Raw genomic sequence first — 57,671 nt, 5'->3', positions numbered from 1 at the left:
ACTTGATCAATCTGTGCGATAGATTTGATGTTGACTGCAAGTTCGGTATTTTTACGACTGACTTCACTTAAATAACGCTCAAATGTTGTGGCATTGGGGGGCAATAGTTGGCTCATTCAACACCTGCTAACGTCAGGTTGATGTTCGTACAAAAGCTGGCTTGTTCTGTTGTTAAAATGGTGTCGTTTTTTGGGGTATTAAGGACAACATGGCTGACACCAGTGACATGCAGTTGTGCATAAATTTCACTGAGATAAATAGAGCGTCCGAGGCGTTTTTGTTTAGTGGTATAAGCTAAGATATTACTTTTTGCTTGCTCTAAGAGGGTTGCCCCTTCAGGGTCTTTTCCAATATATATAGATGCATCGATACTATACTCAATAATTTCTGCCGTTTTTACAGTAATACGATCACCAATAGGACGAACACTCTCAGGTGCGAGGGCATTGGCCACTTTTTGAATCAGCTCTGTAGATGCAATGTTTTTGTCGGCATCTTTTTGCAAGATGGTGATGTTGACATATGCAGGGTTTGGGGATGTTACTGAAACATCTGCCACACGGCCATCGGCTGAAAAGGCATGGTATTTATATGCGTTTTCTGGTCCTGCGGTACTGAGTGAATCAAATTTCATTTGTGTCCGGGTACGTAAATCTTCATCGGATTCATACACTGCAGCACTGGTGCTGGTTGCTGCGGCGACCGTTAAGCGTTTGACATCAAAATTTGCTGCAACAGCATCTAAGTCTGTACCTGTGGCATAGGCCAGCAGTACAGCTTGTGATGCAGTGTTAATGCGGTTTCTAAGTAGCAACTCTCTATATACATTTTCTTGTAAATACTTTGTGAGTGGTTCGCTATCACGATTTAGCATATCTCTAACGTAGTCCTGGTCGCTTATGCTTGACCATTTCGCAATGAGTTGCTCTTTTCTCTCTTGTAGTAGTGTTTCAAAGTCGATGACTTCGATCATTTGCGGTGGTGTTAGCTGACTAAAGATGACGTTCATGCTGCACCCATTTTTAACGGTATATTTAAGTTTAGGTTCTGATTGCTCGACATATGTACTGCTTCGAGTGAAATGTCGATCGTTCCTTTTGTTAATTGAGTGACGGCAATGCTTTCTATGCTGATGCGGTCTTCCCACAGCAATAGTGGTGTGTAAATTGCTGAATAAATACGCAAGATTAAAATGTCATTCAATGGTTGGTCGATTAGGTTTGGAATATCTGAACCAAACTGTCTACGCATGATGCGTGAGCCTTTAGGCGTGGAAAGTATTTCTTGTATAGATTGTTTAATACGATCAATTTCGTTGCTGAGTAGCTGACCTGTGTCTTTTGAAATCACACCGCACCTCCTGATGTGTCTGATCCACCTTTCACGCCATTGTGTTTGTGATTTTTCAGACTAATGCCACCTGCACTGACATCGCCACTGGTGCTAATACTTCCTGTCGATTGACTGGTACCAGAGACGGATTGACTACCACCTACACTGTTGTTTCCTGTCATGGTGGTGTTGCCATTGGTTTGTACATTGCCATTGGTGGTAAGATTTCCGTTGATGGTAGTATCACCATTGATGGTAATCCCACCTTTTGCTGTCAGTAGTGCAGTGCCTGCAGATGGCAAAATGGCTTGTAATGCATGATTTTTAGTGTCGTAGCTGATGATTGCCCCATCTTCAAAGACTCTAAGTTTGATGTCTGGGTTTTGTGAGGGTGTTGGAAAATTTTCATTATTTAGGCCACAAATAACAATGCCGAGTGCCAATTCACCACTTGGACTTATCACCACACACTCTTCACCAATGCTGGGTAAATCATGGGTTTTATCTGTGCCTGCTCGCATGTTAAGTAGGCGTAAGGGTGCGGTTACGATGTCACCTAAGTTGACTGTAACGGTATGAAAAGGTTGTTCGGGTGTAACGCTAGCGATTGTTCCAATACGGATCAAGTTTTCTAAGCGTCTATTGGTGTCGGCATTCATGATGCCATCGTGTTTTATTTTTATGGTTTTTGCATGTGCTTTGAGTTGTATAACGCAGTTATACAACTCAAAGGGGGCTTTGGAATATGGTGAGAGTTCCTGAAAGGATAGATACTTATTGACTACATTCTATCGTTTCAGGGTTATGATGACATTCAGCCAGTGTTTTCGCATATTGCTTATTTTAAGTATGTATTTATTATTCATCCGCATTGTTCATGCACAGACATTACAAGAAAAAAAGCCATTGGCTGAGCCAAGCAATACTATCTGGTTTAAAAAAACTGCTGATCAACATAACAAGTTCGGGCTTTTTTTAGAGCTAAATAAAGGCTTACCAATCAATGTTAAGTTTGTGAAAATTAGCTATGCGATGAACTATTAAAGCTACTGAAAAATCAATTTAAATAATTCAGCACTTCACTCTCAATCAACGCAATTTCTGCATCGGTAAAGCCCAATAACTCACGTTTGGCATATTTCACAGTGGGTGAACGAGATGTACGATCGACCCGATCCACTAAACCTTCTTGGTGCACCAGTGCAATCCTTGAAAGCCGTTCATTAAAACCAATCGCTACACCTTGTTCTATTTTCTCAATGCGTAAGTATTTGGCATTTTTAATTTGATTAAACATGCGTTGTTTAATTTTACCTTTGCGACCACGCAAGTTTTTACGAGGGATATACTTTGACCCATCGGGATTGCTTTGTTGTGTGATTCTTGTTTTTTGACTTTGCCTAATCTTACGAGCCACTTGCATTAAGAGTTTTTTACGCTCTTGTTCGCTGAGCTTAAACACCAGGGCATTTAAATGTTCGGGTAAGGCTTCAAGTTCTGCCATGGTTATCGACTCGGATAAGGCATATCAAGGGTATATATTTCTTGTTGTTCAGAGGACATCCAAGATGTAATCACTTGCCCTGTTTTTTGGTCAATCAGTGAGACCTGTTGTTTAGGTTCGGCTTTGGTATATTGTGGCTCGTCTGGGTAGTTGACACTCAGTTGGTTTTGGTCTTTTTTGACGATCACTCGTTCTGTGAGTGGCATATCAATGACTAAGTCGACTTTATCATTGGCTAAGATTTCAGCCTCAAATTTAATGCCATCATGTACTTTGTCTAAATTGACTAAAAGCTCGGATTGATTGATACGCACCCAATCCAAGACAGGAATACTGACTGCAGCAAGGTCGCCTGCATAATCGGTTAAAATCATTTTTAAACGGTAACTGTATTCAAAAGACAAACCATTGGCCATGGTGCTTTTGATACTGCCCTCATCTACAAATATCAGTAACCGGTCAGGATCATTTTGTAGCTCTGGTATAGCGTCTAGTAAAAAACTGCGTAGGCTATTGGGCTTTTTCATTTTCTATGGCCTGTATTTGTATGATGCTATCGACCTTTAATGCACATTGTGCCAGTTCAGTGTCTCTTTGAATGAGTGCCGTGGCAAGGTCGGCATTGGTTTCAATGCTGATCGGTTCGGGTTGGCATGGGCTGAGTACTGGATAGTTGCTCTTGTTGACTGTGATTGCTGTCGGTTGGCTTGAGCATGCGGATAATAGACTCAGGGACAGGCTGACTGCCCCAACTTTTACTGATTTGATCATGTGCAAACACCTCTTTGATGCTGTTTTGTCGCTGTCGTGCCATGACATTGAGTTGCTCTTGTTTGGCTTGGAGTTGGTTCATCACGACACGTTGCTGTGTCATTTGCTGTTTAAGCTGCTCAACAATCTGTTTTTGCTCGGTGATGGTGTCGTTTTGGGTTTTGATGGTGTGTTCAAGTGTGCCAATGCTTTGCTGTAAATGGTTGTAGTACTTGAAGCCAATACAAACACTGAAAATGGCAAGCAGTATCAGGATTGGCTTGATGAATGATCGGATCAGGGCAAGTGTGATCATGCTGCAGGTTTCACTCCGTACAATGGTTCGAGGTGATCCCATTCCTTTTGGAATTTGGCTTGGTAACCGAGTTTTTTATAATTTGCCCCGTTGTATAGGGTAAATACGATGTCCCAATTGCCTTCACGCAATGCATCAATTAGCTTCACTTTTTGGTTATTCACCGTGCCTGTTTTCCATTCCACAAAGCGAATAAACGATTCAAGCTGTGCAGATTCACTATTGAATTGTTCATTGACAAAGTCTTGAACGGTTTTATAGCCCAGTGCTTGCCAATTTTCGCCCATGATTTGGAATTGCCCCCAACTGGTCGACTGATAGGCACACTCTAGATCAATCTGTTGTGCCAACGCTAAGCGGTAGTACTCTGCTATTCCGCCTTGATAACCACCTGCAACTGTATTGACAATATTTGGCTGTGCTGCCATGCATTGATTGGCTTTACCCTCCCCCATTTTTTGTTTTAAGTAGGCATACATACGATGGCGTTCAAACAGTATTTTGGGTTTGGCATTGTCTAAAAAGCCTTGGCCATTACTTTCAACTGCACCAAATACTCGAATGTATAACTCTGGTACATTCAGACGTTTGGCTGCGGCTTGGTAGTCACTGTCTTTTAGGCATTTACTGGTGTCTTTTCCTGCAAGGGCTTGGAGGGTTTTATCACCCACTTTGCCATCAGCCACCAATCCTGCTTTTTTTTGGTACTGCATCACGGCATATTCAGTGGTTAATCCAAAATCTGCATCGGCAATCAGTGGTTTGCCTTGGGCATCGGTAAAGCCCAGTCGGATTAGTGCTTTTTGTAATCCATAAACTTCAGCACCTTTACTTCCATATTTTAAAAGACTCATAAGGTATTACTCCGAAACATGCTGGCAATATTGCCTTTAGAACGTAAAACCACGGCCAAAAGCACCACGCCAAAAAAGGCATCCCAGATAGTGACAGGATCTTTTAAAAAAATGATATTGATGCTTTGCCCTGCAAATGCAGCAATCAGTAGTGTTGCAATCGCCTGGTGCATACGGTTGTGATGGGTCTTTGTTTGTAAGCTGTCAAAACATAAAATTCGTGTTGCTGCAATGAGGTAGCAGATCACGGCAATGGCTGAATAGAGAGATTCCCACATGGTTTACTCCTTTTTGTCGTCTGTTGGGTCGGTGGGTTTACCACGTATGGTGTTCCAAATGTCTTGCAGTGATGCACTTTCTAGCCATGCAATAATTTTTTGTAAAATAATGATGGCAACCAGAGCAATGGCAAATGCTGCGGTTGAATGGCTATCAATCGGGGTGCGATTGACCAGCTCTGGTTCAAGTAAGTAGCCGATTGCGGTGGAAAGTAAAAAAGTGCCAATGCGTTTTTTGTAGCTGACGTTTTGGGTATAAAACGCAATAAATGCAGCACCAATGACTGCACCAAACAAGGCATCACCATTTACAAAAGGTAAAAGTGATGCTGCTCCTGCAGTAGCTACGATGGCGATGGGTGCGGTTGGTTCTGGCATGATTAATCCCATAGGTTTATTGTTGTTTCTGTTTTTTGGGGTGTGGCAATATCTGGGAGTAATACATCGGTGGCCATCGGTAAAATGGCATCAAAAAATGCAAGCTGTGGATTGGCTTGTAGTACCAGTTCCACAACACCTGAACTTCGTCCGTAGTAACGCCAGCAAATGCTATCGATGGTGTCGTTTTGAATCGATTTCACTGTTCTGCTCATATCAGCTCCACAATGGAGTGGTTTTCACCTTTGAGTTGCTGTATGGCAAAGACTTTATTTCGTTTGTATTCGTTAATGGTTGCACTGATTTCTTCAGCACGTTTATTGCCTGAGTTGGTGCTGTCGTAGTTTCGGTACTTTTCGGCAATTTTGGCAGCAACCCCATTGGCCACTGCTGAAAAATACAGAATCTCGGTATCGGCTTGGCCATCGATCAGGTCTGTAGCAAGGTCACTTAAGGTTTTGTCGGGTTGGACGAGACTGGCAAGCAATCGATTTACATCGATCATTTCTTCAAGCAAGGCTTGTTTGATCCGTGCATCTGTGACTGCACCATCAATTCGAACCTCTTGCTTAATATCGTCGAGTGCAATCGTTGGAAAAAACTGACGTTTTGAAGCAATGGTGATATTGCTTTTGGTCGTATTTCCGTTGGCAACAAAGCCCATATAAAACCTCGTGTTTAGTGCAAGGGTGGGAACAATGGTTCTATGAAGATTTACTGTGTCGTATGATCACGACCATTGTTCGCCCTTGCGGTGCTGGGCACTCGTTAAGCTACGGGTGAGGTAGCCATGTTTTGTGTGATCTGCTCAATGAGTTTGGTGGCATTATTGAGATCTGTTTTGCCACGGCATTTATCATCTAAGCCAATAGCGATGTCTAAATAACGCTTTGCATCATTTGCAAACCCAAGGTCTTGTTCAGTGTCAGCCGTTACCAGGGCCAGTGATGCTTTACCCAAAGCCAAGTACAGCTTGGCTTTGACCACTTCTGGCATGTCTCGCTCGTTAATGTCGATGTTTTCATCATTAATGAGTTGCTCAAGTTGATGTAGCACTGTGATGTCAACTTCACTGCCATTTTTCAACTCTTTAAGAAAATCATCTGCGATTTGCTCAGTCATGAATGTGGCTGTTTTTCGGCTAAATGAATCAGGTAAAGATAATTTAGCGGTCAGCATGTAGTGACCGATCTCTAAGGCTTTTTGGTAGTCGGCAATGTCAATGCTCCAGATCAGCATGCGACTGACAATTTCATCGTCTACCGCAGGCTTGGCTTCTAAAATGCCGTTGACATACGGCATATAGTTTTCGATCAAATCTTGTTTGAGCATGACTTTACGTGAAGTCGATTGCACTTGGCTCAAGCGAGCTTGGTCGCTTTTGAGTTGCATCTGCAGTTGTTGGTATGCCGTGGCATTTTTCATACTGCCAAATTCGGAAGCCTGTGCGGCTTCCTCCTTTGCACTATGTTTTTGGTAGTGTTGACGGGCTAAGTTCATGCTTAATCCTCTGTTAAGACAATGTTTTCAGCCATCACCGCCAAGCCTAAATCTTCAATGAAGTAATCTTCATTAGATGATTCAAAGTTTTCGATTTGGTCACGTTTTGGGTTGTCAATCACGGCACGACGACGAGCACCTGATTGCACATAAATCGACAAGTTATCGAATGTAGTCACTAAGATCGTGCCTTCAGGGAAAAATGGCACAGCATAGACAGGCAAGTTACCCATACGTTTTTGGCTGATAATCATATCGGCCGCTAAGGATTCGGTATTGGGTTGGTCTTTATTAACCAGTGGGAAGTATTTGTCTGATTGCAATTTACGACCACACAGCACCACAAGGTCTGGGTTGTCTTGGTGGACTTCATCAATCATTTCATCGACAAGGTTCATCACCAGTGCATCAAGGTTTTTATAGTCCCCTGTTTTTCCGATGGTAATTTTCCCTGCATTAACTTTGCCTGAGCTAAGTACTCGCTGAGGATTTTCTTCACGTTGTTTTTGCAACCAACCCTTGTTGACATCTTGCAGTTTTGGATTGGCCACAATGTCGGTATTGGTGGCATATGATGTGCCGTTAAGACCAATCATGATACGGTCAAGACCTTGACGTTTTTGGATCATGGCACTCAAGCGTGGGTAAAAGTCTTTGAATTTTGCCCATTGGTCTAACTTGCGATATTTAATCGCAGTATCAAAGTTAGTTTGACGGCAAAAGTAAGCACGTTCATCCATACCACTTGGGTCTGATGCTTGACGATCTTGTGCATCTGTATTGGTGCGTGATGCAATCGGGCGAGTAATGCCTAAACCAAGGGCAGAACCTGATTGCTCATCGACCAAAAAAACGTTAATTTGCTTCAAAAAATCAGATGATAATTGGATTTTATCTTCTAATTTTTGCTGAATGGATGGCGTAACGGTGAACTTCTTTTCAACTGAATCGACACCATTGAGTTTGGCCAGGTGTGCCATGCTCATATTAAATTTTCTTTGGGTTGCTAAAAGCATGTGTTTACTCTCTTCTAATGTTAAATATTGGGATTAGCAGTCAACTTCGCCTATTTCTTCGCTATAGACACTATTGGTTGATTTTGGGCGTGGCTCTTTGGCTGGTGTGGTGTTGAGCTGTTCTTTAAAGGCATCAAACTCTGTTTTTAGTGCATTGAAGTCGGTTTGTAGCGTGTCTACACTTTGACCTTGGTTCGCTGTTTGTTGTGCAATTTCTAAAATGGCTGCTTCGTTTTGTGAAAAGCTTTGTTCTGTTTCGCTTTTGGTTTTGCTAAACATGCTTTTCACCGTGTCAATAATTGAGGTTTTTTGCTTTTCTTCAGTAAACTCAAATGTGACTTCATGCGACTCAGCAAATAGGTTGTCGGGGTCAAGTTTACGAGAGGCCAGTGGATTAACACTTGCACCTGCAGCGAACTTGAGCTGCTCTGTACCGAGTGATGCTGGTGAGTCTGTCACCGCAAGACCGACTAAATAAGCCTTACCTGTTTTGGCAAAGTTGGGATTGACTTCAATCGATGTATAGATTTTTTGATTTTTTTTGTTGAGGTCTAATAGGTTTTGGTTCGGCTGAATTTGAGCAAAAAGAGCGTCTTTTTCTACACCATCCACAGTGACTTTTTCAGTTTTTAGGGCAGTCACATCACCATATGCACCGAATGTGCTATCTGGTAAAACACTACGAATATGCTCTACATTGATTCGTGCACCATAGGTTTGTGGGCTATAGCTTTGTGCCATTTGTTGAATCCACTCGGCTGATATTTCTCGGCCATCTGTGGTGTCACCTGCGGTGGCTACTCGAAACCATGCCGATTTATATTTTTTCTGTTCGTTGTCTTTGCTCATTGTGCTGACCTATTTGAGATGAAAGCGGTTCAATCGCTGAATAGGTGCAGAATGATGAATAAAGCGTATTCATCGCAACGGCTTTGAGTTGTATAACTGCGTTATACAACTCAAAGTGACTGCGACAAGTATTTTTTGCTGTCAATGTGACAATAATTTTTTATTGCACGTTTTTTTTATGAATGACTTGTCTCCGATTGCAAACCTTGCATTAGTTGCTGATAACAAGCTCAAAGCCAAGTTTTTATACTGGCTAGGCTGGAAAATTGTCGATATTGCTCAAGCCCTTGATGAAAAAGAGCGTACTGTTCAAGCATGGAAAACCCGTGATGAATGGGAAAAAGAAAAGCCTGAAAACCGTATTGAAGATGCTTTAGTCATTCGCTTAATGACCTTAATTTTAAAAAATAAAAAAACCAGTGGTGACAGCAAGGAAATTGATTTACTGATGCGTCAGTATGAGCGGTTTGCTCGTGTTGAGAAATTCAGAAATGGCGGTGGTGAATCGGATTTAAACCCGAACCTGCGTAAACGAAATGAAGCACCACGTAAAAAAGAGGCCAATCACTTTGATCATGAACAAATTGAGCAGTTGATTGCATTTTTTGAAGATAGTTTATTTGACTATCAACACCAGTGGTATCGAGAAATGAACCAACGGACACGGGTCATTCTCAAAAGCCGTCAGATTGGGGCAACGTGGTATTTTGCTCGTGAAGCACTGGTCGATGCATTACAAACAGGACGTAATCAAATCTTTTTATCTGCATCTAAGTTTCAAGCTCATATTTTTAAAGGTTACATCAAATCATTTGCATTTGAAGCATGCGGTGTTGAGCTGACAGGCGATCCGATTATTTTATCCAATGGTGCAAGCCTGACATTTTTAGGCACAAATTCACGAACCGCTCAGGGGCATCATGGCAATTTATATTTTGATGAGTTCTTTTGGACGTATGGATTTAATGAGCTGAATAAAGTCGCTTCAGCAATGTCTGTACATGAAAAATGGCGTAAAACTTATTTTTCCACACCGTCTACCATTACCCATCAAGCCTATGACTTCTGGACAGGTGAACGCTTTAACAAACGCAGAGCCAAAGACCAACAACTCAATGTTGATACTTCACATGACAATTTAAAAAATGGTCATTTGTGTGAGGATAGAATGTGGCGACATATTGTGACTGTTTTAGATGCGAAAGCCTCAGGCTGTAACTTGTTTAATATTGATGAGTTGCGTTTTGAGTATTCAGTTGATGAGTTTGCCAATCTATTTATGTGTGAGTTTGTTGATGACAGCTTATCTATTTTCCCATTAGAAATGCTTCAAAAATGCATGGTCGATAGTTGGGAAAAATGGGAAGCGATTTACAAGCCATTTCATACTCGGCCTTTTGGTAATCGCCCTGTATGGATTGGTTATGACCCTGCTTTAAATGGCGATAGTGCAGGCTTAGTCGTAGTCGCACCGCCTGAAAATCCAACTGATAAATTTAGAGTATTAGAACGTCACCAACTTAAAGGTGATGACTTCGCAGCACAAGCGGAGTTTATTCGACAAATCACCCTTCGCTACAACGTGACGTACATCGGCATTGATAGCACAGGTATGGGAACGGGCGTGGCTCAGTTAGTAAAACAGTTCTTCCCAAATCTCACCGAGTTTAGTTATTCACCTGAAGTGAAAGCCATGCTGGTGTTTAAGTTGCAAGATGTGATTCGCAAAGAACGCCTCGAGTACGACAATGGTTTTACTGATTTAAGCCAATCGCTCATGAGTATTCAAAAAACCATGACCGCCAGCCAACAAAAAATGACCTTTACCGCAGGACGTTCAGAAGCCACAGGACATGCCGATCTCGCTTGGGCACTCATGCATGCCGTACACAATGAACCGCTTGAAGGTCAAAGCACATCAAATAAATCTTACTTGGAATTTTCATCATGACCGACATTATCACAGAACCAACAGCACATATGACTCAGCAGGTGTCACCTGAAGCGTTTACCTTTGGCGACCCTGTACCTGTACTTGATGGCCATGATTTATCAGATTATTTTGAGTGCTGGTTCAATGGTCGTTATTATGAGCCACAAGTGAGTATGACTGGATTGTCAAAATCGTTTCGATCTAACCCATATTTAAGCAGCGGCATTGTATTTAAGCGGAATTTTTTGGCCAACCTATTTAAGCCCCACCCTTTGCTTAAACGAAAAGCCTTTGAGCAAATTGCCCTTGATTTTATTTGGTCGGGCAATGCCTATTTAGAAAATGTAAAATCTCGATTGGGCAGTACTATTGAATATAAACCATCATTGGCCAAATACACCCGTGTGGGTAAAGACGACCAGTTTTATTTAATCAATAATAATTATGATGGTGTGGACGATTGGATTTTTGAGTTAGACAGTATTTGCCATATTCGTGAAACGGATATCGACCAAGAGCTATATGGCTCACCTGAATATATCAGCACATTACAAAGTGCCCTACTCAACGAGTCTGCCACATTATTTCGTAGAAAATACTATAACAATGGTTCACATGCAGGCTTTGTGATGTATGTGACAGGTGCATCTCAAGATCCAAACGATATTAATGCTCTCAGAACGGCCATGAAAGATAGCAAGGGGCCAGGGAACTTTAGGAATCTATTTTTTTACTCACCCAATGGGCAAAAAGATGGTATTCAAATTATGCCGATTTCTGAAATTGCAGCCAAAGATGACTTTGCAAGTATTAAAGGCATTACTCGTGACGATATTTTGGCATCGCTTCGTGTACCACCGCAGCTGATGGGTATTGTGCCAAATAATACAGGTGGCTTTGGTTCAATTACAGACGCAGCACAAGTCTTTTATCAAAATGAAATTGTACCGCTTCAATCAAGACTCATGCAGATTAATGAGTGGGCTGGTGATGAGGTGATTAGTTTTAGATATTATGATTTGAAAGGGACTTCTTAATCTTTTATATGATGTAAATATAACTTTAAAATCCCCATCAAAAAGATGGGGATTTTTTTGCTTTCAATTTTACAGCTATTTGGAAGACATGATCGAAATGACAATACCTACCCCAGCCGAGCGCAGTTGCCCACCCACCTGCGGTTCCTCTAACTGATGCAATTCTACTACAGCACAAACCACTATGAGCTATATGTCGAAACACCATGATCTGTAAGGATTACAGTAATTATTTTTGAAAATTGAATACTGCATTTCACTATGGAAATACATTTTTACAAAAACAGTAAATATATATGTTCTTGATAAATACCATCGAACATAAAAATGTATTTTTCTATGACCTAAATCAATTTTGAGGTAATAAAGTAATATCAATATATAAGTTGCTGAAAAATATATATAAATCATATTACCAACAGATGTAATTTTTTGTAATATCAGAAGTAATATTTTATAACTCATTGTTTTTATTAATAGTAAATTATTAACATCATCACCTTTTTATACAGTAACTTATTACTTAAATATTACCTAATTCTTACTTGAGTATATATCTATATCTTATTGATATTAAATGTTAATTATAAAAATATTACTTTATTACCTCTAAAAATGACTACCCTAGAAATTCTATAAAAAAATATAAAATCTATGTTTTGCTTATTTTTTCATCTAACTTGGTACTTTTCGTGGGAATGAAATGGGAATGGAAACTCTCATATTGGTATGAAAGACTTTCTCATTAATACAGTCTATAAGCATAATTATTTGTTCTTTTTTTCAGGCACAAAAAAAGAGCTTAGCACGCTAAACTCTTGATTTTTATATACTTGGTCGGAGCAGTAGGATTCGAACCTACGACCCCCTGGTCCCAAACCAGGTGCACTACCAGGCTGTGCTATGCTCCGTAAATTGGGGTGAATGATGGGGCTCGAACCCACGACAACCGGAATCACAATCCGGGGCTCTACCAACTGAGCTACATCCACCATAACGGTTGTTCTTACCTACCAGACAACTATGGTGCGCCTGACAGGATTCGAACCTGTGACCATCCGCTTAGAAGGCGGATGCTCTATCCAACTGAGCTACAGGCGCATAACTGATACTATTTAAAGTATCTATACTCTGCCGATTTTTGGTCGGAGCAGTAGGATTCGAACCTACGACCCCCTGGTCCCAAACCAGGTGCACTACCAGGCTGTGCTATGCTCCGATTATTCTCAGCTTTTCGTACTACACATCGTGCGGTACGGTGTGCATTCTATGCTTGGAGTTGCATTAGGTCAAGCTATATATTTAAAAAAAAGCACTTTATTTAGTTAATAGAACATTTATTCATCATACTTTGCATTTTTTGTTCTATTTTTATTCATTTCAACAACTTAAAATCTAACAACCAAGAAACTTTAGATAAATATATAAAATTTCTTGGTTGTTTATGTTCAATTATGATCTATAGTCTGCGTTAATTTTAACGTAGTCATATGATAAATCACAGGTATAAACGATGTCCTGAGCATCTCCTCGCCCCAGATCAACATGAATCGTTAACTCTGGTTTTGACATGACACGAACACCTTCTTCTTCAGTATATCTATGTGCCCGACCACCATTTTCACAAATTTGTACTTCATCAAGCCAAACTTGCACTTTTTCGACATCAAGTTCGGTAATATTCGCGTACCCTATCGCACATAAAATACGCCCCCAATTTGGGTCTGATGCAAAAAGGGCTGTTTTCACTAAGGGTGAATGTGCAATGCTGTACGCCACATCACAACATTCTTGTGTTGTTTTACCACCTTTTACATCTACGGTAATAAATTTAGTCGCACCTTCTCCATCTCTCACAATCAGGTGTGCTAGACGCTTCATAATTTCAAAGAGTTTTTCTTTTACTAACACATATCTTGGATCTTGCTCTGTTTGAATTTCTTGCCCACCACCTTGACCTGTTGCCGCAAAAATGCATGAATCATTGGTTGATGTATCGCCATCTACAGTAATACGGTTAAAAGATTGGTCTGCTGATTCTTTAAGTAGCTGTTGTACTAATGTTTTGCTTATTGGAATATCTGTGACAACAAAACTAAGCATGGTTGCCATATTTGGTCGAATCATGCCCGCACCTTTGCTGATGCCAGTCATGTTATAAATAATACCATCAAGCTCAATTTGTGTAGATGCACCTTTAGGGATGGTGTCTGTGGTCATAATGCCGTGAGCTGCATCTAACCATGCATTTTGATTTAGAGTGTCTAATGCAGGCTTAACCGCTTGAGTAATTCGATCAATTGGGAGTTGCTCACCAATCACACCCGTTGAAAATGGCAGGACTTGCTCGGTTTTAACACCAGTTTCTTTTGCAACAGCTTCACACATGGCATAGGCATTTTTCATACCCTCTGCACCTGTACCTGCATTTGCATTTCCTGTATTGATAATCAAGTAACGACTATTTTCAATATTCAGATGTTTTTTACATACATGAACAGGGGCTGCACAAAAAGCATTTTGAGTAAAAATACCTGCAACATGTGTGCCTTCTGAAAACTCAAAGATAACTAGATCGCGTCGATTTGGATAGCGAACATACGCTTGTGTAGAGCCTATTTTTAAGCCTTTAACTGCTTGCATTTGTGGTATGTGTATATCGCCAACCGCCATGATGTTTCCTAATATATGACAAATAAAGAGAGTTTAATATTGGGTAAATACTTACCCAACCTATTAATTTTATGGATTTAACTGTGCAGACATATCAATAAGTGCTTTTTCTGCACTGAGTTGACTTGTCTGTGATACCGCAGGATTTTGGGCAATGATTTTTTTGGCCGTGACATTATTTGCTGCTGCAATAGCATCTGTTTGTAGAATCACGCTACGTCCTTCGGTGTTATCTAGTGTGTAACTAATCCCTGTACGTGGACTAATAATTGTGAGTGTATTGCCTTTTGAGCTGACTTCGGCCAATTGAGGCCCCATAGCCGCTTTTACATTACCTACTGTTGTTGTGAATGGTTCTGTAGGTGCAGCAATCGCCACTGTAGATGCCATGATTAAAGAAGCCATAAGGCCATGTTTTATTTTCATCGTCATATTATCTCTGTTGTATTACTGATTACTATAGCAAAATTTCTATTCAATTTTAGTACCTGTAATGACCTAATAAATACAAAAAAGCAGAACTCTTGTTCTGCTTTTGTAAAAGGCTATTTTAGATTTTGCCGTGGCATTGTTTGTACTTCAAACCCGAACCACATGGGCATGGTGCATTACGACTGGTAGGCACAACAGTTTCTTCAGGCTCTACCTCTGATACTGCATTATCTTGAGTAACTGTACCTGTGAGTCCATCAACACTGTCATGCTCAAAAACCAATTCACTGTTTTGCTGTTGTGCTTCAAGTGCTGCCATTTCTTCTGGTGAAGGAACTCGGACTGTAGACAAGTCATTAATAATGTCACTTTTGATCACACCAAGCATATTTACAAATAGATTAAATGCTTCTTTTTTATACTCTTGTTCTGGGTTCTTTTGAGCATAACCTCTTAAATGAATACCTTGACGCAAGTAATCCATTGCAGCGAGGTGCTCTTTCCAGTGGCGATCTAAAGCGTTTAATGTGTAGTTACGCTCAAGTACAGTAGCCATCTCTGTACCCATGTTCTGGCGACGATCTCGGTAGCGTGTCAAGACTTCATCACTAATACGTCTTACTAGACCTTCTTCATCCAATCTACGGTCATCATCTAACCATTGTTGAATTGGTAAGTCGATGTGTAAGTCTGTACGTAATGCTGTTTCCAAGCCTTCAATATCCCACTGATCATGAATAGATTCTGGTGGTATAAAGGTAGCAATAAAACCTGTCATCACTTCTTGATGCATTTCTTCTAGATAGTTCTGTAGTGACTCTTCAACCAAAATTTCATCACGTTGCGAGTAGATGATTTTACGCTGTTCGTTATTCACATCATCATACTTCAGTAGGTTTTTACGTATATCAAAGTTACGTGCTTCTACTTTACGTTGTGCATTTTCAATCGAGCGACTCACCATTTTATGTTCAATAGCTTCATCTTCTTTGAGGCCCATTGCTCGCATCATGGCAATAACACGGTCACCTGCAAAGATACGCATAAGGTCATCTTCTAGTGACAAGTAAAAGCGTGATAAGCCCGGGTCACCTTGACGACCTGCACGGCCACGTAATTGGTTATCGATACGACGAGATTCATGACGCTCTGAACCAATAATATGTAGACCACCCGCATCTAAAACTGCTTCATGGTCAAGTTGCCATTGCTCTTTGAGTCGCGCTTCGTCTTCAGCTGTTGGATTTTCAATTTTAGCGAGTTTTACTTTCCAGTTACCACCCAGCAAAATATCTGTACCACGACCAGCCATGTTTGTAGCAATGGTTACTGCACCTAAGCTACCTGCTTGGGCAATAATATCAGCTTCTCTTTCATGTTGTTTGGCATTCAACACCTCATGTTTAATGCCGGCTTGTGTCATTTTATGCGATAAAATTTCACTAGATTCAATCGTTGCTGTACCCACCAAAATTGGCGCTTTGGTTTCTTGAATACGTTTAATTTCTGCAACAATCGCATCGTATTTACCATTGCGGTTTAGGTAAATTAAATCGTTTAAGTCTTTACGAATCATTGGGCGATGCGTTGGAATAAGTACAACATCTAAGCCATAAATTTCTTTCATTTCAGAGGCTTCAGTGTCTGCTGTACCTGTCATGCCTGAAAGTTTTTTATAAAGACGGAAGTAGTTTTGGAATGTTGTGGTTGCCAATGTTTGGTTTTCTGGCTGAATTTCTAATTTTTCTTTAGCCTCAACCGCCTGATGCAAACCTTCTGACCAACGACGGCCCGGCATGGTTCGGCCTGTATGCTCATCTACGATGACAATTTCACCATCATGAATAATGTATTGTACGTCTTTTTGGAATAAGAAATGGGCACGAATAGCAGCAGATACATGGTGTACAAGGTTTAAATTGGTTGCTGAATATAAAGTATCACCTTCATCGAGCAAGCCCATGGCAATCAGTTCTTTTTCAACTGTTTCATAACCTATTTCAGTCATTTCTACTGAGCGTTGTTTCTCATCAATCCAGAAGTGACCACCATCTGCCACTTTTTCTTCTTTTTGTGGGTGGAGTTTTGGTGGAATCGCATTGATTGCTGCATACAATTGTGATGAGTCTTCACTCTGCCCAGAAATAATGAGTGGGGTACGTGCTTCATCAATTAAGATGGAATCGACTTCATCAATAATGGCATAGCTTAGGCCACGTTGTTTTTTCTCTGCAAATGAGAACACCATGTTGTCACGTAGGTAATCAAAACCAAACTCATTGTTCGTACCATAAGTGATGTCAGCAGCGTAGGCATGTGCTTTTTCATCTGGGGCTTGCATAGAGTAAATTGTGCCAACGGTTAGGCCTAGAAACTCAAACAATGGGCGGTTCAGCTCTGCATCACGCTGTGCAAGGTAATCATTGACAGTGATGACATGTACACCTTCGCCACTTAACGCATTTAAGTAACACGCCAAGGTACCCATCAGTGTTTTACCCTCACCTGTACGCATTTCAGCAATTTTGCCTTCATGCAGGGTAATACCACCGATCAGTTGCACGTCATAGTGACGCATCCCCATAATACGTTTGGCAGCCTCTCGGCAAACGGCAAACGCTTCTGGTAAAAAACTGTCTAACGTTTTACCATTTTGGTAACGCTGTTTAAAGTCTTGTGTTTTTGCCGATAGTTCTGCATCACTGAGCGCAGAGATCGTCGGTTCGAGCGCATTAATTTTATCTACAATTTTACGCATACGTTTGAGCTCTCGCTCATTTTTAGTACCGAAGATACCTCCGATCAGACTTTCCAACATGAATCACTCTCTAATTTTGGCTAGTTCAAAATAAATGTTTGTCGTTAATGTTTATTATGGTGTTAGTTTTTGGAAGTACAAGTTTTTTGCACAAAAACTCTGACTTTATTGTCAAAATTACGCGAATTTTTGCCTATTTTGATAGATTCATCAGCACCACCATAAGGCCATGTCGTTTATTTGGTGTGTAACATGCTCACTTTTCTATTAGCGATCTTCCAATGGTACCCACTCATTCACCCAAGCAGATGGCATATTTAAGCTTTCATCTGCTTGAATTTTTTTACGTAATGTATCGGCACGCTCTTTATTTTTACTCGGCCCAACCATGATACGGATACCTTTTGACGTTGGACTGGTTGTAATTTTATATCCTTTCGCTTTAAGCTTGGCAATAATGGCATCTGCATTAGCCTGATTGGCAGCCAATGCAACCTGCACCATCCATTTCTTATGATCACCTTCATCTTTCATCATTTCACGTGCTTTATCAGCATCGGCTTTTTTCTTTTGATCTAATTCATGCTCTGTTTGGCTATGACTTTGCTCAACTTTATGTTTAACCGTATCTGCATCTACCTGTGACTTTTCTTTGTCTTTTTGCTTAGCTTCTTGTGCTTGTTGCAATTTGACCTTTTCATCATGATCACGTTTAGCCTGCTCTCGCTCAGCTTTCTTCTTCAGTTCTTGCTCTGCTTTTTTTACATCTTCAAGTTCTTTACGTTTGCGTTCCTTTTCCGCAGCATCTGCTTGTTTTTTATCTGCTATTTTTTTCTCTAAATCTGCTTTTTTCTTAGCTTCAAGGGCTTGTTTTTTTTCATCTAATGTTTGTTGATTTGGCTTATCTGTCACTTCTGGCGGCATGTCTACAGCCGCTTGCTCTTTGGCACGACGGGCATTAATTTGTGCGTACTCTTGGGCAGCTTTTTTCGCAGCGGCCGCTTCTGCCTGTTGTTGTTGCGCTAGATATTTTTGTGTTTTTGCTTCTTGCTCTGCAATGGCTTTTTCTCTTGCCCGTTTTTGCTCTTCAAGTAAGCGTTTTTCTGTTTCAATATCTACTGTAACAGGTTGCAGTGACTGCATTTCTTCAGGCTGAGCAGGCGTATTTACCTTTGGTACAATCACTGTTTGTTGTACTGGTTTTACATTTTCTGGCGTATGATTTTCTTTAATTTCATGTGCACCCTTAAAAAGTAATGCTGCAAGTAATGTTCCGCCGCCAAGCAGAACAACGCCACCCATCCAACGTTGTTTATTATTCATGGACATGTGCTATAGACTCCCAAACCGTTTCTAAAGTGTGAAACGAACCACACACAAGTATAATCTGATGTGATTGTAAAGTCTGTAATGCTTTTTGAAAGGCGTGTTGAATATTTTCAGAAACATAGACCGTTTGGTCCTCTAAAGCAACTTGAATTTTCTGAATCGGTGCCGCCCGTGGTGTGTTAAGTGCGGCAATATGCCATGATGAAATACGAGGCTTTAATTGAGTTATCACTGCATCAATGTCTTTATCTGTAAGCATGGAAAAGACACTGACCACTTCTGTGTATTGAGTGTTTTGCTTTAAGAATGTATTGAGTTGCTGTAACAAAAAAGCTACACCGTGCGGGTTATGCCCTGCATCGAGAATCACAGTCTTGCCCTCAACCGCTACAATTTCAAAACGCCCTGCAATATTTGCTTCCAGTACACCTGCAGCAATCGCTTCATCACTGACATTTAAGCCACTCACAGCAACGGTAGCCACAGCAGTTGCCGCATTGTGTACAGCCAGCTTCCCTTTGGGTAATGCTAAAGTGGTCGCAGGCGTTGAAAATGTCCATGTGGTGCTATTTTCTTGGTAAAAAAAGTCACGGTTATAACAATATAACGGTGCTTGGCATACACTGGCTTTCTCTTGTATTGCCTGTGGCAAGGCTTGTTGCCCTGCAAATATGGTTGGAATATTTGGACGAATAATGCCTGCTTTTTCTTTGGCAATTTTCTCAATCGTGTCACCTAACCAGTCTATATGGTCAAGTCCGATATTAGTAATGACAGCAACATCTGGATCTATAATATTAACGACATCTAAACGACCCCCTAGACCGATTTCCAGGACTAAAACATCACATTGGCGTTGGCTAAATACTAAAAATGCCGCCAATGTTGTCGCTTCAAAAAATGATAAGCTTAATCCACAATCTCTACGTGCTTGGTCTACAGCAACAAAAGCCTCTACTAACTCTGCATCTGTTGCCTCAACACCAGATATTTTCACACGCTCATTAAAACGGTAAATATGTGGTGATTGGTAAAGCCCCACACGATACCCTGCATGCTTTAGAATTTGTGCAATGATAGTAGTGGTTGAACCTTTACCATTGGTTCCTGCCACAGTAATAACTTTGGCTTGAGGCTTGGTAATGGCAAGTTTTTCTGCTACAGGTAAAACCCGCTCTAAACCAAGGTCTATACCTGTAACATGAACACGGCCCCAATAGTTGAGCCATGTCATCAGATCATCTGTACTTAAAGGTGAGGCTATGTTCAATTTACGTTCATCAATTTACCAACAATACGATATACAGTATCACGTAATGAGTGACGATGAACAATTTGATCGACCACACCATGATCAAGCAAATACTCTGCACGTTGGAACGGTTCTTCTAACTTTTCACGTACTGTTTGTTCAATCACACGTTTGCCCGCAAAACCAATCATGGCTTTAGGTTCAGCAAGATGTACATCACCCAGCATTGCAAGTGATGCCGTCACACCACCATACACAGGGTGAGTGAGTACAACAATGTAAGGTAAGCCAGCTTCTTTTACTTTTTCAATGGCAGCAGATGTTCTTGCCATTTGCATGAGTGACAGCATGCCTTCTTGCATACGTGCACCACCAGAAGCTGCAAAACAGATCAAAGGTTGTTTCTTTTCAATCGCACTTTCAGCAGCTTGCACAAAGCGGTCACCAACAACTGTACCCATTGAGCCACCCATAAAGTCAAACTCAAAAGCACATGCGGTCATGGCAATATTTTTAATGTGGCCTTGTAACACCACTAAAGCTTCTGACTCACCTGTTTTCTTTTGTGCATCTAGCATACGCTCTGTATATGGCTTGCTGTCTACAAATTTTAGCGGGTCTTTTGCAACATAGTTTTGGCCAAGCTCTGCATCGACTTGATCAAAGAACCAGTTTAATCGCTCACGTGCTTTCATGCGTAAATGCTCGTCACATTGTGGGCAAACATAAGCATTAAAGGCCATCGCTGTACGTGTGGTTAATGCATGGCACTCAGGACATTCAACCGTTGGTTCTGTAAACGATGACTTAAAGGTTTCTTGCTCAGTCAGTACATAAACCCCTGGTACAGATCGTTCTGTCCACGGCGTATTTGGGGTTAGTACCTTTGCAGGTTTTACTTCTTGACTCATACTTACTGTTCATCGAGCGCAGCTCGAAGCTCCTTAACTTTATTAATCGTTTGCAAAGTGGCTTGTTCAATAGATAGTGTTGCAAAAGGCTTCACCAATACACTGCCCACAATCACGGCATCTGCCACAGCACCCATGGCTTTTGCAGATGCTGCATCATGAATACCAAAACCCACACCTACAGGAATATCTGTTTGCTGTTGTATATAGGCAATACGCTGTGCTGCCGCATCTACATCAAGCGTTGCCGCACCTGTTACACCTTTAAGTGATACGTAGTAAATAAAACCACTGGCTTGTTTAACAACATGAGCAACTCGCTCATCTTTCGATGTTGGTGCAAGTAAAAAGATTTGGTCTAGACCGTGCTGTTTTAAAATTTGATTAAATTCGTAGGCTTCTTCAGGTGGTAGATCCACCAATAAAATACCATCTACACCGCTTTGCTGTGCTTGGCTTACAAACTTTTCGTAGCCAATCACTTCAATCGGGTTTAAATAGCCCATGAGTACTACAGGCGTCTCTGAATCGTTTTCACGAAATTGTTTCACCATGTCCAAGACATGAAGTGTACTTGTACCACCTGCAAGTGCGCGCTCTGCAGCCAAAGCAATGACTGGACCATCTGCCATAGGGTCTGAAAATGGCAACCCTAGCTCAAGTACATCTACACCAGCATCAACCATTTGATGTAGCAAGCCAACAGTCACTTCAGGCTGTGGATCACCAGCCATGACATAAGAGACTAGTGCTTTGCGTTGCTGAGATTTAAGCTGGTCAAAACGTTGAGCGAGACGACTCATAATGGTGATTTCCCTTGCATAGTTTTAAATAGAATGAGTTACTTGATGTTGTTTGAAGCACAACCCATTGTAACGCTATTTTTTATGCCTTGCACAGTCAGCCAAATCACTTCATTGAATGAAGTAAAAACTTGTGAAAACTCAAGCCTACATTAATCAATATTTCATTTTTTTTCTCAATGATCAAAGATATCTTTTTTTTCATTTTTGTTTTTTAGCATTCATCTCATTTTGTACAAAAACATGGTAAAAAGAAAATAAATAACAATATGTTAGATCATAAAAGTAAAAATGACTCGTCTTTGCATAATCGACCCAAAATAAAAAAGGCACTCGTAAGTACCTTTTTTATTTTCAACATGTTTTACATGTCAACCATTTCAATACCATCGATATTGGCCATGGTGAGGAGGTCTTTATCTCCCCGACCAGAGACTGTTGCAATGATAATTTGGTCTTTACGCATGGTAGGTGCAAGCTTGGTCACATATGCCATGGCGTGTGCACTTTCCAATGCAGGAATAATCCCTTCAATGCGGGTTAAATCTCTAAAGCCTTGTAGTGCTTCATCGTCAATAATGGGTACATAATCTACACGGTGCATGTCTTTTAAGAAGCTATGCTCTGGGCCAACACCTGGGTAGTCTAGACCCGCAGAAATACTGTGCGTTTCAATGATCTGACCTTGTGCATCACTCATTAAATAAGTACGGTTACCATGCAGTACACCCACATGCCCTGCACTCAGTGGTGCTGAATGTTTACCTGTTTCTATCCCTAAACCTGCAGCTTCCACACCATACATTTTTACAGATTCATCGTTTAAAAATGGGTAGAACAAGCCTATTGCATTTGAGCCACCGCCCACACATGCCACTAATGCATCGGGTAAACGACCTGCTTGCTCTTGAATTTGCTTGCGTGCTTCACGACCAATAATCGACTGGAAGTCACGAACGAGCTGTGGGTATGGGTGTGGGCCTGCCACAGTACCAATAATATAGTAGGTGTCATCGACATGACTAACCCAATCTCGCATCGCTTCATTTAAAGCATCTTTTAAAGTACGTGAACCACTGGTCACAGGCACAACTTTTGCACCTAGCAGTCGCATACGGTACACATTCATGGCTTGACGTTTTACGTCATCTGCACCCATATAAACAACGCACTCTAAGCCTAAACGTGCAGCGATGGTTGCTGTTGCCACACCGTGTTGCCCTGCACCAGTTTCAGCAATAATACGTTTTTTACCTGACAGTTTTGCCAGTAACGCTTGCCCAATGGTGTTATTCACTTTATGTGAACCAGTATGGTTTAAGTCTTCACGCTTTAAATAAATTTGTGCACCGCCTAGCTCTTTTGACCATCGCTCAGCATAATAAAGAGGACTTGGGCGACCTACATAGTACGCCATATCACGGTCAAACTCGGCTAGAAACTGGGCATCATTTTTCATGCGCTCGTATAGATTTTCTAAATCTTCAAGTGCTGCCATTAAAGTTTCTGAGACAAATCGTCCGCCATGAATACCAAAATGCCCACGAGCATCTGGATATTGTGTGTAGTCAATCTTCGTTTGCTGATCCACAATGGACTCCTTGCATAAACGTTTTAATCAGTTGATGATCTTTTATTCCTTTTGCCGACTCTACGCCACCACTGACATCTACGGCAAAAGGTGTTGTTGTGGTGATGGCTTGTTTTACATTATCTGGTGTGAGTCCGCCTGCTAAAATGAGTGCAGTTTGTGCCTTTGGAAATACCGACCAATCAAACTGTTGGCCTGTACCTCCCTTAAGCGATGGATGCCATGCATCGAGTAATACCGCACTTGCCCCGGCCTGACAATAACGCTGTATTTCAGCCTGTATATCTAAGGTTGGGTGAACCTGTATGGCTTTGTACCAACGGCGACCGATTTTTTTAGCAATACTGGCACATTCAGCAGGTGTTTCTTGGCCGTGAAATTGTAACACGTCTAAAGTAACATGCTGTAAAGTGCTTTCGATTTGGTCCAAACTGGCATCGACAAACAAACCAACAATTTGCACATAAGGTGGAATCACCTGTGCAATCTGCTGGGCTTGGCTAGGGGTCACTGCTCTTGGGCTTGGTGGATAAAACACCAAACCGATCGCATCTGCACCGTTATCGACGGCAGCACGTGCGTCTTCTACCCGAGTAATGCCACAAATTTTGCTACGTGTTCGCATGCGTTACTCTTTTTTCATTGATTTGATGCCATGCTATGACACAATTAAGGCAGGACATACCACAGTTTCCTGACGTTTTATTGTTAACAAACTCAAATCGAATTGCAAACTTTTTGACATATTTTATTTTTATTGCTCATTTCAACACTGAGGTATATGTATGCAAATTATTGGTCATCGTGGGGCACGCAATGAAGCCCCTGAAAATACACTCGGTGGTTTTGAATATTTAAAAAACCTAGGCATTACAGCTGTAGAATTTGACCTTAGACAACTGACAGATCAGACTTTAGTGGTCATTCATGATGATAATTTGTTACGCACCACAGGCACACCATACGCCGTGGCAAACTGCCAAGTAGATCATTTAGAACAGCACAACCATTGCAAACTTTGGCCACAATGGCCACAACAAGAGCCAACACCAACACTTAGACAAGTACTCAATATCATTCAAGATTTTACGCACATAGAATTAGAAATTAAAGCAGTTCCTTCTATGTTTGACGCTGAAAAACTGGTTAAAACACTCCATCAACAACTCTCAAGCGATTGGCAAGATGCTCTCGTTATTACCAGCTTTGATGTTAAAATTTTAACCGCATTACAAAATTTATCTTCACCCTTTAAACGAGGCTTATTGGTCGAAGATCACCCCGAACATGCCATCAAGACTGCGATAGAACTTGCATGTTGCCAAATTGGTTGGCTCAATACCCTCACCACACCTGATCGGGTTCAAGCAACTCATCAAGCAGGCTTAAAAGCCAGTGTTTGGACGGTCAATGAGCCTGAACGTGCTCTTGAATTAAAACGTTGGGGCGTTGATGGACTCATTACAGATGTACCTCACCTGATGCAACAATACCTTTAGTACTCAATACCATAGCCGAGAGCCACTGCATGCTTTTTCAAAGTCGCTACAACACACTTGATTCAAAATTATATAGCCAACAACAACCTAAACCATTACACGGCGCAAAAGCAGGTCACTTTAACCTTACGCTGGCCAATGATTTACAGTGGAGTGATGCTGAAAAAACTGCATGGGTAGACATTTGTAGTGGTAAACAGACTTTTGATGTATTTAGCCCATTGGCAATGGTGTATGCAGGGCATCAATTTGGACATTGGGCAGGTCAGTTAGGTGATGGTCGTGGCTTACTGATTGCACAAGTTTTAGATAAAAACAATCAGGTGATTGACTTACATCTCAAAGGGGCAGGCTCAACGCCCTATTCTAGATCTGGTGATGGTCGCGCCGTACTTCGCTCAGTGATACGAGAGTACTTAGCAGGTCATGCACTCAATGCACTTGGCATTGCCTCAAGCAATGCGGTAGGTTTTACCAGTTCATTGCAAGGGGTACAACGTGAAACGCTAGAGCCAGGTGCGATGCTATTACGCACCTCAGACTGCCATATTCGTTTTGGTCATTTTGAGTGGATTAACCAATATGCACCCGAGCTACTCAACGACTTTGTAATGCAGTGTATTGCATGGCATTCCCCAGAATGCTTAGAGCAAGACCAGCCCATCATTGCTTTTGCCCATGCAGTGGTCAAGCGTACTGCTCAAATGATTGCAGACTGGCAAGCGGTTGGCTTTGCTCACGGCGTAATGAATACAGATAACCTCAATATTACTGGCTCAACGCTCGATTTTGGCCCATTTGGCTTTTTAGAGCGTTTTAAACCCGACTGGATCAACAACCACTCAGACCATCAGGGGCGATATTGCTACCAAAATCAACCTCGCATGGCACATTGGAATTTATCTATTTTACTCAACAACCTCATGCCACTCGCCCCAAGTACACAAAAAGAGGCCTTTAAGCAACAACTGATTGCGTGCTTGGCTGATTTTGAAGTGACTTTTTTAAAATACTATCAAGAAAAAATGTGCTTAAAGATGGGGTTACCACAATTTCATAAAGACAGTTTTGACTGTGCTTTACACTTTCTACACATCTTACAGCGTGAACAACTCGACTACACGCAAAGTTTTATTCGCTTACAAGAACAACAGTTCACTGCTTTAAAAGATGACTGTATTGACCGTGATGGCTTTGATGCTTTTATCACTTGTTATCAAAACATACGCACGCATCAAGACCAAGCACAGCTAAATGAGCGCATGCAACAACATAACCCTCGCTATATTTTAAGAAATCAAATGGCTCAACAGGCGATTGAACGTGCTGAGTGTGATGATTTCTCCGAAGTTGAACGCCTATTTGATTTACTCGCCACACCATTTACCCCACAACCACAGCGAGAGCATGCATCTGACGTACAGCCACCACATGCAGATGCAAGCGAGACTGCAATTAGCTGTTCATCTTAAAAATGATCTGGGTATTCAAAGCGATACCCTACACCGTACACCGCTTGAATCCAGTCTGACTGTACATCTTGTGCGGTAGCATCTATAATTTTTCGTCTTAGGTTTTTAATGTGGCTATCAATCACACGGTCTGCCACATCGAAACTTTCAGGGTTTAAGTAATCTAACAGTTGGGCTCTAGAGTAAACTTGCCCCACATGCTCTAAAAACAATTCAAACAAACGAAATTCTGTAGGGGTCAAGCTCAATGCTTTTTGCTTATACCAAATACGTTGCTGTGATTTTTCAATCACAAATAAATCATCTTGTTCAGGCTCTTCTTTACGCTCTAAACGTCTCAGCACCGCTTGCACACGAGCGACCAACTCTTTGGGGCTAAATGGTTTACAGACATAATCATCTGCTCCCATATTTAAACCTAACACACGGTCAATTTCTTCTGTACGTGCGGTCACCATAATAATCGGCAAATCTGACTGCTGACGAACTTTACGGCAAATGGTCAAACCATCCATACGTGGCACCATGAGATCTAAAATCATCAAGCTTGGTTTACGTTGTAAAAATTGTTGGTATGCTTCTTGACCATCATGAAACACAGACACTTCAAACCCTGCAGCTTCCAAATAGTCTTTCACTAAACTGGCAAGTTCAACTTCATCTTCAACTAAAAAAATATGTCTCACAGACTTTTCCTCATTTTATTTTTTCAAAAAACGAATCACGCAACGTAAACCACCCAGTGGTGAGTGGTGGAAAGTTAACTCCCCACCCAACATTGCAATAATTTTATAAGACAGTGCCAAACCTAGCCCTGTACCACCTGTTGTACGAGCACGCGAGTCATCGGCACGATAAAAACGCTCACCCAAATGCTTTAATTGTGTATCAGTCAAACCCAAAGGACTATCATCTACAATCAATGTCCAATCATCATGCGTTTGCTTACTATGAATATGTATTTGTCCACCTTTTTCGCTATAACGAATACTGTTACTGAGTATATTCACCACCACTTGGCGAAAGCGGTCTTGGTCAATGAGTAAAGATGCACCCGTACCTGTACTGGTAACCTGAAACTCAGATTGTTCAAACTGGGTTCTAAAATTTTCAATTTCATCACAGACCACTTTCCAAGGATCGACTTCTGTTAAATAACACTTCAATTGCTGTGATTCAGCCTGAGCAAGGTCTGCTAAGTCTTGAGTCAGTTTTTTCAGACTACTCACCTGTTTCATCATGGCGGCAAAATGTTCAGGGGTAGGTTTACGAATGCCATCTTGTATGGCTTCAATTTGTGCTTGTAAAACAGCCAATGGCGTTTTTAACTCATGGGATGTATCTGCAACCCATTGTCGTCTAGACTGTTCATGTTGGTTCAATATATTGGCAAGCCCATTAATTTGAGTCGACAAATCGCCCAACTCATCATTACGGCGTATTTTTACTTGATGCTGAAAGTGTCCTTTCGTTAACTCTTGTGCCGCATTTAATAGACGTTGAATGGGCTGTTTAAAGTAATTTGCTAGCCAAAGTGCAATCAGCAGACTGGTGAAAAATGTCACAATATAAATTAAAAATAATACTTTTTTCTGTGAGCTAAAGAAGTTCACGCTCAGTACATCATCTTGTGCCAATGAAGGTTGTAAACCTAAATATCCGACCACTTGATTTTCGAGTAAAATTGGCCGATAAGTTGGATTGACTTGCTGAGGCTCACCCACCACAAAATGTTTATTGGTATCATATAAAGCCAATCGATTGCTTAACCCCAAATGATCAGGCATTGGAAAAAAGTTTCTAGAAATCTCAAGGTTTTTTGTTTTACTTGAAGTTAAACCACCATCATTGGGCGAAAAGCCCCCATCAGACATATTATTATCATTTGCCATGGCCTTATCTGTAGAAAATGGCGGTGGGTCTGGGCGGTCTCGCTTAGAAAAAGCCTTTAAACTTTCAGACAATGGAAACTTTATGCCCTCAAAAGGCTGATATTCTGAGGGTAAGTTTTCTTCCATTTGTTGAATTTGTTGTTCCGTGAAATGTCTTTTTTGTGTAGAACGCTCTCTCGCATCTAATCCATTGGGTACATTTAAAATTGCATTGTCTTTAAAATAGCGTTGCTGATAAGCAATATCATACTGACGGCGTAACCACATACGTGACAATTGATCAAAATCTTGAGCTTGTGGCTTACCCTCGACTTGTAAAATCTGTGCCTGTATCGCATCACCCCAGTCATTGTAAATACTGTAAATGCCAGCAAGATTTTCCACCAAGTGATCAAGTTTTTGTATTTCAACGTCTGCGACATATTTGGTGAAGTTCTGTTTCATTGCCCATTGAAAAACACCTAAGCTCACCGTAGTGATCACAACTGTTGTCATGAGTACAGTTAAAAATAACCGTAAGGCGATGGGGAAACGGCGAACTTTCAAATGAACAATCTCATGAATATTTTAGACGGTGTATTTTACCCAACATAGCCACAAAAAACTCTACATTGTTTCTCCATCTTGGTTGTTTAAATTTATATAAAATATTTTACACCACTCGGATACCTTGTATATGAGCTATGCCTATAAATCTCTTTTGGCCTGTTTAAGTGTACTTAGCATATCGCTTCTTAGTGCATGCTCTATGACACCGCCTATGCCTAAATCTGAACAACACTTTAAAGAACATGGGCATCTCCCCCCGCAAGATCAAGCATTCATGCAGGCTTTTAAACATGCCTGTGATGGACAAAATGCAGGGGCAATCATGCAGGTTAAGGTCGATGATCACATCATAGAAGGACAATGTCAGCTTCATTTCCAACCCAAACCACCACAATCTTAAACTGTTAATATTACGTATTTATTCAGTTTTTCACTTTTTATATTTGAGAAATAACAAAACCCTACACTTTGACTTTATACTAGATACAACGTCAAAGTGTAGGGTTTTGTCTCATGAGCACAAAAAAAACAGGTCAAAGCTTTGAAGCAAAGTTTGACCGCATTGGCAATTATGCCGTTGAAGCATTTCATTATTTAGCACTGTTTATTATTGGTTGCATGATTGCTTGGTCAGCAGTTCATACCACCATTGAAATTTTCACGCAAAAACAATACGCCACTATTGATGATATTTTACTGCTCTTTATTTATCTAGAACTGGGTGCAATGGTCGGGATTTACTTTAAAACCAATCATATGCCTGTACGGTTTTTAATTTATATTGCCATTACCGCACTTACACGCCTACTTATTTCAGTCATTCAGCATGACCATAAAGCAGATGTTGGACTACTAGTCATTTCTGGGGCAATTTTAATTTTAGCTGTGGCTATTTTTATTGTGCGTTATGCTTCTTGGCACTACCCATCCATCATTAAGGAAAAAAATTCAACTAAGCCTCAACGGCTTAACCCTGAAGATGATGAACTTGCATGATATAATTATTCATAATCACACTCAGCGATGAACGCTGAGTGTGATTGCGATTAAAAACTACAAAAACCACTCCACTCCATAAAGCGATACAACCAATATTTAAAGTGAGAGTGACTGGCGTAAATGTCATAATTCACACTTTTTTGTGTATTGTTTTCACCAAACCATGTTTGATCAAATGACTGTCGAGCGGTACCAAATATAGGATCGCTTGCTAAACCCACGACACGCAGATCGGTCTCTAAATTATAATTCTGTAAGTTACGTGCAGTTAAATTTGCTGAACCTACGATCAGTTCTGCTTTTTGACCATGACTCGAACGCTTATAGATCACTTTACTATGGCAATGCTCACACCAACGTACATTAACACCAACATCATATAATTCTTGTGCCACAGGTTGATTGGGCATACCGTCTTTATATCGTGCAACGGCCTCTTGATTGGGATTAAGCAACGCTCTAATTTTCACCCCTCGTTTTTGTGCATCCTTTAAAGAACCAATCACTTGTCGGTCTGATAAATAAAAAGCGGTGAGGTCAACCTGATCATTTTTCTCCGCTGTATCTAGCAAGTTGACCACTGCACGTTGAATGGCCTTTTCTGTCAGCACTTGTGCTTGTAAAGTATTGTCTGTGATTGGCTCTGCTTTAATCAAAACATAAGGCAAATCTATACCTGACATTTTTGCCACAGGTTGCTCGCTATTCAACAAATCAACAGCGACTGCACCATGTACCATCACGGCAACATTACTTTGTAAAGCCCCACCTGCATTCATATTTTTAGAGCCAACTAAAGCTTGCCATCCTGTATCGGTATCAACAACAACTACTTTTCTATGATTAGTTTTAAAGTTAAAGAAGTTTAAATAGCTTCTTAACGTCAGTTTGTCTGAAGACAATGGGTTAGGTAGCCATCCGCCACCCACTTGATTCCCCATGCCCTGACAACATAAATACCAAAGACCCGACCAAGCTGGATTAGAAGAACGCAGAGGTGTTAAATTTGTTTCAACAACATTTATACCCACACGGCGTAATTGCACATATTCCTCAGGCTCAATTGCACCATAGAGTGAATTAATTGGATCTGTGATAACACTAATATTAATTTGCGGGTTTAAACGTTTTTTCTCTATGAGTGCTTGTACTGTTTCTTGAGAAAAAAGTCGCTGTTTGTGGCTATCCGATTGCCCAAATTGATCATTCAGCAAAAACATATCAAAGACAATGGTCGTTTTTGCACGTTGTATCATCTCTAAAATAGATGCAAAAATCTTTTGGTCGGTATAAAGCTTACCCTGAGTGTCTACAAAGGTTTGATCAACTATCATTTGCGCTTGGGTGGCACGCATTGGCCCTGTATAGTCCAACCCTTCAGGCAAAGGCTTCACGGTATGATAAATTGCAGATGCCAAATATACGATAAATAAAATCAGCACTACAACCATGAAATAACGTCGTTTTGACCACTTAAGTTCATTTTGAAACTTTTGAAAAATACGCATACAAAAAAGCCTGACCAATTATGGTCAGGCTAAGTTTAATTACTCAAACTTTCAAGTACATTTTACGGCTTTTTAGCACTAAAATTTAAAATCTACGCCCACAGTAAAGTTACGTCCCACTTGTGGTACTTGAGATAAAAATGACTCATGCTGATAAATTTTGCTATCTAAAACATTATTCACTTTAGTATAGACACGGTAGTCTAACTTATTCGTGAAACGATTATTATATGCAAAACCAAGATTTAGCATATTGTAGCTCTGACCATTGGTTTCATAACTGGCAATATCATCTTGAGTAAATACATGGTAATACTCTGCATTTGCCGTGTAATTATCATCGAAGTTTGCCGATATTTTTGCACCTATTCGGCCACCTGGTACACGTGGTACATTGCCTGCATCGACCAACTTACCACGTACATAGTCACCAAACAGACCCACAGTATATACAGGTGACACTTGATAACTAATATCACCATCTACCCCATAAAAACGGGCTTTTGATTGGCGATACTGAATTAAACGAAAGTCTTGGAATTGATCTAGCGTATCTGCATAAATAAAGTTATTAAACCAATTATGGAATGCACTCACATTATACTTCAAACGGTCATTATCAAAATGAAAACCAAGCTCTACGTTATTTGATTTTTCAGTCCCTAAATCATCGCTACCCAACTCATAGGTGTTGGTCGCCATGTGCTTACCATTTGAGTAAAGCTCTTGTGCCATCGGTAGACGCTCTTGGTGCGATGCCGTTAAAGATAGCTTATAATTTGGTACAAACTCCCAATCTGCTGAACCTGCAACCGAGTACGCTGTACCTGAGAAATTCTTCGCATCGGGGTTGGTTTCACCTTGTTGAATATCAATTTTTTGATGATCTACACGTGAAGACACTTGCACATGCACCTGACCCATTTGCTTTTCTTGCAAACCAAATACACTATAACGTTGGGTGTTGGTCGGATCCATTAGTGACTCATCGCCACCAATACTGAGTTTTTGCTGTGTGTATTGCAAACCGAACTGACCTGTCCAACCTGCCCACGGCGTATTGGTTAACACCAAACGTGTATCTGTACCGTGGCTATTAAAGGTCGTATCTGGTTCATCCCCGTCCATCTCTTGGTGCTGATACTTAGTGTAATTGGCTTGCAACGCCAATTTAGAAAAGCCTGCAAATGGATCATTCAGCTCTGACTTTAAGTCATAGCGTTTTTGTTTTAGATTAATCCATGAAATTGCATCGTCATCAGATGTATCACTACCACAACTAGCAGAGCCCTTATCAAATCCTGTTGCAGTATTATTTAAGATACAAGAACCATAAGCGGCATTGTCACCTGGAATACCATAACGGTCATGGCGTTCGCTATATGCAACACCTACAAACCCTTTGTCGCCAATCCAAGATAAGCCTACATTTGCATCTTGTGAACGTGCAAAGGTTTCTGGCTGTCTGCGCCCATTTGTTTGTAAATCTTTAGGTAAAATATAATTATTGGCATCACGGTGTAAACCACCTGCACTTAATGCAACATGATCACCCAAGCCAATCACGGTTTGGCCTGAATACAGCATGTCGTCACTACCTGTATTATAACGTGCACCCACACGGCCACTATAACCATTGTCTGGCATATGCGTTGGTACTTTATTATCTACCACATTAACCAAACCACCCACAGAACCTGCACCATACAACAGACTTTCAGGGCCTTTTAACACTTGAATTTCTTCTGCTGAATTAGGGTCAACTGTCACAGCATGGTCTGGGGATACCGATGATACATCTAAAGCATCGCCACCATTTTGCGTAATTTTAACCCGTGCTCCATCTAACCCACGAATCACAGGACGACTCACCCCACCCGTATATTGGGCGGCATAAATACCAGCCTTACCCTCTAAAGCATTACCAATGGTTGTTGCACCCTCAATTAAATCTTTTTGTTTTACCGTAAAATCGCCTGCGACATGATCTGGCTGTACGGCTAGATCTTTTTGTCCCTTGAGCTCAATTGCAGGTAAATTATCAACTGCTGGCGTTTGTGCCAATACACTTTGCACCGCACAAGCCAATAAAGATAAAGCAAACCACTTTTTTTGAAACTGCATTATGATGATCTCATTTTATTTTTAGTTATGTTATAACATTTATTATTTTTTACAAGCTCTATCCACAATCTAGATGAAAGTTTCACCTTATTGTCATTTAATCGTTCTTTATCATGTTTTTTGAACAAATCCTTGAGGCAGTACCATGAAACATGCATAATTGAATGTCTTAAAAAAAGTATAGCCTAGCGTACTTTTAAACGATTTTTTAAATAATAGACGTTGGACATAACACGCCATGATGCGAACACATTACTGTGGCTTACTAACAGAAGCCCAAATTGATCAAACAGTTACACTTTGCGGTTGGGTACACCGTCGCCGTGATCATGGCGGTGTCATTTTTCTTGATATGCGTGACCGTGATGGCCTCGTACAAGTGGTTATTGACCCAGATACTCCTGAAGCTTTCGCAACTGCAGACAAAGTACGCTCAGAATTTGTATTAAAAATTACAGGACGTGTGCGTAAACGCTATGAAGGCACAGAAAATGCCAACATGGTGAGTGGACAAATTGAAGTTTTAGGCAAAGAAATTGAAGTCCTTGCAAGCTCTGAAACACCACCGTTCCCACTGAACGACGAAAACACAACTGTTTCAGAAGACATTCGTTTAAAATATCGTTTCTTAGATATTCGTCGTCCTGAAATGCTAGACCGTTTACGTTTCCGCTCAAAAGTAACCAACTTGATTCGAAACTACTTAGACGACCATGGCTTCTTAGATGTAGAAACACCTATTTTGACACGTGCAACACCTGAAGGTGCACGTGACTACCTCGTACCAAGTCGTGTTTCTAATGGCAGTTTCTATGCTCTACCACAATCACCACAGTTATTTAAACAATTACTGATGGTTGGTGGTATTGATCGCTACTACCAAATTGCAAAATGTTTCCGTGATGAAGACTTACGTGCAGACCGTCAGCCTGAATTCACCCAAATCGATGTTGAAACATCATTCCTAAATGATGATGAAATTATGGATTTAATGGAAGGCATGACCACGAAAATGTTTAAAGACTTATTAAACATTGAGTTTGGTGGCAAATTCCAAAGAATGCCATACAGCGAAGCAATGCGTGACTATGCATCAGACAAACCTGACTTACGTATTCCATTAAAATTGGTTGATGTTGCAGACCTCATGCAATCGGTAGAATTTAAAGTCTTTGCAGGCCCTGCAAAAGACCCTAAAGGCCGTGTTGCAGCACTTCGTGTGCCAAATGCAAGCACCCTTTCTCGTAGCCAAATCGATGAATACACCAAGTTCGTTGGTATTTACGGTGCAAAAGGCTTGGCGTACATTAAAGTCAATGAACTTGAAAAAGGCATTGAAGGTTTACAATCACCAATTGTTAAATTTATTGAACCAATTGTATTGCAATTGCTTGAACGTGTTGGTGCACAAAATGGTGACATCGTATTCTTTGGTGCTGATAAAGCCAAAATTGTAAACGATGCACTCGGTGCATTGCGTGTAAAAATCGGGCATGACCTCAACCTTGCAACGTGTGAGTGGGCCCCTCTTTGGGTGGTTGACTTCCCAATGTTTGAAGAAACAGATGATGGTAAGTGGACCTCTGTACATCACCCATTCACACTACCAAAAAGTAGCGTAGAAGACGTGAAAAACAACCCTGGTGAAGCACTCTCTGTCGCTTATGACATGGTGTTAAACGGCACCGAGATTGGTGGCGGTTCTTTACGTATTCACACACTTGAAATGCAAAAAGCAATTTTTGAAGCATTAGGTATTTCTGATGAAGAAGCTGAAGATAAATTTAGCTTCTTACTTGATGCATTGAAATATGGTGCACCGCCACATGGTGGTCTTGCATTTGGTTTAGACCGCCTTGTCATGCTGATGACAGGTGCACAATCTATTCGTGATGTCATTGCATTCCCTAAAACCAAAACAGCTGAATGTCCACTCACAGAAGCACCTGCTCCTGTTGAAGCAACACAGCTTAGAGATTTAGGCATTCGCTTACGTGAGCAGAAAAAACAAGAAGGTTAAGGCTGAATAGCTAAACCCAAGCCCTTAAATGACTAACTCATTTAAGGGCTTTTTTACACCAATTGATCGCTTATTTAGATCAATCATTCAATGTTTGTGATTCACTCAATGTAGTGGCATAATATTTTGCAAATTTCCAATAGGGGTTACATTATGGCTATGCGTCCTGAAGTACGCCGTCGTGCATTGGTCATTATTGTGTTCTCTCTTGTGCAATGGTTTATCATGAACTATATCTTGCATAATGGGCTATTCAATATCACGACCTACCAACGTATATTATATTTTTGTGTAAGCAGTTTATCGGCTGCGTTACTGATTTTTTTATCTTTAATTTATATGGTACTTAAAGGTAATTCAGACATACACCGCTAAATATGTATGGTCATTTATTGCTAAATAGCTCATATTATATGAGCTATTTTTATGTCACAGCAAGTACACACCACAAACACATTTTTGATTTATAATGACTTTTGATCAAAACCACTGACTTTGCTATTAAAACCTATGCAATTACTTCATACTTTTCGTTATATTCCACTGTCTGCCATACGGTCTGTGGCTAGAGCTTATGCATGGTTTATAAACCGTCAACCGAACAAAGGAATGCTCCGAAAAGTACTGATCAATCTAAAATTAGCCTACCCTCAACTTGATGATGCTGAACGTCTAGTCTTGGCAAAAAGTAGCGTCGTGAAGCAATGTTTATCTTACAGCGAATTTATGAAATGCTGGGCAATGCCCCCTCAATGGAGCATTGAACAGATTCATACGGTACATCACTGTGATCTGTTAAAAAATGCTTTTTCTGATACTCGAGGTACACTGCTCATTGTTCCACATCTAGGGACTTGGGAGGTAATGAATGCTTGGCTTTGTCAACATACAGACCTGACCATTATGTATAAACCCATTAAAGAAAAAGCCATCAATCAATTTGTTTTACAATCTCGCGAAGCTTTAAAGTCAAAACTTGTACCTACAGATATGAGTGGTGTGAAATTACTATTTAAGAATTTAAAATCAGGTGGCTCAAGCGTCATTTTACCTGACCATGTGCCACACCCTTCTGGTGGTGTGATTGTGCCTTTTTTTGGCATAGAAACACTCACCAGTACACTTGCTAGTAAAATGGCACAAAAAACTAAATGTCAGTTGGTCGGTTTAAGTTGTTTTCGCCGTGATGATGGCAAAGGTTTTGACATCTATTGCGATTTACTTGACCATGCAGACCTCTATAACCCCAATATAGAGATTGCCACCGCTCGATTAAATACTGAAATTGAAAAGCTTATCAATCGCTCACTAAGTGATTACATGTGGGGCTATAAACGTTTTCGCCATGTACCCAATCGGCCAAATATTTATCAATGATACATCAACTGTATTCTTGATTCTGTCATCACTTTACACAATAATGTTTAAGAAACATTCTCATCTACTTTAGATTAACTATAGGGCTTTCAATTTTGGACACTTCAAATATCACTTTATGCCTAACCATTGGGCGACGTCCACAACTCTTACGCCAAACCTTAGAAAGCCTGTTTAAACATGCTCAATTTGAACATATTATTGCCATTAATGACTTTGGTGATGAAGAAACCAATGTAGTATTTAAAGAGTTATGCCCACATGGAAAGCTCATTTGCTTGGGGCAACAGTTAGGGCATCACCCTGCGGTTGATCATATGTATAAACAAGTCAACACAGACTATATTTTTCACTGTGAAGATGATTGGTATTTTGATGATTTACCTGACTTTCAACAGATGTATCAGCTACTCTCAAATAGCTCAGATATAAGCAATATTTGTTTAAGACAATATACAGATTTTCCACTCAGCCCAGAAGAAAAAGAAAAAATCCAATTCTCCAACGTACTTGGTATAGATATTGTACGTTTAGATCCATTACATGCACAGTGGCATGGCTACACATTTAACCCACATATTGCTAAAAAACAAATTTGGCAAAATTTTGACTGTCACTTTGCTCAGTTTAAAAAAGAGCGACATATCTCACGTGTGTTACGTGGCCAAGGTAAATATACGGCCTACTTAAAACATGGGGCTTGCCATCATATTGGCGAACATGACAGCGTAGCTAACCCCCCTAAAAAAAGCCTTTTAACCCGATTTAAAGATTGGTTCTCTGCGTAAATGGCACAATATATTTTTTAAATTAGAGGTTTTTACATGGGTTTATCTATTCTTATTGTGAATTACAATACAGAGCAATTTATTGTTAACTTCCTACATGATCTCACCAAACAAACCATTGATGCATCATGCCTAGAAGTGATTATTGTAAATAACAGTAATAACAACACCATGCAATCACTGATTGAACAAAACAACCTTAACTTAAATTTAAACATTCAAGTGATGTTGTCAGAAAATATTGGCTTTGGTCGCGCCATGAATCTCGCAGCAAGTGTGGCCAAGCAACCTCACCTACTGATTGCCAATCCCGACTTGGTTTTAGCAGATCCTGACTATTTACAAGAACTACTTATACAAGCCAATGCTCACCCAGAATATGGGGTAATCACAACACAATTACTCGATGAAAAACAACAAGATTTATCTGAGTTTTATAACTATGAGTTTCATGAAACTTTCGGTTTTGAAAATCAAATCTGTTGGTTTAGTGGTGCATTACTTTTAATTCGTTCTGAAATCTACCAACACATTGGTGGTTTCGACCCCGACTTTTTTATGTACTGTGAAGATGAAGACATTTGCTTACGTATTAAACAGCTCGGGCTACCATTAATTAAGTTAAATCATTTGCAGATTTTACATATTGGTGGTGCAAGTGAACCTAACTTATGCCATAACTATTTTTGTCGCTGGTATCGTTCACAAATTTTATTTGCCTATAAACATATGTCAGTAGATGCATTTAACCAGTTAATCACAAAGCTACAACGTAAATCTCGCTCTAAATGTATGATTTACCAAATACTCAAGCCACTTGGTATTGCTCGTTACACATTTAAGCTAACGCAATGGAAAGCCATGGCTGAAGTCATAAAAAGAACACAGCAAGAGTCTACAGCTTGGCTTAAATACTCACCTAAATAATGGCTTAGTTTATTTCTGAAATTTACTAGGCTCAACTTTAATATCACGGCGTACTGACTTTAGTAACACAGACACATGCCTTACACCCAGTAAGGCCTGTTGTACTATACGATTTTTTTTATGCTTCACTTTTGCAGTCCAACGTTGGCTATTTGGATTAACATGATGATTTTTAATCATGGCAATCACTGACTCATGCGTAATGCTCACACCTACATCATACATAGCTGCTTTATCACTTTGTATTGCCGCAGCAGGTTCAATCTGGTATGAATTCAACGCATAACAACTAGAAATAAACTCATCGGCTAAACGTGGGTGACTATTTTCCAAACATGTCAATAGTTTTTTTGCACCCGATGGGAAGAGTACATATGCCGCTGCACCACTACGGTCTTGGTACATTCTAAACAATGCATAGTCTTGAGCTACAGTAAAACTCTTTTCTTTTGCAATAATTTTTTTACGGCCATGTACTTCTAAACTCAGTACATCAACCGCTGTTAATCCTTCAACATCTTGTAGAATCTGCTTAAGCTCAGACACCAAAACAACATCATCTTCTAAAATTAAACATGGCTCGTTTAAATCTACAACGTGTTGCCATGCTTTTTTATGACTTAAAAAACATGCCAATTCAGACTGCTTCATCGGGCGTTGCCCTTGAAACGCCAACTGCTCATAGCTGTCTATAGAAAAATCATTTACAGATACCGCAGGCAATCGACTAAATGTTAATCCTATGTTTTGAAACTGTTGTTGTTGTTGCTCTAAACGCTCAGTACATGGCTCTAAATTAATAAGAAGAATGTGCATTGTTTCGATATCTCTACTTATTCACTAAAAGATGCTTCAAGGCATAACATTTGTTTAACCACATTCTTTTTTGACGTGGTAAAAACCGATCTTTACGTAAACGTTTTTGATGGTTTGTTGCCGCACTTGCATCAATTTCACTATCTAGACCTGTAGAGCCAACCAATGCTGGATACACAGACAACCCTTGACCTGTTTTACTTAACCATGCCTGTAGCTCGACATCTATGGGCGCATAAATCGGCTGGCTTGTTACACGTGTTAAAAATGCTTCTGCACCCTTTTTTGACCAAAGCAAGCCTGTAGTCAACGTTGGGAAGTAATAGGCATGCAATAGTTCATGTTGCCCTAACTGAGTTATTTTTGCAGACAACTTTTTCTTCTGTGCAGCCAAATGAATCAAATGCCAATCTGAATGCTGGTTTTCCTCGAGCCACTTAAGCAATTCAAATACATTTGCACCCAAATCACAGCTTAACTTTAAATCATCTTCAAGTACCACACCATAATTTGCTCCAGAAGCCAAAAAAGCTTCTACTGCCTTTTGATGGCTTAAGTAGCAACCAATTTCAGCACCAAGCAATGCTCTACCTGTAAAAGCATGTGCTTTTTTATCATCATAATTTGAGTAAGATGAAAGGTCCATCTGACGTCCATCTACCGCTGATATTTTTGTATAGTGGATGTCTTGTGCAGACAGTTCCGCATCTGCTTTACTCAAACGCTCTACGCTAGAGTCTAAATTAATCAAATAAAAAGAAACGTTCATGCTCTAACTCAATCTATTAACCAATGTCACCACCACCAACTTACTGCCACGCCTGTTTAATCCAGTCCGATGGCAATACGTAGCGATACCATTTACCACCACCACCATTAATAGCTTCTGGTGGATTAATCTCACCATGGAAAACAATAATTTTGACATCTTTTGGTTTTACAGGTGGCTTAAAGTAAGCCAATGGTATTTTTTGCAGACAATGGTATTTATAACTTTTACACCACTCTTCAGGCCAGTAAGTAAGCGTACTGTGTTTATCTATAAACCATGATAAATATGATTGTTCGTGACGAAAGTTTTTACGAATCTCGTTAAAGTTTTCTCTAAAGTATGGCAATACATCTGGGAAAGCACCGATTTTAAAACGATATACCGAGCTATTTCCCGTAATACGCCATGGACGCTTCCAGTCGTGAATAATTAAAAAGTCGCCTTTTTGCTGAAAAAAACAGTCTATATTATCTACAATCACCACATCTAGGTCTAAAAATAAGGCATTGCCTTGTAAACCATACAAATCAGGTTCAAAAGTCGACAATTTATTCCAGCCACGTTCAGGGCTACCTTTTGGTAAATCAAGCGGTGGTATTGGATAGCACTCGACTTCGGGTACAATTCCTTCGCTGATATCTGTTAAACACACCATTTTAAACGGTAAAGTTAAGTGTCGGCTCACCATGCTATATAAGCGGTTTACATATTCTGCACCATACTTTGTGCCCCATTTCATACACAAAATAATGTTGTCTTGTGCATCTGGTACATTGATTGGTTGCGAATCTGTCATGCTACTTTCACCCGCCACATTTGGCTTACACTGTATGGTCTAAAATAGTTTAGCATAAAGCCTATCTGACAGACATAAAAAAAGCGAAACCGAAGTTTCGCCTTTTTGCTTAGTTGATATACGTCAACCAGTGCTCATACTTCGGATTTCTACCTTGTATGGCATCAAAAAACGTTTTTTGGATTTCCGTGGTAATTGGACCACGTACACCTTCACCAATTTGACGGTCATCATATTCACGAATTGGCGTCACTTCAGCTGCAGTACCTGTGAAAAATGCTTCATCTGCAATGTAGAATTCATCACGCGTGATACGGCGTTCAACCACTTCATAACCCAAGTCTTTTGCAATGGTAATCACTGTTTGACGAGTAATACCATCAAGCGCACCACCAGCCAAGTCAGGCGTATGTAACACACCATCTTGAATTAAGAATACGTTTTCACCTGCACCCTGACATACAAACCCTTGTGGGTCCATCATCATGGCTTCGTCATAACCTGCTTGTGCAACTTCTTGGTGTGCCAAAATAGACACAGTATAGTTACCACATGCTTTTGCTTTGCACATGGTTACATTTGGATGATGATGCGTGAACGATGACGTTTTTACACGAATGCCTTTCGCCATTGCTTCTTCACCCAAGTAAGCACCCCAACCCCATGCAGCAACTGCAGCATGAATTGAGTTACTTGTTGAAGAGATTCCTAATTTTTCTGAACCAATCCAAATAAATGGACGTAAGTAACATGAGTTCAGTTTATTTTCACGAACAACATCAATTTGTGCTTGTTCAAGTGTTGCTTGATCAAACGGGACTTTCATTTGATAAATTTTTGCAGAATTTAACAAACGCTTAGTGTGTTCTTTTAAACGAAAAATTGCAGGGCCTTTTGGGGTTTCATAGGCACGAACACCTTCAAACACACCCATACTATAGTGTAATGTATGTGTAAGGACGTGTACTTTTGCATCACGCCAATCTATTAATTTTCCATCTTGCCAAATAAAACCATCACGATCAGCCAAGTTCATGGCACACACTCCAAATTTTTACATTATTATTACTGCTCGGTCGCATCGCTTTGTGCCACTGAGTCAATCAATTTATGCCATAGCTTGCAAACGATGTCACGGGTAGTTTGCCAATCCGCAGCACAAACTTGCATATTATGGTTTGCAAGGGCTCTTCGGTGGCTTGTCGCTCGTTCGCTGAGATAAGCGTGAATCAAATTCTGTGATTCGGTTGCGGATAAATAACCAAATCTGGCAGCATCTTCTAAGATTCGAACATTGTCAGGATAGCGGGCGAGATCTGGGTTCGCGTGGCTTCCTAACAACACGATATACTGTGCCATAAATTCGATGTCAACGATACCACCTGAGTCCTGTTTTAAGTGAAAAATTCCTTCTTTTTGTGCAATCTTACTCGAACCTAGATGATCTTTCATTTTCTGACGCATGTTTTTAACCTCTTGTGCCAGTGATTTTGGCTCTCGCACTTGAGTTAAAATTTCGGCTCGAATTCGTTCAAACTGTTCACATAATTGTGCATCACCTGCAATAGATCTGGCACGAACCAAAGCCTGATGCTCCCATAGCCAAGCACTTTGCCGTTGATAACGCGCATAGGCATGTATACTGGTCACCAACACCCCTGCTTCACCCGATGGACGTAAACGGGTATCTATTTCATAGGCTCGACCATCTAGAGTTTGTGTGATCATGAGTGACATAAATTTTTGTGCCACTTTAAATGCAAACTCAAACCCTGTAATGGCTTTACGGCCATCAGTATCTGCTTGTTCGTCTAAATCATGAATAAATACTAAATCTAAATCTGAGCCGTAACCCAGCTCAATCCCTCCAAGTTTGCCATAACCAATCACGGCAAAACGATGCTGTGCCAAATGACAGCGTTGCCCTTGCATATCTAATGGAAAACCAAAACGTTGTGCCACCGCTTGATAGGCCAAATGTAATGTGGCTTGAACACAGGTTTCTGCAATATCTGTGAGGGCATCAGACACTTTCATGAGTGGACTTTCTGCCAATACATCACTTGCCGCCACACCCAGTACATAGCTTTTTTTAAATAAGCGTAATACCCGCATTTGGTCTTCAACTTGATCTATTTCTACACGCAACAACTGATGACGCAGTGCATCGACCAAGTCATGTTTTTTCGGCAACTCAAAGTCCATGGTCAGAAAATCATCTAACAACACTGGATATTGCGTCAACTCAGCACAAATCCATGGACTCACTTCTGCCATTTTCACCAGCCGTTGCAATGCACCTTTGCTTTCAATCAACATGACAAAATACACACTACGACGCATAATCGACTCAATCAAAGGGATTAAGTGCTGTATAGCAAGTTGTGGTTCAGAGAGTTGCAGTACTTGTGTGATACATAAAGGCCAAAAGGTTTTTAAACGCTCTAATGCTTTGGCAGGCATTTTTTGCAAGCTATGACTCGCCCAAAATTGCGTGACCAAAGCATAACTTGCATCATCTAAAGCTGTTTTGAGTTGCTCATCTAAGTGTTGAATTGATGTCGTATTTTCTTTGGGAACATGATGCTGTATCAGCTTTTTAAACTGCTCACTTACCACCTGACGTTTTTGGTCTAATACGTGTAAAAAGCGATCCCACGATGAAAAAGCAAGCGTCATCAGTAAACACTGTTGCAACTCGGGTGTGGTCGGTAAAATTTGGGTTTGTTGGTCATCAATCGCTTGAATGGCATGTTCTACACGGCGTAAAAATAGATAAGCATCTGTGAGCGTATCTACTTCTGTTTGTGAGAGTAATTCTGCGGTTGCCAAATGGCTTAAATTGGTCAGACAAGAACGGTCTTGTAACTCAAGTTTTGAGCCACCATAAATCAGCTGAAACACTTGCACAATAAACTCAATTTCACGAATTCCTCCTGCACCCAATTTAATATCATCTTTCGACTGACGACGTTCCACTTCACGCTCAATCAGCGTTTTCATTTCTCGCATGGCTTCAAAAGCTGAATAGTCAACATAACGGCGAAAAACAAAAGGGCGTGTCATCTGTAGTAGTGCTTGCCCTGCTGAACCACCACTGACAACTCTGGCTTTAATCCACGCATAACGTTCCCACTCACGGCCATGTTGTAGTAGGTATTTTTCTAAAGCGGCGTGACTGACAGCCAATGCAGAGCCATCCCCCCAAGGGCGTAATCGCATATCTACCCGAAATACAAAACCATCAGCACTCACATGGTCTAGTAAATAAATGAGTTTTTGCCCCCACAACACACAAAACTGTTGTACATCTATACACTTTTTGCCGTTGGTTTCACCTTGCTCATCAAATGCAAAAATAAGGTCAATATCACTCGACAAATTCAACTCTTGTGCACCAAGCTTACCCATTGCAATCACAATTAAGTCTTGTACTGCCCCATCGTATCCAATCGGTTCGCCATACTTTTCCACCAAAGCAATACGTGCAAATTGCTTAGCCACAATCATTGAAGCATCAGCAAAATCAGACAATTCTTGAGTGAGTGCAATAACATTGGTCAGTTGATTCACATCTTGATAAATCCAACGAAACATGAGGCGTGCGCGTAATACACGTAACGCTTTCATAAACTCATGTTCATTTGAAAGATGGCTGACGGCTTGGGTGACTAAATGTTGTATATCTTGCCGAGTTAAAACCTGCTGAAATGGGTATTGCTGTTGATCTTGTTGTATTTCATCTGCATACACTTGCCAAACGTGCTTAGCATAACGACTGGCATGCTGTGTTTTTTCTAACTGTGCTATGTTCATTGTTTAATAGCCGATTTTGATTATGCCCCTAGCATAACCTGACTTTTCAGCACTGTCTTTGTTTTATACTTCAGTAAGCGTATTGCTTTGTGCTTCAAATGTAGAGGTCTGCTGTGTAGGCAACTGTACTATAAATGTTGTGCCACAACCCTCTTCAGACTGCACAGTAATCTGACCTTGGTTTAAATCCACAAAACGCTTACACAATACAAGCCCCAAACCTGTGCCTTTTTCCCCATTGGTACCTTTCAAAGTGGTTTTTATCTTTGGCTCAAAAATAGTATTTTTTTGTATTTCATTCATGCCTAGCCCTGTGTCAGAAATAGACAATTCTATACATTGCTCTATTTTCTTAACCGAAATACGGACTTTGCCTGATCCATCTTGCTGTGTAAATTTCAAAGCATTCGAGACAAGGTTTTGTAAAATAGAAGTGACCATATTTAGGTCTGCATAAACATATGTTTTTTCAGGTATGGCATCAATCAGTTCGATATGTTTACTATAGGCCAAACTGCTCAACACATTGCTGACAGTTTGGCTGGCTTCTTTTAAATCAAAACGTACAGGGTGATAGACAAAACGCCCACCCTCTGCCATGGCCCAGTTTAGTAAGTTTTCAAGCAAATGATAGGTCGCTTTCGCCGTATCATTTAAATAACTGGCAATATTTTTCACACTTGATGCATCTAAACTTTCAAGCTCATCCGCCAACACTTCTGAAAAACCTAAAATGCCATGAAAAGGGGCTCTTAAGTCATGGGCAATAATTTGTAAAAATTTGGTTTGGCTAAAGTTAAGCGCAACGATTTGCTCATGTGTCTGCAAAAGTTCTTTATGCTGTTGTTCAAGGCCCACTTGTTTTACGTAGTCTTCACATAATTCAAATGCTAATGCAGTAAAGTCTGTGTCAAACGTTTGATGGTTTTGATCAAAGACACAAATATGTGCCACACCATTTGAATCTGCATCATGCACTGCAAAAGAAACTAAGCGATTCACCGCCCCAAAGTATTGTTCAATATATACACGATACTGTAAATATTGTGGGTGTTTTTCATCAAGTATTTGTTGCGGATGTAACTGATTTAAATGCTGAAATAACGCTGTACTACAAGGCACATGCTGTAGGAATGTCTGATCTGCGGTTAACACTTTCGCATCTAATTGATTTGGCAAAATTGCAATCACATGATGTGCTCGCAGTATTTTTTTTATTTTCAGCAAAAGCTTTGTTATATGATCATCTGATGTAGAGCAATGTGTTGGCACCACAGGTGTACCTACCGAAATATCGTCAGTATTTTCCACGCAAAGCGACTGTAGTGCCATAATTTATTTCTCTTAAAAAGTTCTTATTGGAATGAGAGAACATGTATGCATAGTGTTAACATTTTTTACAAAAAAATCAAACAATGAATCACTTTTTTACACTTTATAGGCAGAGGTCTTTTAATGTTGTTCATTTAAAATGATCTGATAAAACGCAAGGTCCAACCAACGCCCAAACTTAAAACCAACTTCAGACAATGTACCTGCATGGGTAAAGCCAAGTTTGTTGTGTAAAGCAATACTCGCCACATTACTGGCATCTATAGCACCAATCATGGTGTGCATACCTTGCTGTTTGGCTTTTTGAGTCAGTGCTTTAATCAGCTCTTTGGCCAAACCTTTCCCTCTATATGCTTGATGAACATAGACTGAGTGCTCAACTGTATACAAATTGGCTGGAAATTGACGAAATGAACCATAACTTGCAAACCCCATCAGCACACCCTGTTCATCTTCTACGCCAATCACAGGAAATTGATGCATCGTTTTGCTTTTAAACCAACGCTCCAAATCTTGTAAGCTACGCTCTTCGTACTCATAAAGTGCAGTTGAGTGCAAAATAGCATCATTAAATATCGTTAATATCTGTGAAGCATGTTGCTCAAAATGACACTCAACCACGTTTACTGTATTCATCTGCGATCACTGATTAAAAACTCGTTTGCATAATATAGGTTTTAAATAATTTTACAGCTTATTTTCGTAGCATTTGCTGAATACGTTTTTGCTTCCAACGTGCAACTGCATCTTTTAAAATAAAAATACGTAACCAAGCAAATAATATGACAGCACCCCAAGAAATAATTGGAAATATGGCCCAAACCACTTTAGGAGTAAAGATATAATTAATGAGTGCCAAAAGACTACACACCACAACATAACTGATCAGTGATGTATAAAAACGACTCTCTTGCTCAACTCGTTGCTCAGCTTCACGTACTTTATGGGTCACTGTCTCATCTACATTGTCATCAACCGATGCAATAGATAAATCATATACACTGACTTGAAATACTGCAGCTAAGGCACTTAACGTTTCCAAGCTGGGTTTTTCTCCATTTTCTACACGTTGAATAGTACGGACACTTAAGGCTGTCATTTCTGCCAATTGCTCTTGTGACCATGCATGCTTTAAACGGTAGTACTTAATTTTATTTACTGTATTCATGATAAACCCTTGATTGGACTGTTTAAACCACAGTAGCTTTATACATAGCAATACAACACGACAGTAAGCTGACAGTAACATGTCAAAGACCTGACATCTAAATAACAACACACCTTTGTTTAAGTTTTAGACTTTTTTGTTTTAAAGGGTGATATCTTAAATCTTTTGAACACTTAGATGATTGATGCCTGAATAATTTGCATTTCCTTGCTTAAGTTAATATCCAAACAATAAAAAACCCCGAAGCATTATGAGGCTTCGGGGTTTTCCGTAAAATTTGTTAACCAGCTTATGGTCCCGAGGGTCGGACTCGAACCGACACGTCATCTCTGACAGTGGATTTTGAGTCCACCGCGTCTACCAATTTCACCACCTCGGGGCAGTATGGTTTGTTCGATGTATACTACTCGTTTTTTTTCTCATGTCAATTGATAGCCGTTTCTTTTGCTTACTTTTAATACACTCAGCATCAGTAGCACATTTCGCATCGCATAAAAAAAACGTTTATAATGCCCCAAATTCTCTTTACGTTATTTCTATGCAACTGTCTGACTTTAACTTTGACCTGCCCGATGAACTGATTGCACGTTATCCTCTTCCTGAACGCAGTGCCTCACGTCTTCTACATATTGATAAAACAGGTCAATACCATGACCATCAGTTTACAGACATCATAGACCTGCTAAACGAAGGCGATCTTTTAGTGCTTAATGACACCAAAGTCATGAAAGCACGCTTAAAAGGCAAACGTGCCACAGGTGGGTCAATTGAAATCTTAGTAGAGCGTATGCAAGACCGCTACATTGCACACTGCCATATTAAGTCAAGCAACTCACCTAAAGCAGGTGCAAGCCTATTTATTGGAGATGATCTTGTAGAGGTCACCGTTCAAGGTCGGCATGAAAATTTATATATCGTCGAGTTCTCTCAACCTATTTTAGATGTGCTAGATCGTTACGGCAAACTACCTATTCCGCCTTACTTTAACCGTGAAGCAGAAGATATAGACACCGAGCGTTATCAAACAGTATTTAATGACCCAACTAAACTTGCTAGCGTGGCTGCACCGACTGCCAGCCTACACTTTGATGAGCAACTGCTAGAAAAGCTCAAACAAAAAGGCATTACAACGGCTTTCGTCACCCTACACGTGGGTGCAGGGACATTTTTACCTGTACGTACAGACAATATTGAAAACCATATCATGCATAGCGAATGGTGTGACGTACCTCAAAGCACCGTCGCGCAGATTCAGGCCGTCAAAGCCCGAGGTAATAAAGTCATTTCAGTCGGTACAACAGCCACACGTGCCATTGAAAGTGCAGCCCAAGCTCATCAAGGTCAATTGGCCGCATGGACTGGCGACACACAAATTTTTATTTATCCAGGTTATCAGTTTTGTGTGGTTGACCGTCTCATCACAAACTTTCACCTCCCTGAGTCAACATTACTGATGCTCGTTTCAGCGCTCTCAAACAGAGACAATATTTTAAATGCCTATCAACATGCGGTTGCAGAAAAATACCGTTTCTTTAGCTACGGTGATGCCATGCTGATTGATCAATACCAAGCACCATAAAATGTATCTATTAAAACCCTAGCTTCATACAAAAACCTTTAATAAAAGGTAGCATCGTTGTAGAGAATCTAGGAAAATAGCCACCTTACCCAAAATGGCAAATGCCCAATATCAGCGAACTGTTTTTTCGCCTTGATTCGGATGAAATATGAAATTTGAAAAACTAGGTCAATCCGGCCGTGCCCGCCGTGGTCGTTTAACCTTAGAACACGGTGTAGTTGAAACGCCCATTTTTATGCCTGTTGGTACTTACGGTACAGTCAAAGGCATGTTGCCACGTGACATCGAAGAGATTGAAGCCCAAATTATTTTAGGCAATACCTTTCATTTATACTTACGCCCAGGCCTAGAAGTGATTAAAGAACATGGTGGCTTGCATGAGTTCATGAAATGGAACAAACCTATTTTAACCGATTCAGGTGGCTTCCAAGTGTTCAGCTTAGGGGCAATGCGTAAAATTAAAGAAGAAGGTGTAACCTTCCGCTCACCCATTGACGGCTCAAAAGTGTTTTTGTCACCTGAAATTTCTATGGAAATTCAGCAAACACTGAACTCAGATATTGTGATGATCTTTGATGAGTGTACACCATACCCTGCCACACATGAGCAAGCACAGCAGTCTTTACAACTCAGCTTACGTTGGGCAAAACGTTGTAAAACAGCACATACCGAAAACAAAAACCCAAATGCATTATTCGGTATTATTCAAGGCGGTATGTACGAAGACCTACGTGATGAATCACTCAAAGGCTTGTTAGATATCGACTTTGATGGTTATGCCATTGGTGGCCTTTCGGTTGGTGAACCTAAAGAGGAAATGATCAAAGTACTGGATTATTTACCTGCAAAAATGCCTGAAGATAAACCACGTTACTTAATGGGCGTGGGTAAACCTGAAGATATTGTGGAAGCTGTACGCCGTGGTGTAGACATGTTTGACTGCGTGATGCCAACCCGTAATGCCCGCAACGGCCACTACTTTGTCACAGATGGCTTAGTCCGAATTCGTAACAGTAAGTATCGTCATGATCAAAGCCCTTTAGATCCACACTGTGACTGTTATACTTGTAAGAACTTTACCCGTGCATATTTATATCATTTGGAAAAATGTGGTGAAATGCTCGGTTCAATGTTAGGTACAATTCATAATTTACGTTATTACTTACGCCTAACTGAAGCAATACGCAATGCACTTGATGAAGGTACTTTTGATGCGTTTGTGACAGATTTCTACACTCGTCGTGGATTAGAAGTCCCTCCTTGCCCTGCTGAGTAATATGCCTGTGCATTTGCGCTTAGAGGCAAGACAAGGTACATTGCATATTGAAAAGGTATTTTGTTTTTAGTTCGATTATTTAGGAAACTCAAATGAGTCTGTTTATTTCTACAGCTTATGCTGCTGAAGGTGCTGCCCAACAACCAAGCATGATTGCAAATGTTGGTATGATTGTTGTTTTTGTTGCTATTTTCTACTTCCTGATTTGGCGTCCTCAATCTAAACGTGCTAAAGAACACCGTACCCTCATTGAAAGCCTAGGTGTAGACAGTGAAGTGGTATTTGCAGGTGGCCTAATGGGTCGTATTAAAAAAATTGAAGGCGACTACGCTGTTGTTGAAATGAGCCGTGGTGTAGAAGTAAAAATTCAACGTTCAAGCGTTGTTTCTGTATTACCTGAAGGTACTTTAGAGAGCCTTTAATTGTTTCTATCTAAGTCGTGCAATTGCACGACTTTCTCATATTAAGAAGATAAGAAATGCGTTACCCAGCATGGAAATATTTACTCATCATTGTTGTTTTAGTGATTAGTACATTGTATGCACTGCCAAGTTTGTACCCAGATGAACCTGCCGTGCAGATCTCGGGAGCTAAGGCTGGCACGAGCATCGACCAATCTGTTTTACAAAAAGCAGAGCAAATTCTCAAAAGCCAAAACATTCAAAGTCACGACAACAGCTTTACCAATAATGCTGCTTTACTTCGTGTCAATAACACGAGCGTGCAATTACAAGCACAAGATGCTTTACGCCGTGGTTTAGGCGATAACTACGTTGTGGCATTGAACCTTGCACCAACCACTCCAACATGGCTACAAAAAATTGGTGCAAAACCAATGAAACTCGGCCTAGATTTACGTGGTGGTGTACACTTCTTACTTGAAGTGGATATGGATAAAGCCATTGCACAACGTATGGATACCTCAACAACAGATATCCGCCGTCAATTCCGTGATAATAATATTAAGTTTAATAGCTTAACACTCAATAATAACGCCATTACGATTGCTTTTGCAGACAATGCTGACCGTGACAATGCTATGGGCTTCTTACGACGCAATGGCAATGAATACACACAGCAAGCACTTGCAACAGATACAGGCCCGACACTTCGTTTAACCTACACCGATGCACGTAAACAAGAAATTCAGTCTTATGCAGTCAACCAAAACCTCACGACTCTACGTAACCGTATTAATGAGTTAGGTGTGGCTGAGGCAGTTGTACAAACTGAAGGGAGCAACCGTATTGTAGTTGAACTTCCGGGTGTACAAGATACTGCAGAAGCAAAACGTGTATTAGGTCGTACTGCAAACTTAGAGTTTCGACTTGTTGCTAACCAAAATGATCAATTTATTAGCCCATACACAGGCAAATATAATGATCAGCCACTCCCAGCAGGCACAGAAGTTTTTGCTTATCAATCTTTAGATAGCGGTCGTCAACTTTTACTACAACGTAACCGTATCTTAACAGGTGAACGTGTACAAAATGCTTCGTCTGGCTTAAGTCAAGATTCTGGCGGTGCAGAAGTGAACATCACACTAGATAGTGCGGGTGGTAAACTGATGTCTGATGCTACTCGTAGTGCTGTTGGTAAACGTATGGCTGTATTGTTTATTGAAAATAAACAAAAAATTAGCTATGTGACAGACCCTACAACAGGTGCTCAAACAGAAGTTCGCACCCCGTATACAGAATCAGTGGTGATTAATGCGGCAACAATTCAGCAAACGCTAGGTTCACAGTTTAGAATTACTGGTCTAAGCTCACCACAAGATGCTGCTGAACTTGCACTTATGTTACGTTCTGGGGCACTTGCTGCACCAATGTACTTTGTAGAAGAGCGTGTTGTTGGCCCAAGCTTAGGCCAAGAAAATATTGATAAAGGTATTTTATCTACTCAAGTGGGCTTTATTTTAGTCGCCATTTGGATGGTGGTATTCTTCCGTGTCTTTGGTTTAATTGCCAACTTTGCATTGGTATTTAACCTTGCAATGATTTTAACCGTCATGTCATGGTTAGGTGCATCATTAACCCTACCGGGTATTGCAGGTATTGTCATTACCATTGGTATGGCTGTCGATGCAAACGTACTGATTTGTGAACGTATACGAGAAGAAATGCAATGGGGTTCATCGCCTAAACAAGCGATTGTTGCAGGTTATGACCGTGCCTATAATACTATTTTCGACTCGAACCTTACGACGTTCATTGTGGCATTTATTCTATTTGCCATTGGTACAGGTCCAATCAAAGGCTTTGCGGTTACACTCATGATTGGTATTATTTGCTCAATGTTCACTGCAATTACTGTGACTCGTGCCATCGTACAACTGATTTACGGTAAGCGCCGTAACTTACAAAAGTTGAGTATCTAAGGAGATTATGATGACCAAAGCGACTCAACCTGAAAAACAGTACAGTACGTCAGAAAGTGAACGCATTATTCCGTTTATGAAAATTGCGAAACCTGCTGCGATTATTTCAATATTAATCACGCTTGCCAGCTTATTTTTCATTGGTTATAAAGGGCTTAACCTTGGTCTAGACTTTACTGGTGGTATTGCTGCAGAAGTGACCTATCAAAAAGCGGTAGAGCCTGAGCAACTGATACAAACATTGGAAAGTGCTGGTTTTAAACATACCGTTGTACAAACCTTAGGGAGTAATACAGACCTGCTGGTGCGTATGCCTGTACAAGAGATTAAAGTTGAAGACTTAAACAACACATTGTCTAAAGCAGTGCAGCTACCAAACAATACGGGGACTTTACACAAAGTAGACTCGGTTGGTGGTCAGGTAGGAAATGAGCTATACCTTCGCTCAGCAGGTGCTGTCGCACTTGCCCTCCTATTAATGCTGATTTATGTCACCATTCGATTTGAGTTTAAAATTGCAATGGGTGCGATTTTGTCATTATTCCATGACATCATTGCAATTTTAGGCATATTTGCGCTGATGCAGTGGCCATTTGACTTAACCGTTTTGGCTGCAGTACTGGCTGTGATTGGTTTTTCTTTAAACGATAATATTGTCGTTTCTGACCGTATTCGTGAAAACTTCCGAAAAATTCGTGGAGCAACACCAACAGAAGTGATTAATAGTGCGTTAACAGAAACCCTCAGACGTACATTCCATACCTCTATGACACTAACTCTTGTGGTTGTGGCTATGATGATCTTGGGTGGTGATGGCCTGCATTGGTTCTCTGTAGCCATGTTTGTGGGTATTTTTGTAGGTACTTATTCTTCAATTTATATTGGAACAGCATTTGCACTATGGCGTGGTATTAACCGTCAAGATTTCCTTGTGCAAGTTAAACCAGAGTTTGAAGAAGAGCACCATAATATTCCTTAAGCTTACTACTTTGAATCAAGCAGATGCGCTCTATACATAGGGCGCATTTTTTATACTAGTTACTTCAATACTTTATATCCACTGAATCTCAAACTTTTTATCACTTGCAACTGTAAGCATAGACTCTTCTAACTTTAAACTTTGATAATAAAAGCGACCTATTTTTTCATGATCAACAATCCCTTCTAAATTTTCAGGGTGTGCTTGAGTATTTAAAGTTTTTAAATTTAACCGAATACCTAAACTATGGGCTTTAAGTACAGCCTCTTTAATTGTCCATACTTGAAACCAAAAGGTGCGATCTTCACCAAGTTTTTTCCACATTAAAAGTTCTTCTTCATGAAAACAGTGTTCGGCCAACGCCTTCATGCGCACATTTCTAGAAAAATCTTCAATATCGACACCTACATTCAATACACTTTGACTATATGCCAAAGCATAGTATCTCTGACTATGTGAATGGTTAAAACTCATTTGTGAACTGATAGGCTTACCAAACGTATTGATTTCTATTTTTAATGGCTGTGTGAGTTGTTGTTGTAATTGCTTATTGCGATAGTCTTGTAACTGCATACGTTGCTGAGTATTTAGGCGAAGGTTTCCTGTATCCTCTATACAAAGAATATCGGTAATTTTCTTATACATTAAATAAATCATTGTTTATATATAAACCCATTTAGCTCATACCGATCATTCATTTGAGAATGCCTCACCTATCTTGAAAAATAGCGACTTAAAAAAACGTATGCTCATAACAAATACATTGTTATGAGCATAATGATATTGCAACAAGTACAGATACTATTTTTATGTAACACGCTTCAGTGAAATTAAGTAGCTCCCTTTGATGAATAACACTCACTTCACCTACACGTTATAGCGTTAAAATTAATATCTCAATTCATCTAGAAAGAAATTAATATTTTACAATATCACCTTTCAAAGCAACACCAGCAACGGCCATGCCTTTATGGCAATCATAAGTCGTTGTACTTTTCACTTCATGAGATTTATAATAGCTCACAATGTTTGTCACAGCATTACCACCACGTTGTTTAGCCACATCTTGTAATTGAATCAGTGCTGAACGTAACACCCAATCACATGACTCTTCAGCAGACTTCGCAAAACCATTGGTTTTTTTATTGGTGATGATGTCTTTTTGAAGAACTTTTCCACCTGACTTTGTATCTGCCAAATAAAACTTGACTGTACCGTCCAACGTACCATCAGAAACAGCTTTTTGTACTGCATCATTAAAATTTAACTGATGTATTTTATCTGCAGCTTGAACCGTTGTCACACCAGCAAGCATACATATGCTCAATAATACTTTTTTAATCATGATGATCCCCTGTTGTAAAAATAATAGACGTATTAATTCCGCCAAATGCAAAATTATTCGTGATTACAGTTTTTGCTTTAATATCACGTGGTTGATCCACGATATAGTCAAGTTTACCACAGTTGGTATCAACTGTTTTTAGATTCAGCGTTGGCATAAACTGTTGACGCTGTAACATTTCAATACTCAGCCATGCTTCTATCGCACCACATGCACCAAGTGTATGGCCAAAATAACTTTTTAATGAGCTAATCGGTTTATAACCCAATACTGATTGCGTAGCTTGCGTTTCTGCAATATCACCATGATCTGTTGCTGTACCATGTGCATTAACATAATCTATATCTTCTGCACTCAGATCAGCTGACTTTAACGCCAACTGCATGCATCTCGCCATACTGTCTTGATCTGGGCGTGTCACATGTGTTCCATCGCTATTACTACCGTAACCCATAACTTCTGCGTAAATATGTGCACCACGTGCAATAGCATGCTCTCGCTCTTCCAAGATTAAACAGCCTGCACCTTCACCAACAACAAGACCGTCACGATCTGCATCAAAAGGGCTTGGTGACAATGACGGTGTATCGTTCATCATACTGGTTGCCAGTAACACATCAAATACGCCTGCACTTGGTGCACTTAGCTCCTCTGCACCACCAGCAAGCATGACTGTTTGCTTACCATACCTAATGGCTTCAAAGGCTTGGCCGATCGACATCGAGCCCGATGTACATGCACTTGATGTCGGTAAAGATAAGCCTTTAATCCCAAAATAAACGCTCATATTGACTAAGCTAGTATGTGCCATCATACGAATGTACGTTGTGGCATTCATCTTGTCCATGGTCTGATCAAGGATCATGCTTCCCATTTCACACACAGCATCTACACTGCCTGCAGATGAGCCAAAAGCGATACCTGTTTCACCACTTTGAAGAATTGGATGGTCTAGTAACTGTGCATCTGCCAATGCTTTTTCAGCACTAATCACCGACATTAAGGCAACTCGTCCCATGCCTCGCATCACTTTACGGGTAAAATGCTTTGGCACTGTAAAATGATCGACAGGTCCTGCTAAACGTGTACGTAAATCGGGATAGATCTCCCACTCGTTCATGTAGCGAATGCCATTTTTGCAAGCTTCCATCTGTTTAAAGATATCATCTGCATTTTCGCCCAAAGAAGTAATACCCGACATGCCAGTAACAACAACTCGCTTCACTAGACCATACCTCCATTTACAGAGATCACTTGCCGAGTAATATAAGAGGCTTCATCTGAACAAAGGAATTTAACTAAACTTGCCACTTCATCAACTTGCCCCATGCGTTGCATTGGGATCATTTTCATAGCGTGTTCTTTGACTTCCTCTGTAATCATATCTGTTTCTATGAGGCCTGGTGCGACACAGTTCACGGTAATTTTACGTTTGGCCAGTTCCAATGAAAGGGCTTTGGTTGCACCAATTAAACCTGCTTTGGCTGCACTATAGTTGACTTGGCCTCGATTACCAGCAATTCCAGAAACAGATGACAATGTCACAATACGGCCACCTTTTCTAAGGTGAATCATAGGCATAATCAATGGTTTAATAATGTTATAAAATCCATTGAGTGATGTAGAAACCACTTCATCCCAATCGTTATCTTCTAACATTGGAAAAGCAGCATCTCTTGCCAAACCAGCATTCAGCACAATGCCGTAAAATGCCCCATACTTTTCTACATCTTGCTCCAACACCTGCTTACATAGCACCCGATCATTCACATCAAACATCAGTACATGACTTTCTTGGCCCAACTGCTGAATATGCTGTGTAACCTGATCTGCATCTGCTTGGCTTGAACGAGCATGCACCGTCACATCAAAACCTGCGCTGGCAAGTTGTAAAGCAATAGCTCGTCCTATGCCTCGGCTTGAACCTGTCACTAAAATACGTTTTTTCATTTAACTCATTCCTTCTTCGGGTTCGTACACACTCAGCAGTGCGGAAATCTTATGGTCTTCATACTCTATTTCACACAAAAATTGCCCCAAACCCTCATGTGAGTATTCACGCTGAGCATGAATCTTTAATGTTTTTCCTAAAGTAAAATAAGCCATCGGCAAGACCATTCTCCGAGTACCTAACAAATACCCAATTCTTGGCGCACGCTCAGACTTACTCCCCTGAAAACCAGCATACGCACTAATGGTTTGTGCCATAATTTCTATGCTAACCCATGTAGGTAAACCTTCTTCTTGAACAAACATCAGCTCAGAGGTAATCTCTAATGATGCTTCTATACTGTTCTCAGTGACTGTAGTCACGGTATCTATAAAGACCATTGGTTTTTGGTGTGGAATATAATCTATTGCATTCATGATTTAGATATCCCAAAAACAAGACTCACATTGCTACCACCAAATGCAAATGAATTACTCATCACATAACATATCGGTTTATTCATCTTATAATCTCGCACATAATTCTGATCTTTTAATTGCATGTCTATTTCACCTGACTGATGTAAAGGAAGCCACGATTGATCTAATAAAATGCGATAACAAATATATGCTTCGAGTGCACTCGCCGCACCTAAGCAATGCCCTGTTTTATGCTTAGTACTACTTAGAGCCACATTGTTTTCTCCAAACACTTGGCGAACAGCGTGAATCTCCATGGCATCATTTTGTGGTGTAGCAGTACCGTGTAGGTTAAGATAATCAATACAAGATGGTGAAATTGCAGCAGCATCTAAAGCTCTACACATAGCTG

59 protein-coding genes and 5 tRNA genes (2 of these 64 cut by a window edge) are annotated in these 57,671 nt (G+C 40.4%); 16 read left to right on the top strand and 48 right to left on the bottom strand.

What is annotated here, in order from left to right; genetic code table 11:
* The 16 genes from I2F31_RS07380 to I2F31_RS07305 form a co-directional block, all read right to left on the bottom strand.
* On the bottom strand, window positions 1-116 hold the 5' portion of the coding sequence (locus I2F31_RS07380; RefSeq protein ID WP_195773602.1) for a phage tail protein I. It extends 415 nt beyond the left edge of the window; only the first 116 of its 531 coding nucleotides appear in the window; the start codon lies at window positions 114-116; the stop codon falls past the left edge of the window.
* The gene (locus tag I2F31_RS07375; RefSeq protein ID WP_195773603.1) at window positions 113-1,009 is read right to left on the bottom strand and encodes a baseplate assembly protein; all 897 of its coding nucleotides are present in this window, start codon (window positions 1,007-1,009) and stop codon (window positions 113-115) included. The genes I2F31_RS07380 and I2F31_RS07375 overlap by 4 nt, the downstream gene beginning before the upstream one ends.
* Window positions 1,006-1,350, bottom strand: coding sequence for a GPW/gp25 family protein (locus tag I2F31_RS07370; protein WP_195773605.1), 345 nt, complete (start codon window positions 1,348-1,350; stop codon window positions 1,006-1,008). Before I2F31_RS07370 ends, I2F31_RS07375 begins: the two co-directional genes overlap by 4 nt.
* Complete coding sequence (locus tag I2F31_RS07365) at window positions 1,347-1,991, bottom strand: phage baseplate assembly protein V (RefSeq protein ID WP_195773665.1); 645 nt, start codon at window positions 1,989-1,991, stop codon at window positions 1,347-1,349. The genes I2F31_RS07370 and I2F31_RS07365 overlap by 4 nt, the downstream gene beginning before the upstream one ends.
* A 398-nt stretch (window positions 1,992-2,389) precedes the next feature.
* Window positions 2,390-2,836, bottom strand: coding sequence for a phage virion morphogenesis protein (locus I2F31_RS07355; RefSeq protein ID WP_195773607.1), 447 nt, complete (start codon window positions 2,834-2,836; stop codon window positions 2,390-2,392).
* 2 nt (window positions 2,837-2,838) lie between these two features.
* Complete coding sequence (locus tag I2F31_RS07350; protein ID WP_195773608.1) at window positions 2,839-3,363, bottom strand: phage tail protein; 525 nt, start codon at window positions 3,361-3,363, stop codon at window positions 2,839-2,841.
* Complete coding sequence (gene lysC, locus I2F31_RS13495; protein ID WP_407647868.1) at window positions 3,347-3,568, bottom strand: Rz1-like lysis system protein LysC; 222 nt, start codon at window positions 3,566-3,568, stop codon at window positions 3,347-3,349. The genes I2F31_RS07350 and lysC overlap by 17 nt, the downstream gene beginning before the upstream one ends.
* Window positions 3,465-3,902, bottom strand: a complete 438-nt coding sequence (locus I2F31_RS07345) for a DUF2570 family protein (protein WP_195773609.1) — start codon at window positions 3,900-3,902, stop codon at window positions 3,465-3,467. Before I2F31_RS07345 ends, lysC begins: the two co-directional genes overlap by 104 nt.
* Window positions 3,899-4,756, bottom strand: a complete 858-nt coding sequence (locus tag I2F31_RS07340) for an N-acetylmuramidase domain-containing protein (protein WP_195773610.1) — start codon at window positions 4,754-4,756, stop codon at window positions 3,899-3,901. The genes I2F31_RS07345 and I2F31_RS07340 overlap by 4 nt, the downstream gene beginning before the upstream one ends.
* Window positions 4,753-5,034: a phage holin family protein gene (locus tag I2F31_RS07335; RefSeq protein WP_195773611.1), complete on the bottom strand. Its 282-nt coding sequence runs from the start codon at window positions 5,032-5,034 to the stop codon at window positions 4,753-4,755. The genes I2F31_RS07340 and I2F31_RS07335 overlap by 4 nt, the downstream gene beginning before the upstream one ends.
* Window positions 5,035-5,037: 3 nt before the next feature.
* A complete protein-coding gene (locus tag I2F31_RS07330; protein WP_195773612.1) occupies window positions 5,038-5,412 on the bottom strand; it encodes a putative holin in 375 nt (124 codons plus the stop codon).
* Window positions 5,413-5,414: 2 nt separating this feature from the next.
* Window positions 5,415-5,627, bottom strand: a complete 213-nt coding sequence (locus I2F31_RS07325; protein ID WP_195773613.1) for a tail protein X — start codon at window positions 5,625-5,627, stop codon at window positions 5,415-5,417.
* Window positions 5,624-6,076 (bottom strand): head completion/stabilization protein, encoded by a 453-nt coding sequence (locus tag I2F31_RS07320; protein ID WP_195773614.1) that lies wholly within the window; start codon window positions 6,074-6,076, stop codon window positions 5,624-5,626. Before I2F31_RS07320 ends, I2F31_RS07325 begins: the two co-directional genes overlap by 4 nt.
* Before the next feature lie 104 nt (window positions 6,077-6,180).
* The gene (gene gpM / locus I2F31_RS07315) at window positions 6,181-6,912 is read right to left on the bottom strand and encodes a phage terminase small subunit (RefSeq protein WP_195773615.1); all 732 of its coding nucleotides are present in this window, start codon (window positions 6,910-6,912) and stop codon (window positions 6,181-6,183) included.
* A gap of 2 nt (window positions 6,913-6,914) precedes the next feature.
* Window positions 6,915-7,928, bottom strand: coding sequence for a phage major capsid protein, P2 family (locus tag I2F31_RS07310; protein WP_195773617.1), 1,014 nt, complete (start codon window positions 7,926-7,928; stop codon window positions 6,915-6,917).
* Window positions 7,929-7,961: 33 nt separating this feature from the next.
* Window positions 7,962-8,777 carry a GPO family capsid scaffolding protein gene (locus I2F31_RS07305; RefSeq protein ID WP_195773619.1) on the bottom strand — a complete coding sequence of 272 codons (816 nt, stop codon included), beginning with the start codon at window positions 8,775-8,777 and terminating at the stop codon, window positions 7,962-7,964.
* 178 nt (window positions 8,778-8,955) lie between these two features.
* On the opposite strand from I2F31_RS07305, the gene I2F31_RS07300 reads away from it, so the two are divergent.
* Both I2F31_RS07300 and I2F31_RS07295 read left to right on the top strand, forming a co-directional pair.
* Window positions 8,956-10,728: a terminase large subunit domain-containing protein gene (locus I2F31_RS07300; RefSeq protein ID WP_195773621.1), complete on the top strand. Its 1,773-nt coding sequence runs from the start codon at window positions 8,956-8,958 to the stop codon at window positions 10,726-10,728.
* Window positions 10,725-11,747, top strand: a complete 1,023-nt coding sequence (locus I2F31_RS07295) for a phage portal protein (RefSeq protein ID WP_195773623.1) — start codon at window positions 10,725-10,727, stop codon at window positions 11,745-11,747. Before I2F31_RS07300 ends, I2F31_RS07295 begins: the two co-directional genes overlap by 4 nt.
* 834 nt (window positions 11,748-12,581) lie before the next feature.
* On the opposite strand, the gene I2F31_RS07290 is transcribed toward I2F31_RS07295, so the two are convergent.
* The 13 genes from I2F31_RS07290 to I2F31_RS07230 form a co-directional block, all read right to left on the bottom strand.
* Window positions 12,582-12,658: transfer RNA gene (locus tag I2F31_RS07290), tRNA-Pro, on the bottom strand.
* 5 nt (window positions 12,659-12,663) lie between these two features.
* Window positions 12,664-12,739 (bottom strand) — tRNA-His (locus tag I2F31_RS07285).
* A gap of 32 nt (window positions 12,740-12,771) precedes the next feature.
* Window positions 12,772-12,848 (bottom strand) — tRNA-Arg (locus I2F31_RS07280).
* A 41-nt stretch (window positions 12,849-12,889) separates the two neighbouring features.
* A tRNA-Pro gene (locus tag I2F31_RS07275) sits at window positions 12,890-12,966 on the bottom strand.
* A 233-nt stretch (window positions 12,967-13,199) separates the two neighbouring features.
* Window positions 13,200-14,420 carry a bifunctional glutamate N-acetyltransferase/amino-acid acetyltransferase ArgJ gene (argJ, locus tag I2F31_RS07270; RefSeq protein WP_195769350.1) on the bottom strand — a complete coding sequence of 407 codons (1,221 nt, stop codon included), beginning with the start codon at window positions 14,418-14,420 and terminating at the stop codon, window positions 13,200-13,202.
* A gap of 69 nt (window positions 14,421-14,489) precedes the next feature.
* Window positions 14,490-14,852: a hypothetical protein gene (locus I2F31_RS07265; RefSeq protein WP_228285127.1), complete on the bottom strand. Its 363-nt coding sequence runs from the start codon at window positions 14,850-14,852 to the stop codon at window positions 14,490-14,492.
* A 118-nt stretch (window positions 14,853-14,970) separates the two neighbouring features.
* A complete protein-coding gene (gene secA / locus I2F31_RS07260; RefSeq protein ID WP_195769351.1) occupies window positions 14,971-17,670 on the bottom strand; it encodes a preprotein translocase subunit SecA in 2,700 nt (899 codons plus the stop codon).
* 207 nt (window positions 17,671-17,877) lie between these two features.
* Window positions 17,878-18,939, bottom strand: a complete 1,062-nt coding sequence (locus I2F31_RS07255) for an SPOR domain-containing protein (protein WP_195773625.1) — start codon at window positions 18,937-18,939, stop codon at window positions 17,878-17,880.
* A complete protein-coding gene (gene folC, locus I2F31_RS07250) occupies window positions 18,926-20,209 on the bottom strand; it encodes a bifunctional tetrahydrofolate synthase/dihydrofolate synthase (RefSeq protein WP_195769353.1) in 1,284 nt (427 codons plus the stop codon). Before folC ends, I2F31_RS07255 begins: the two co-directional genes overlap by 14 nt.
* The gene (gene accD / locus I2F31_RS07245; RefSeq protein WP_195769354.1) at window positions 20,206-21,102 is read right to left on the bottom strand and encodes an acetyl-CoA carboxylase, carboxyltransferase subunit beta; all 897 of its coding nucleotides are present in this window, start codon (window positions 21,100-21,102) and stop codon (window positions 20,206-20,208) included. The genes folC and accD overlap by 4 nt, the downstream gene beginning before the upstream one ends.
* Before the next feature lie 2 nt (window positions 21,103-21,104).
* Window positions 21,105-21,905, bottom strand: a complete 801-nt coding sequence (trpA, locus tag I2F31_RS07240) for a tryptophan synthase subunit alpha (RefSeq protein WP_195773626.1) — start codon at window positions 21,903-21,905, stop codon at window positions 21,105-21,107.
* 364 nt (window positions 21,906-22,269) lie between these two features.
* On the bottom strand, window positions 22,270-23,496 hold the full coding sequence (trpB, locus tag I2F31_RS07235) for a tryptophan synthase subunit beta (protein ID WP_195769356.1): 1,227 nt from the start codon (window positions 23,494-23,496) through the stop codon (window positions 22,270-22,272).
* On the bottom strand, window positions 23,474-24,121 hold the full coding sequence (locus I2F31_RS07230) for a phosphoribosylanthranilate isomerase (protein ID WP_195769357.1): 648 nt from the start codon (window positions 24,119-24,121) through the stop codon (window positions 23,474-23,476). The genes trpB and I2F31_RS07230 overlap by 23 nt, the downstream gene beginning before the upstream one ends.
* A gap of 160 nt (window positions 24,122-24,281) precedes the next feature.
* Between I2F31_RS07230 and I2F31_RS07225 the strand changes: the two genes are divergently transcribed.
* Window positions 24,282-24,995 (top strand): glycerophosphodiester phosphodiesterase, encoded by a 714-nt coding sequence (locus I2F31_RS07225; protein ID WP_195769358.1) that lies wholly within the window; start codon window positions 24,282-24,284, stop codon window positions 24,993-24,995.
* 29 nt (window positions 24,996-25,024) lie between these two features.
* On the top strand, window positions 25,025-26,467 hold the full coding sequence (locus I2F31_RS07220) for a protein adenylyltransferase SelO (protein ID WP_195769359.1): 1,443 nt from the start codon (window positions 25,025-25,027) through the stop codon (window positions 26,465-26,467).
* Here I2F31_RS07220 and I2F31_RS07215 read toward each other — a convergent pair.
* Together I2F31_RS07215 and baeS are read right to left on the bottom strand one after the other, a co-directional pair.
* On the bottom strand, window positions 26,464-27,153 hold the full coding sequence (locus tag I2F31_RS07215) for a response regulator (protein WP_195769360.1): 690 nt from the start codon (window positions 27,151-27,153) through the stop codon (window positions 26,464-26,466). The two genes, I2F31_RS07220 and I2F31_RS07215, sit on opposite strands and share 4 nt — an antisense overlap.
* Window positions 27,154-27,168: 15 nt before the next feature.
* Complete coding sequence (gene baeS / locus I2F31_RS07210; RefSeq protein ID WP_195769361.1) at window positions 27,169-28,905, bottom strand: sensor histidine kinase efflux regulator BaeS; 1,737 nt, start codon at window positions 28,903-28,905, stop codon at window positions 27,169-27,171.
* A 202-nt stretch (window positions 28,906-29,107) separates the two neighbouring features.
* On the opposite strand from baeS, the gene I2F31_RS07205 reads away from it, so the two are divergent.
* On the top strand, window positions 29,108-29,308 hold the full coding sequence (locus I2F31_RS07205) for a hypothetical protein (RefSeq protein WP_195769362.1): 201 nt from the start codon (window positions 29,108-29,110) through the stop codon (window positions 29,306-29,308).
* A 113-nt stretch (window positions 29,309-29,421) separates the two neighbouring features.
* Window positions 29,422-29,904, top strand: a complete 483-nt coding sequence (locus I2F31_RS07200; RefSeq protein ID WP_195769363.1) for a phosphate-starvation-inducible protein PsiE — start codon at window positions 29,422-29,424, stop codon at window positions 29,902-29,904.
* A gap of 50 nt (window positions 29,905-29,954) precedes the next feature.
* Here I2F31_RS07200 and I2F31_RS07195 read toward each other — a convergent pair whose 3' ends face one another.
* Together I2F31_RS07195 and znuD are read right to left on the bottom strand one after the other, a co-directional pair.
* Window positions 29,955-31,415: a phospholipase D-like domain-containing protein gene (locus I2F31_RS07195; protein WP_195769364.1), complete on the bottom strand. Its 1,461-nt coding sequence runs from the start codon at window positions 31,413-31,415 to the stop codon at window positions 29,955-29,957.
* 78 nt (window positions 31,416-31,493) lie between these two features.
* Window positions 31,494-33,539 carry a zinc piracy TonB-dependent receptor ZnuD gene (gene znuD / locus I2F31_RS07190; RefSeq protein ID WP_195769365.1) on the bottom strand — a complete coding sequence of 682 codons (2,046 nt, stop codon included), beginning with the start codon at window positions 33,537-33,539 and terminating at the stop codon, window positions 31,494-31,496.
* Window positions 33,540-33,777: 238 nt separating this feature from the next.
* Here znuD and aspS point away from each other — a divergent pair, with 238 nt between their 5' ends.
* From aspS to I2F31_RS07165, 5 genes are all read left to right on the top strand, one after another.
* Window positions 33,778-35,559: an aspartate--tRNA ligase gene (aspS, locus tag I2F31_RS07185; RefSeq protein WP_195769366.1), complete on the top strand. Its 1,782-nt coding sequence runs from the start codon at window positions 33,778-33,780 to the stop codon at window positions 35,557-35,559.
* 153 nt (window positions 35,560-35,712) lie between these two features.
* A complete protein-coding gene (locus I2F31_RS07180; RefSeq protein ID WP_092746305.1) occupies window positions 35,713-35,934 on the top strand; it encodes a hypothetical protein in 222 nt (73 codons plus the stop codon).
* Between the two features lie 135 nt (window positions 35,935-36,069).
* Window positions 36,070-36,936, top strand: coding sequence for a lysophospholipid acyltransferase family protein (locus tag I2F31_RS07175; RefSeq protein ID WP_195769367.1), 867 nt, complete (start codon window positions 36,070-36,072; stop codon window positions 36,934-36,936).
* A gap of 95 nt (window positions 36,937-37,031) precedes the next feature.
* The gene (locus tag I2F31_RS07170; protein ID WP_195773628.1) at window positions 37,032-37,724 is read left to right on the top strand and encodes a glycosyltransferase; all 693 of its coding nucleotides are present in this window, start codon (window positions 37,032-37,034) and stop codon (window positions 37,722-37,724) included.
* 36 nt (window positions 37,725-37,760) lie between these two features.
* Window positions 37,761-38,651 (top strand): glycosyltransferase family 2 protein, encoded by an 891-nt coding sequence (locus tag I2F31_RS07165; RefSeq protein ID WP_195773630.1) that lies wholly within the window; start codon window positions 37,761-37,763, stop codon window positions 38,649-38,651.
* A gap of 9 nt (window positions 38,652-38,660) precedes the next feature.
* Here the strand turns inward: I2F31_RS07165 and I2F31_RS07160 are convergent, their stop codons facing one another.
* From I2F31_RS07160 to I2F31_RS07120, 9 genes are all read right to left on the bottom strand, one after another.
* Window positions 38,661-39,467: a glycosyltransferase family 25 protein gene (locus I2F31_RS07160; RefSeq protein WP_195773631.1), complete on the bottom strand. Its 807-nt coding sequence runs from the start codon at window positions 39,465-39,467 to the stop codon at window positions 38,661-38,663.
* 13 nt (window positions 39,468-39,480) lie between these two features.
* Window positions 39,481-40,236: a glycosyltransferase family 25 protein gene (locus tag I2F31_RS07155; protein WP_195769371.1), complete on the bottom strand. Its 756-nt coding sequence runs from the start codon at window positions 40,234-40,236 to the stop codon at window positions 39,481-39,483.
* A 40-nt stretch (window positions 40,237-40,276) separates the two neighbouring features.
* Window positions 40,277-41,035: a glycosyltransferase gene (locus I2F31_RS07150; protein ID WP_195769372.1), complete on the bottom strand. Its 759-nt coding sequence runs from the start codon at window positions 41,033-41,035 to the stop codon at window positions 40,277-40,279.
* Window positions 41,036-41,144: 109 nt separating this feature from the next.
* Window positions 41,145-42,071, bottom strand: coding sequence for a branched-chain amino acid transaminase (locus tag I2F31_RS07145; protein ID WP_195769373.1), 927 nt, complete (start codon window positions 42,069-42,071; stop codon window positions 41,145-41,147).
* A 29-nt stretch (window positions 42,072-42,100) separates the two neighbouring features.
* Window positions 42,101-44,851, bottom strand: a complete 2,751-nt coding sequence (glnE, locus tag I2F31_RS07140) for a bifunctional [glutamate--ammonia ligase]-adenylyl-L-tyrosine phosphorylase/[glutamate--ammonia-ligase] adenylyltransferase (protein ID WP_195769374.1) — start codon at window positions 44,849-44,851, stop codon at window positions 42,101-42,103.
* 63 nt (window positions 44,852-44,914) lie between these two features.
* Window positions 44,915-46,183, bottom strand: a complete 1,269-nt coding sequence (locus I2F31_RS07135; protein ID WP_195769375.1) for a sensor histidine kinase — start codon at window positions 46,181-46,183, stop codon at window positions 44,915-44,917.
* 120 nt (window positions 46,184-46,303) lie between these two features.
* Window positions 46,304-46,819, bottom strand: coding sequence for a GNAT family N-acetyltransferase (locus I2F31_RS07130; RefSeq protein WP_195769376.1), 516 nt, complete (start codon window positions 46,817-46,819; stop codon window positions 46,304-46,306).
* 58 nt (window positions 46,820-46,877) lie between these two features.
* Window positions 46,878-47,351 carry a 2TM domain-containing protein gene (locus tag I2F31_RS07125; protein ID WP_195769377.1) on the bottom strand — a complete coding sequence of 158 codons (474 nt, stop codon included), beginning with the start codon at window positions 47,349-47,351 and terminating at the stop codon, window positions 46,878-46,880.
* A 292-nt stretch (window positions 47,352-47,643) separates the two neighbouring features.
* Window positions 47,644-47,730 (bottom strand) — tRNA-Leu (locus tag I2F31_RS07120).
* A gap of 159 nt (window positions 47,731-47,889) precedes the next feature.
* On the opposite strand from I2F31_RS07120, the gene queA reads away from it, so the two are divergent.
* The 5 genes from queA (at window position 47,890) to secF (ending at window position 53,565) form a co-directional block, all read left to right on the top strand.
* Entirely contained in the window at window positions 47,890-48,930 is a 1,041-nt protein-coding gene (gene queA, locus I2F31_RS07115; RefSeq protein ID WP_195769378.1) for a tRNA preQ1(34) S-adenosylmethionine ribosyltransferase-isomerase QueA, read from the top strand.
* A gap of 148 nt (window positions 48,931-49,078) precedes the next feature.
* Entirely contained in the window at window positions 49,079-50,206 is a 1,128-nt protein-coding gene (gene tgt, locus I2F31_RS07110; RefSeq protein ID WP_195769379.1) for a tRNA guanosine(34) transglycosylase Tgt, read from the top strand.
* A 92-nt stretch (window positions 50,207-50,298) separates the two neighbouring features.
* Window positions 50,299-50,628 carry a preprotein translocase subunit YajC gene (gene yajC / locus I2F31_RS07105; RefSeq protein WP_195769380.1) on the top strand — a complete coding sequence of 110 codons (330 nt, stop codon included), beginning with the start codon at window positions 50,299-50,301 and terminating at the stop codon, window positions 50,626-50,628.
* 56 nt (window positions 50,629-50,684) lie between these two features.
* A complete protein-coding gene (secD, locus tag I2F31_RS07100; RefSeq protein ID WP_195769381.1) occupies window positions 50,685-52,586 on the top strand; it encodes a protein translocase subunit SecD in 1,902 nt (633 codons plus the stop codon).
* A gap of 7 nt (window positions 52,587-52,593) precedes the next feature.
* Window positions 52,594-53,565: a protein translocase subunit SecF gene (secF, locus tag I2F31_RS07095; RefSeq protein WP_195769382.1), complete on the top strand. Its 972-nt coding sequence runs from the start codon at window positions 52,594-52,596 to the stop codon at window positions 53,563-53,565.
* A 72-nt stretch (window positions 53,566-53,637) separates the two neighbouring features.
* Here the strand turns inward: secF and I2F31_RS07090 are convergent, their stop codons facing one another.
* The 6 genes from I2F31_RS07090 to I2F31_RS07065 form a co-directional block, all read right to left on the bottom strand.
* Window positions 53,638-54,210, bottom strand: a complete 573-nt coding sequence (locus I2F31_RS07090) for a 4'-phosphopantetheinyl transferase family protein (RefSeq protein WP_228285128.1) — start codon at window positions 54,208-54,210, stop codon at window positions 53,638-53,640.
* A 271-nt stretch (window positions 54,211-54,481) separates the two neighbouring features.
* Entirely contained in the window at window positions 54,482-54,910 is a 429-nt protein-coding gene (locus I2F31_RS07085) for an excinuclease (protein ID WP_195769384.1), read from the bottom strand.
* Window positions 54,903-56,135 (bottom strand): beta-ketoacyl-ACP synthase, encoded by a 1,233-nt coding sequence (locus I2F31_RS07080; protein ID WP_195769385.1) that lies wholly within the window; start codon window positions 56,133-56,135, stop codon window positions 54,903-54,905. Before I2F31_RS07080 ends, I2F31_RS07085 begins: the two co-directional genes overlap by 8 nt.
* Window positions 56,135-56,860, bottom strand: coding sequence for a 3-ketoacyl-ACP reductase FabG2 (locus I2F31_RS07075; protein ID WP_195769386.1), 726 nt, complete (start codon window positions 56,858-56,860; stop codon window positions 56,135-56,137). The genes I2F31_RS07080 and I2F31_RS07075 overlap by 1 nt, the downstream gene beginning before the upstream one ends.
* Window positions 56,861-57,277: an ApeP family dehydratase gene (locus I2F31_RS07070; protein WP_195773633.1), complete on the bottom strand. Its 417-nt coding sequence runs from the start codon at window positions 57,275-57,277 to the stop codon at window positions 56,861-56,863.
* On the bottom strand, window positions 57,274-57,671 hold the final stretch of the coding sequence (locus I2F31_RS07065; RefSeq protein WP_195769388.1) for a beta-ketoacyl-ACP synthase. Its footprint extends 769 nt past the window's final position; the window shows 398 of its 1,167 coding nt (coding positions 770-1,167); its start codon lies off the right edge, out of view — the gene reads right to left on this strand; its stop codon occupies window positions 57,274-57,276. Before I2F31_RS07065 ends, I2F31_RS07070 begins: the two co-directional genes overlap by 4 nt.

It is taken from the genome of Acinetobacter rathckeae (genome assembly GCF_015627125.1).
In the GTDB taxonomy this organism is placed as follows: domain Bacteria; phylum Pseudomonadota; class Gammaproteobacteria; order Pseudomonadales; family Moraxellaceae; genus Acinetobacter; species Acinetobacter rathckeae.
This window is presented reverse-complemented; position numbering and strand designations above follow the sequence as displayed.

Excerpts from the sequence above, each read along its gene's own strand:
- secA (WP_195769351.1), bottom strand. The coding sequence starts at position 17,670 with ATGTTGGAAAGTCTGATCGGAGGTATCTTCGGTACTAAAAATGAGCGA.
- gpM (WP_195773615.1), bottom strand. The coding sequence starts at position 6,912 with ATGAACTTAGCCCGTCAACACTACCAAAAACATAGTGCAAAGGAGGAA.
- I2F31_RS07200 (WP_195769363.1), top strand. The coding sequence starts at position 29,422 with ATGAGCACAAAAAAAACAGGTCAAAGCTTTGAAGCAAAGTTTGACCGC.
- I2F31_RS07265 (WP_228285127.1), bottom strand. The coding sequence starts at position 14,852 with ATGACGATGAAAATAAAACATGGCCTTATGGCTTCTTTAATCATGGCA.
- glnE (WP_195769374.1), bottom strand. The coding sequence starts at position 44,851 with ATGAACATAGCACAGTTAGAAAAAACACAGCATGCCAGTCGTTATGCT.
- accD (WP_195769354.1), bottom strand. The coding sequence starts at position 21,102 with ATGAGTCAAGAAGTAAAACCTGCAAAGGTACTAACCCCAAATACGCCG.
- I2F31_RS07255 (WP_195773625.1), bottom strand. The coding sequence starts at position 18,939 with ATGTCCATGAATAATAAACAACGTTGGATGGGTGGCGTTGTTCTGCTT.
- I2F31_RS07205 (WP_195769362.1), top strand. The coding sequence starts at position 29,108 with ATGACACCGCCTATGCCTAAATCTGAACAACACTTTAAAGAACATGGG.
- I2F31_RS07295 (WP_195773623.1), top strand. The coding sequence starts at position 10,725 with ATGACCGACATTATCACAGAACCAACAGCACATATGACTCAGCAGGTG.
- I2F31_RS07195 (WP_195769364.1), bottom strand. The coding sequence starts at position 31,415 with ATGCGTATTTTTCAAAAGTTTCAAAATGAACTTAAGTGGTCAAAACGA.
- I2F31_RS07335 (WP_195773611.1), bottom strand. The coding sequence starts at position 5,034 with ATGTGGGAATCTCTCTATTCAGCCATTGCCGTGATCTGCTACCTCATT.
- queA (WP_195769378.1), top strand. The coding sequence starts at position 47,890 with ATGCAACTGTCTGACTTTAACTTTGACCTGCCCGATGAACTGATTGCA.
- I2F31_RS07325 (WP_195773613.1), bottom strand. The coding sequence starts at position 5,627 with ATGAGCAGAACAGTGAAATCGATTCAAAACGACACCATCGATAGCATT.
- I2F31_RS07125 (WP_195769377.1), bottom strand. The coding sequence starts at position 47,351 with ATGAATACAGTAAATAAAATTAAGTACTACCGTTTAAAGCATGCATGG.
- I2F31_RS07225 (WP_195769358.1), top strand. The coding sequence starts at position 24,282 with ATGCAAATTATTGGTCATCGTGGGGCACGCAATGAAGCCCCTGAAAAT.
- secF (WP_195769382.1), top strand. The coding sequence starts at position 52,594 with ATGATGACCAAAGCGACTCAACCTGAAAAACAGTACAGTACGTCAGAA.
- I2F31_RS07150 (WP_195769372.1), bottom strand. The coding sequence starts at position 41,035 with ATGACAGATTCGCAACCAATCAATGTACCAGATGCACAAGACAACATT.
- I2F31_RS07320 (WP_195773614.1), bottom strand. The coding sequence starts at position 6,076 with ATGGGCTTTGTTGCCAACGGAAATACGACCAAAAGCAATATCACCATT.
- I2F31_RS07330 (WP_195773612.1), bottom strand. The coding sequence starts at position 5,412 with ATGCCAGAACCAACCGCACCCATCGCCATCGTAGCTACTGCAGGAGCA.
- I2F31_RS07135 (WP_195769375.1), bottom strand. The coding sequence starts at position 46,183 with ATGGCACTACAGTCGCTTTGCGTGGAAAATACTGACGATATTTCGGTA.
- I2F31_RS07165 (WP_195773630.1), top strand. The coding sequence starts at position 37,761 with ATGGGTTTATCTATTCTTATTGTGAATTACAATACAGAGCAATTTATT.
- I2F31_RS07300 (WP_195773621.1), top strand. The coding sequence starts at position 8,956 with ATGAATGACTTGTCTCCGATTGCAAACCTTGCATTAGTTGCTGATAAC.
- I2F31_RS07070 (WP_195773633.1), bottom strand. The coding sequence starts at position 57,277 with ATGAATGCAATAGATTATATTCCACACCAAAAACCAATGGTCTTTATA.
- I2F31_RS07160 (WP_195773631.1), bottom strand. The coding sequence starts at position 39,467 with ATGCACATTCTTCTTATTAATTTAGAGCCATGTACTGAGCGTTTAGAG.
- I2F31_RS07305 (WP_195773619.1), bottom strand. The coding sequence starts at position 8,777 with ATGAGCAAAGACAACGAACAGAAAAAATATAAATCGGCATGGTTTCGA.
- I2F31_RS07375 (WP_195773603.1), bottom strand. The coding sequence starts at position 1,009 with ATGAACGTCATCTTTAGTCAGCTAACACCACCGCAAATGATCGAAGTC.
- secD (WP_195769381.1), top strand. The coding sequence starts at position 50,685 with ATGCGTTACCCAGCATGGAAATATTTACTCATCATTGTTGTTTTAGTG.
- I2F31_RS07180 (WP_092746305.1), top strand. The coding sequence starts at position 35,713 with ATGGCTATGCGTCCTGAAGTACGCCGTCGTGCATTGGTCATTATTGTG.
- I2F31_RS07220 (WP_195769359.1), top strand. The coding sequence starts at position 25,025 with ATGCTTTTTCAAAGTCGCTACAACACACTTGATTCAAAATTATATAGC.
- I2F31_RS07350 (WP_195773608.1), bottom strand. The coding sequence starts at position 3,363 with ATGAAAAAGCCCAATAGCCTACGCAGTTTTTTACTAGACGCTATACCA.
- aspS (WP_195769366.1), top strand. The coding sequence starts at position 33,778 with ATGATGCGAACACATTACTGTGGCTTACTAACAGAAGCCCAAATTGAT.
- I2F31_RS07340 (WP_195773610.1), bottom strand. The coding sequence starts at position 4,756 with ATGAGTCTTTTAAAATATGGAAGTAAAGGTGCTGAAGTTTATGGATTA.
- I2F31_RS07175 (WP_195769367.1), top strand. The coding sequence starts at position 36,070 with ATGCAATTACTTCATACTTTTCGTTATATTCCACTGTCTGCCATACGG.
- I2F31_RS07155 (WP_195769371.1), bottom strand. The coding sequence starts at position 40,236 with ATGAACGTTTCTTTTTATTTGATTAATTTAGACTCTAGCGTAGAGCGT.
- I2F31_RS07345 (WP_195773609.1), bottom strand. The coding sequence starts at position 3,902 with ATGATCACACTTGCCCTGATCCGATCATTCATCAAGCCAATCCTGATA.
- yajC (WP_195769380.1), top strand. The coding sequence starts at position 50,299 with ATGAGTCTGTTTATTTCTACAGCTTATGCTGCTGAAGGTGCTGCCCAA.
- I2F31_RS07130 (WP_195769376.1), bottom strand. The coding sequence starts at position 46,819 with ATGAATACAGTAAACGTGGTTGAGTGTCATTTTGAGCAACATGCTTCA.
- znuD (WP_195769365.1), bottom strand. The coding sequence starts at position 33,539 with ATGCAGTTTCAAAAAAAGTGGTTTGCTTTATCTTTATTGGCTTGTGCG.
- I2F31_RS07085 (WP_195769384.1), bottom strand. The coding sequence starts at position 54,910 with ATGATTAAAAAAGTATTATTGAGCATATGTATGCTTGCTGGTGTGACA.
- tgt (WP_195769379.1), top strand. The coding sequence starts at position 49,079 with ATGAAATTTGAAAAACTAGGTCAATCCGGCCGTGCCCGCCGTGGTCGT.
- I2F31_RS07365 (WP_195773665.1), bottom strand. The coding sequence starts at position 1,991 with ATGAATGCCGACACCAATAGACGCTTAGAAAACTTGATCCGTATTGGA.
- I2F31_RS07090 (WP_228285128.1), bottom strand. The coding sequence starts at position 54,210 with ATGTATAAGAAAATTACCGATATTCTTTGTATAGAGGATACAGGAAAC.
- I2F31_RS07075 (WP_195769386.1), bottom strand. The coding sequence starts at position 56,860 with ATGAAAAAACGTATTTTAGTGACAGGTTCAAGCCGAGGCATAGGACGA.
- trpA (WP_195773626.1), bottom strand. The coding sequence starts at position 21,905 with ATGAGTCGTCTCGCTCAACGTTTTGACCAGCTTAAATCTCAGCAACGC.
- I2F31_RS07230 (WP_195769357.1), bottom strand. The coding sequence starts at position 24,121 with ATGCGAACACGTAGCAAAATTTGTGGCATTACTCGGGTAGAAGACGCA.
- I2F31_RS07145 (WP_195769373.1), bottom strand. The coding sequence starts at position 42,071 with ATGAACTTGGCTGATCGTGATGGTTTTATTTGGCAAGATGGAAAATTA.
- I2F31_RS07310 (WP_195773617.1), bottom strand. The coding sequence starts at position 7,928 with ATGCTTTTAGCAACCCAAAGAAAATTTAATATGAGCATGGCACACCTG.
- argJ (WP_195769350.1), bottom strand. The coding sequence starts at position 14,420 with ATGGCGGTTGGCGATATACACATACCACAAATGCAAGCAGTTAAAGGC.
- I2F31_RS07355 (WP_195773607.1), bottom strand. The coding sequence starts at position 2,836 with ATGGCAGAACTTGAAGCCTTACCCGAACATTTAAATGCCCTGGTGTTT.